A 57,671-nucleotide genomic window follows, 5' to 3' on the forward strand; every position below is an offset into this window, starting at 1 on the left:
TTCAATATCCTGCAGGCCACCGATGGTATTGACGGGCGCTTCGCTGGCGTCTTGCCCAACTATGCGTTTCTGGGGGGCGACCTGGCGTACAGCACCAGTGGCATTCAACTGGCGGTCGAGCGTAACGACGCGTCATTTGCCAGCCTCGGCCTGACACCTAACCAGCGCTCCGTCGCCTCGGCCGCCGAACGACTGGGCGCGGGCAACGGACTCTACGAGGCCTTGCTGCTTTCGCCCAGCACCGCCGTGGCGCAACAGGCATTCCAGCAACTGTCCGGTGAAATCCATCCGGCCATTGGCACACTGTTGATCAACGACAGTCGTCAGTTGCGCGACGCCGTCGGTGATCGCCTGCGCCAGGACGCCCTGTACGACGCCGGTACGCCGACCGATGCCAGCAGCAATGCCTGGTTCAAGGTGCTGGGCGCTTGGGGCAAAAACGATGGTGGAAATGATCACGCCAGTACGACCAGTTCCATCGGCGGGCTGCTGGCCGGTGTCGACGGGCTGATCAGCGACCAGACGCGACTGGGCTTCGTCACCGGCTACAGCGACAGTTCGTTGAGCATGGGTGAAGGCACCCATTCCTCGGCCAAGGCCGACAGCTATCACCTGGGGGCCTACCTGGGACATGAAATCGACGCGCTGCGCCTGACCGTTGGCGCTGCCCACAGTTGGCATCGCATCGACGTCAAGCGGGACCTGCAATGGGGCGATGTCAGTGGCCGGGAGAAAACCAAGCGCGATGCCCGGACCACCCAGCTCTTCACCGAAGCGGCGTATCGCCTCAACTTGCAACCGGTAGCCCTGGAGCCGTTCGCCAACCTGGCCTATGTGCACCTGGACAGCGACAGCTTCCATGAGAACGGCGACAACGCGGCCCTGCACGGTGGCGACGATCGCCGCGATGCCGTGCTCTCGACCCTGGGCGTGCGGGTCAGCCATACCCTGGCCCTGTCGGATCGACAGCAACTGCAACTGTCCGGCTCCCTCGGCTGGCAGCACAACCTGAGCAGCACCACGTCGGAACAGGACCTGGCCTTCGCCGGCAGCAGCAACACTTTCGCGGTGCAGAGTGTGTCCATGGACCGCAACGCCGCCGTGATCGGTGCCCGTGCCGGGCTTTCGGTCGCCAAGGATGTGCGGGTCAACCTCGACTACAACGGCCTGATCGGCTCCCGGGATAAAACCCACGGCGTGGGCCTGACCCTGGATTGGCAGTTCTGACCAAGAAGAAGGGCTGGATATCCCCCCGTGGCGAGGGAGCTTGCTCCCGCTCGGGTGCGTAGCAGCCGCCCCGGGGGAGCGCTTCGCACTCCAGCGGGAGCAAGCTCCCTCGCCACAAAAAGCTGTACCTCCCGGTTCCCGTATTCCAACAACAAAAGAGAGCAACAACCATGGGCATCTACGACTACAAGAACCTCGGCACTGCCGAATCCAAGGCACTGGTCAGCGACGCGATGGCGATCATGCTGTATTCCTACCATAACCTCGACAACGGCTTTGCCTCCGGTTATCAGCACAACGGCTTCGGTGCCGGCCTGCCGGCCACCCTGGTGACCGCGCTGCTGGGGGGCACCGATTCCCAAGGGGTGATTCCCGGCGTGCCGTGGAACCCCGATTCGGAAAAACTGGCCCTGGAGGCGGTACAGAAGGCCGGCTGGACGCCCATCAGCGCCGCGCAACTGGGTTACGCCGGCAAGGTGGATGGCCGCGGGACGTTTTTCGGTGAAAAGGCCGGCTACACCACTGCGCAGGTAGAGATCCTCGGCAAATACGACAGCGCGGGACACCTGCAGGAAATCGGCGTGTCGTTTCGCGGGACCAGCGGCCCTCGGGAAAATCTGATCGGCGATTCCATCGGTGACGCGGTCAACGACCTGATGGCCGCGCTGGGACCCAAGGACTATGCGAAAAACTACGTCGGCGAAGCCTTTGGCAACCTGCTGGGGGACGTCGCGAAGTTCGCCCAGGCCCATGGCCTGGCGGGCAACGACGTGCTGGTCAGCGGCCACAGCCTGGGCGGGCTGGCGGTCAACAGCCTGGCGGACTTGAGCGCCAGCCAATGGTCGGGGTTCTACTCCAGTGCCAACTACATCGCCTACGCCTCGCCAACCCAGAGCAGTACCGACAAGGTCTTGAACATCGGTTACGAGAACGACCCGGTGTTTCGCGCCCTGGACGGCTCGACGTTCAACCTCGCGTCGGTGGGTGTGCACGATGGGCAACAGGAATCGGCCACCAACAACATCGTCAGCTTCAACGACCACTACGCTTCGGCAGCATGGAACGTGTTGCCGTTTTCCATTCTCAACATCCCCACCTGGATTTCCCACCTGCCTACCGGCTACGGCGATGGCATGGGCCGGATCATGGGGTCGGCGTTCTACGACCTCACCGAAAAAGACTCCACCATCATCGTCGCCAACCTGTCGGACCCCGCGCGGGCCAATACCTGGGTGCAGGACCTCAACCGCAACGCTGAACCCCATACCGGCAGCACGTTCATCATCGGCAGCGACAGCGACGACCTGATCCAGGGCGGCCAGGGCAACGACTACCTGGAAGGCCGCGCCGGCAATGACACTTTTCGTGATGATGGTGGCTACAACGTGATCCTGGGCGGGCAGGGCAGCAACAGCCTGCAACTGCAGCAGTCAGTGAAGGATTTCAGTTTTGCCCATGACGGGGCCGGGACGCTGTATATGCGCGACGCCCATGGCGCGATCAGCATCACCCGCGACATCGGCACGCTGGTCAGCAAGGAGTCCGGATTGTTCTGGGGGCTGCTCAAGGATGAGGTGAGCCACAGCGTCACCGCCAATGGCCTGGTGGCCGGCGCCAACCTGACGGCATATGCCTCGTCGATCAAGGGCAGTGTGGCCAATGACACCCTGGTGGCGGGGACGAAGGGCGACTGGCTGTTCGGCCAGGACGGCAACGATGTGCTGGTGGGCGGCGCGGGTAACGACACCTTCGTCGGTGGTGCGGGCAATGACCAGATGCAAGCGGGGGGCGGCAGTGACACCTTTCTCTTCAACGGCGCCTTCGGCCAGGACCGGATCAGCGGCTACGACGCGGGGGACAAGTTGGTGTTCCTCGGCGTGCCGGGCGCCGGGGCAGGTCATGACTACAGCCAGTACCTGTCACAAGTGGGCAATGACACGCTGCTCAAGATCGGCGACAGTTCCGTGACCCTGGTGGGCGTTGGTCTGGGTCAGGTGGGGGGCGAAGGGATCGTGTTCGCCTGATAGCGCCATCGCGGGCAAGCTCGCTACCACAGTGGATCTCGGGTGTATGCAGTATTTGTATTCACCACCGAACCTTTGTGGAAGCGAGCTTGCTCGCGATGGCGGCATTCCAGGCTAGTCACTGGAAATCAGTCTTCCTTGCGAATGGTTGCCACGTCATCGGCGCGGACCCGGACTTTCCTGCCGGAAATATCCTCGAACTCGTAGAAGCCGTCGGCGGTGCGGGTGTTGGGGGTGTCCTTGGTCAAATACTGGGTACCGTTCTGCAAGGTCACCACGGTTGGCGACGCGCAGCCAGCCAGAGCCAGAAATGCCACGGCGACCATGGGCAGGCCCAGAAACCTGATGTTCATAACCATAACCTCTCAATTAAAAGGACACGGAGCAACTGATTCGACCGCGCCATCACGTTAGTCAACCGCCATTGGTCTCGCTTGCCGTAGGAAAGTTCATCGCTGACTGAAGGATTTCACCTTAAATATAGGAGACCGTTCATCTTTTGCTGTTGCCTGGCCGGTTTACAGCTGTTATCTGTATGCATAACCAGTGCTTAATATCCTTGGCGTTCTTTCCGTGGCAGTCCGTTCCCTCGACGATCCGTTTTACTACCTGAACAACTTCCAGCAGGTGCTCGCTTGGTTGACGCAGCGTTATGCCGATGTGCTCAGCACCGACGAGCAGCGCTTCATCGAGCACTTCGCAGCGCTGCCGCGTGGCGCCCAGGGCTTGCTGGTGCGGATGGTGATGCGCAAGGGGCTACGGTTTCGCCATAGCAAGCTGCATTACCCGGAAATTGGCGACATTGGTGCCGCCGTCGCGCCACTGTTGGCGCTGGGTTGGGTCGAGGAACAGGCCCCCATCGGCCTCGTCGAGCTGTTCGAGGTGCTGCTCAAGCCGGAAATCCTCCTGTGCCTGGGCCACCTGATCGAACACCCCAAGGCGAAAAAGACCGAATGGCTCCACGCCTTGGACGAACACCTCGACCAGCCCCAGCCGTTCGATGCCTGGTGCCCGCAGTTGGATGACCGGCTGTACAGCCTGACGATCATGAGTCTGTGTGACCGGCTGCGGTTGATGTTTTTCGGCAACCTTTACCAGGACTGGTCGGAATTCGTCCTGGCGGACCTGGGCATCTTCACCTACGAAACCGTCGAGTTCAGCGCCGAGTCACGGGGCTTGCGCAGCCGCGAGGACGTCGATGCCTGCCTGTTCTTGCACGACTGCCAGCAGCGCTTCGAAGCTGGCGAGCCCCTGGATGAGATCGTCGCCCAGGTCAACGAACTGTCCCTGGACAATCCGTGGCTGGAGCGGCGCCGGGGCAAGTTGTTGTTCCAGATTGGCCAGCACGGCGAGCGCATCGGCGACTTCGCCTTGGCCTTGGGCATCTATCGCGATTGCACCTACCCGGGCGCGCGGTTGCGGATGGTCCGGGTACTGGAGCGCATCGGCGAATACGGCCTGGCCCTTGAACTCGGCGAGGTGGCGATGCAGGCACCGCAAAGTGCCGCCGAAACCCAGGCCTTGCTGCGGATCGTGCCCCGTCTTCGGCGCAAGTTGGGCGGCCCGCCGGTGCCACGGGGCCTGGTCCGGGAAGTGGAGCGCCTGGAGCTGCAACTGCCTCGCGTCGATCCGACCTTGTCGGTGGAGTACCACGTCCAGGCCCACCTGCACGACGACACCGCGCCAGTGCATTACGTCGAGAACAGCCTGATCAATTCGCTGTTCGGCCTGCTGTGCTGGCCGGCGATCTTCGCGCCGTTGCCGGGCGCATTTTTCCACCCGTTCCAGCGGGGACCGGTGGACCTGCTCAACGAAGATTTTCATGCCCGTCGCGCCGAGCTGTTCGCAGCTTGCCTGGCAGAGTTGGACGATGGCCGTTATCGGCAGACCATCAGCCGTCGCTATGCCGAAAAGTGGGGCGTGCAGTCGCCTTTCGTATTCTGGGGCGCGCTGTCCGAGCCCTTGCTGGAGCAAGCCCTCGATTGCTTGCCAGCCGCGCATCTCAAGCGCTGGTTTGACCGTTTGCTGCTGGACATCAAGGCCAACCGCGCCGGCATGCCGGATCTGATCCAGTTCTGGCCGCAGCACAAGACCTACCGCATGATCGAAGTCAAAGGCCCTGGCGATCGGCTGCAAGACAACCAGCTGCGCTGGCTGGAGTTCTGTCATGAACACCAGATGCCCGTTGCCGTTTGTTATGTGCAATGGGCAGAGTCGGCTATCGTGAGCGAGCTTGCTCGCGATGGGGCCGCATGACCCCGGCATCCAGCTACAGCATCGCCGTGCGGGCGTTGTGTGAGTTCACCGCCAAGGTGGGTGATCTTGACCTGCGCTTCACGCCGTCGCCCACGGCCTTGGAAGGCATCGCTGGCCATCGCACCGTGGCCTCGCGGCGCAGCGAGGATTATCAGGCTGAAGTGGCCCTGGAAGGTCATTACCAGACACTGACCGTCAAAGGCCGGGCCGATGGCTACGACCCCGTTCGCCAATGCCTTGAAGAAGTGAAGACCTACCGAGGCGACCTGGCCAAGCAGCCGGCCAACCATCGCCAGTTGCATTGGGCCCAGGCGAAAATCTATGGCGGGTTGATGTGCCGAAAACTGCAGTTGCCGCACATCGACGTGGCCCTGGTGTACTTCGACATCGTCAGTGAAAAGGAAACCTGCCTCACTCAACGTTTCGAGGCGACACAGCTGCAGGCCTTCTTCGAAGCACAATGCGCGCTGTTCCTGGCCTGGGCCGAGCAGGAAATGGCCCATCGACAGGCGCGTAACCTCGGCGCACAGGCGCTGGTCTTCCCCCATGCGGGTTTCAGGCCTGGGCAACGGCACTTGGCCGAATCGGTGTTCAAGGCCGTCAGTACCGGCCGCTGCCTGATGGCCCAGGCGCCCACCGGCATCGGCAAGACCGTCGGCACGCTGTTCCCGATGCTCAAGGCCCTGGCGCCGCAGCGGTTGGATAAAGTGTTCTTTCTCACCGCCAAAACCCCGGGACGCAAGCTGGCGTTGGACGCCGCTCAAGTAATCACCCGCAGCGCGCCGTCGATGCCGTTGCGCGTGCTGGAAATGATCGCCCGGGACAAGGCTTGCGAGTACCCGGAGAACGCCTGCCATGGCGAATCCTGCCCGCTGGCCCGTGGTTTCTACGACCGCTTGCCGGGCGCCCGGGCAGCGGCGAGCCAGGTCACGTTGCTCGACCAGGCGGCGTTGCGCGAGATTGCGCTGGCCCATGAGGTCTGCCCGTATTACCTCAGCCAGGAAATGGCCCGCTGGGCCGACGTAGTGGTGGCCGACTACAACTATTACTTCGACTTCAGCGCGTTGCTCTTCGGCCTGGCCCAGGCCAACGGCTGGACTGTCGCGACCTTGGTGGATGAAGCCCATAACCTGGTGGAGCGCGGGCGGCAGATGTACAGCGCGACCCTCGACCAGGCCACGCTGACCAGCGTGCGCAAAACCGCCCCTGAACCACTGAAGAAATCCCTCGATAGAGTCAATCGCCAGTGGAACGCCTTGCATGCGTCCCAGGTGGCGGCCTATCGGGCCTATGAAAAGTTGCCGGACAAATTGCTCCAGGCCCTGGCCACCTGTACTACGGCTATCGGCGATTATCTAAACGATCATCCCCAAGGCCTGGACAGCGGATTGCAGGCGTTCTACTTCGACGCGTTGCAGTTTGGCCGGGTGGCGGAAACCTTCGACGAGCACTTTCTGTTTGACATCCACAAGCGCGAACTCGGCCGCCAGCGCAGCCTGTCTACGCTGTGCCTGCGCAACGTGGTGCCGGCCGCATTCCTGCGACCCAGGCTGACGGCGGCCCGCAGCACGGTGCTGTTTTCCGCGACCCTGAGCCCCCGGCATTACTACGCAGACTTGTTGGGGACGCCGGGCGACACGGTATGGATCGACGTGGAATCGCCGTTCAAGGCCGAACAACTGGACGTACAGGTCGTCAGCCGCATTTCCACCCGTTTTGCCCATCGCCAGGCGTCCCTGGAGCCCATTGCCGCGTTGATGGCCCGCCAGTTCAACGAGCGCCCAGGCAACTACCTGGCTTTTTTCAGCAGCTTCGATTACTTGCAGCAAGTGGCTGGGCTGTTTGCCGAGCGGTACCCGCAAATTGCGCTCTGGACGCAATCGCGCGGCATGGGCGAAGCCCCCCGGCAGGCGTTTCTCGAACGCTTCATGGAGCACAGCCAAGGCATTGGTTTTGCGGTGCTGGGCGGCGCGTTCGGCGAGGGCATCGATTTGCCGGGTTCACGCCTGATCGGCGCATTCATCGCCACCTTGGGGCTGGCGCAGTTCAACCCGGTCAATGAGCAGATGAAACAACGCATGGCCGCAATCTTCGGCGATGGCTACGACTACACGTACCTGTACCCTGGCCTGCAAAAAGTCGTGCAGGCGGCCGGTCGCGTTATCCGCACCCAGCAGGATCGCGGGGTGGTGATGCTGATCGATGACCGGTTTGGCGAGGCGAGGGTGCAGCACTTGTTGCCGCGCTGGTGGTCAATTACCCAAGAGGCCCACAACGTGGAAGGCTCGAGGATTTTTCCTGGCGCCTGACTTGCTCCATACTTCGCAAAAAAAGAATCCACACGGATGCCCCGGCCAGATGCTTGAGAACGACCCCAAGTCCCCACTCATGAACGAGGAACAGCGCTTTCGCCTGCTCATCGACGCGGTGGTCGACTACGCCATCTACATGACCGACCCATCGGGCATCATCACCAGTTGGAACTCCGGCGCCAGGCGCTTCAAGGGCTACGAGGAATCCGAGATCCTGGGCCAGCATTTCTCCCGCTTCTACACCGATCAGGACCGCGCCGCCGGCCTGCCGCAACGGGCGCTGGACACGGCCGTGCAGGAGGGGCGCTTTGAAGGCGAGGGTTGGCGGGTGCGCAAGGATGGCACGCTGTTCTGGTCCCATGTGGTGATCGATCCGATCATCGACAGCCAGAGCGGCACCTTGCTTGGTTTCGCCAAGATCACCCGCGACCTGACCGATCGCAAGATGGCCGAGGAAACCCTCAAGCAAAGCGAGCAGCAGTTCCGCCTGCTGGTGCAAAGCGTCACCGATTACGCCATCTACATGCTCGACCCGCAAGGCCAGGTCACCAACTGGAACCTGGGGGCGCAGCGGATCAAGGGTTATCTTCCGGCCGAGGCTATCGGCCAGCATTTCTCGATGTTCTACACCCCCGAGGATCGCGATACCGGCGAACCACAACGGGCGTTGAGCATTGCCGCCAGCGAAGGGCGCTTCGAGAAGAAAGGCTGGCGCATGCGCAAGGATGGCACGCGCTTCATGGCCCACGTGGTCATCGATGCGATCCGCAGCGACACCGGCACGCTGTTGGGATTTGCCAAGATCACCCGTGACATTACCGATGTCACCCAGGCCCAGCAGGCCCTTGAGCAAGCCCGCGAGGCGCTGTTCCAATCCCAGAAACTGCAAGCCATCGGTCAGCTCACCGGCGGTATTGCCCATGATTTCAATAACCTGTTGACGGTCATTCTTGGCAACCTGGAAATCGTGCGCAAGCGCATGCCCAGCGAGCCGAAACTCACTCAATTGCTCGACAACGCGACCCAGGGCGCGCTGCGCGGGGTTTCGCTGACCCAGCGCATGCTGGCGTTTGCCCGTCGGCAAAAACTGACCTACGAATCGGTCGAGCTGTCGGCCCTGGTGCAGGGTATCAGCGGCCTGCTGCAAAGCTCCCTGGGCCCATCGATACACATCCAGACCCGCTTCGCCGAGGCGCTGTCGCCGGTGCTGGCCGATGTCAACCAACTGGAACTGGCGATTCTCAATCTGGCAACCAACGCCCGGGACGCCATGCCCCATGGCGGCAAGCTCATGATTGCCGCCGATGAGCGGCAAGGGTGTGATGCGGCCCCGGACAAGCCGATGGCCCCCGGGCGCTACATTTGCCTGGCGATTACCGATGAAGGCGAGGGCATGGATGAAGCCACGCTGGCCTCGGCCGTGGACCCGTTTTTCACCACCAAGGGGGTTGGCAAAGGTACGGGCCTGGGGTTGTCCATGGTGCATGGCCTGGCGGAACAGCTCGGGGGGCGTCTGACGCTCAGGAGCCAGAAAGGTGTCGGTACCACCGCGCAGTTGTGGTTGCCGGTGGCAAACGACCCGGCACCGGGCAAAGCGTCGATCCAGGAAACAACGCAGCCAGTCGATGAGTTGAAAGTGCTGGTGGTCGATGATGACAGCCTGGTGCTGACCAGCACGCGCCTGTTGATCGAAGACCTCGGGCACCGGGTCCTTTGCGCGCCATCGGGCGCCCAGGCACTGGAGCTGTATGAGCGCAACCCGGACGTCGACCTGGTCATCACCGACATGGCCATGCCGCAGATGGACGGTGCGCAGTTGGCGAAACTGTTGCGTGACCGCCAACCGGACCTGCCCATCATCCTGGCCACCGGTTATGCCGAACGCCTGGAAGGTTTCGCCACCCAATTGCCTCGGTTGATCAAGCCGTTCAAGCAGATTGACCTGGTGCAGATCATTGGGCAGACGATGAAATAGTCAGCCTCCTGTGGCGAGGGAGCTTGCTCCCGCTGGGTCGCGAAGCGGCCCCCATGTGGCGAGCGCTTCGCACTCGAGCGGGAGCAAGCTCCCTCGCCACACAAGAGCAGGCGCTTATTCAGTGTTTTTCTTGAACCCCCGCAAATTCATCGCACACAGGCAAAACTGCAACACGATCAACGCATACGCGTGGGTATGAAGCCCCCAGATCACCCACAGAATATTGCTTGCAATAAAACAACTGAATCCCGCCATCCGGCGTCGCGGTTGGCGTGAGCCGATCAACCAGGCGGCCAGCACCGTGACGAGCATCGCTGGCCATTGCACCCATCCAAGATAATCCACACAAGCGTCCTCTTGCCCTGATGAACTAGAGACCCTGGCGGTTGGGGAGCGTTTCCCCGGATGTTGGATGCACCTGCGGTCCATTGGCTTGAACTTGCCGTGCGTCGGGTTCTTCTAATGAGTCCGAATCATCATCGAGGCACCGCCTGCGCAATGCCCAGAATACTCACCGGGCCAACCCCGGAAGAAGAACTGACGGAACACAACGCCAAACTGTTCGGTTCACCCAAGGAACGACTGGATTTCTATCGCCGGGAAATCCAGTACGAAACCAGCATCCTGGCCAACCGAACCGATGCTTACCTGGCCGCCCAATCTTTCCTGGTGATCGCCTTTGCTTCGTGCATGGCCAACCTGAACCCGGAGTGGGGCAAGTTGTTCACGCTGATCGTGCCGCCATTTCTGGCCTTGCTGGGATTCTTGAGCTCGCTCAATGCCTGGCCGGGCATCAAGGCGGCCTACGAAATCATCGATCATTGGCATTTCAAACAGAGCGAGTTATTGCGCGCCGAACCCTTGATGGGCCTGGCCTACGACGAGTCACCGCTGTTCAACGAGCGGGAGTCGACGCACAAAGGCTACCGCAAGTCGCTGCTGTTCTCGGTGCGTACGCCATGGATCTTCGCCACCTTCTGGGTATTGCTGGGGGTGTATTCGGTCTATATCCAGATGGGTGATCCTGGCGGTTGAGCCACACGATCTTGCGGACGAACATCATCGTGGCGAGGGAGCTTGCTCCCGCTCGGTTGCGCAGCAACCGCAAAGCTTGGGGCCGCTTCGCAGCCCAGCGGGAGCAAGCTCCCTCGCCACAACAGCGTTCATCTCCTGCCGCAGTTACTCACCTCGGCTGCTTGCGGCGCTCATACCATGCCAGGGTCGGTTGGGTCGTGACACCATGGACCAAAATACTCAAGGCCACCACCGACAGGGTGAGGTTGATGCACAACTGCTCCACCTCCGGCTGCAGGTCGTTGTTCAAGGCGAAAAACAAATAAAACAGACTGCCGATCCCGCGGATGCCGAACCAACCGATCAGCAGCCGTTGCGGTCCGTCGAGCAATCGCCCCCAAGGTAATGCCAGCACACTCAACGGGCGGATGACGGCAAACAGCAGGGCACCGATCGCCAAGGCCCGCCAGTCCCAATGGTTGGCCAGCACGACCCCAAGCAGGGTGACCAGAAACACTTCCATCGATCGCTCCACCAGGCTGCCGAATGCGAGCATGTCGCTCATCATGACCCCTGCGGCCAATTGACCATCGTCCAGCGACTCGGTATCGCCCAGGACAGCCTGTTGGGGATCGACGGTTTCGTGGCCCACCACCGGTTGCACCAGGTGTTCTGCCGGCGGCGCCGCTTCATCGGTGGATTTGACCTCAGCCTGGCGCAGCCCCAGGCCGGCGGCAAACACTGAGAGAAAACCATAGCCCTGGATCCACTCGGCCACGACGTAAGCCAGGGCAATCAGTGCCAGGGCCAGGTAGTCATTGGGCGACAGCGTGCTGTCGGCATTCCGGATGCGCATCGACAAGGTCAGCTTGCCAATGCCGCGGCCCATCCAGTAGCCGACCAGCAAACCGGCCGGCACCGCCCAGAGGACGTTACGCAGCAGCCATTCACCGAGAAAACCGCTGCCGTCTTCACGCAGCATCAACAGGCCGAGGATCACAAAAGGAAATGCCGTCCCGTCGTTCAGTCCCGCTTCGCCCGACAGGCCGAAACGTACCCGGTCGTCATCCCGCGCGTCATTGACCTGCACCAGCGCCGCCAGCACCGGGTCGGTAGGTGCCAACATCGCGCCGATCAGCATCGACACGCCCCAACCCAGGCCCAACAGATAATGCAATGCCAGGCACAGGCCGGCGATGCACAGGATCATCACCGGCCCGGCCAGCCCATAGGCGACACGCCAGGTACGGTTCTTGAGGGGCAAACGCAACTTGAGGCCGCTGACGAACAATGAAAACACCACCGCGACCTCCGTAAGGTGTTCCATCCAGACCGCCGAGTCGCTGATGTCCAGCTTCAGCACGTCCACTCCCATCGGCCCGATGGCAACGCCCAGTACCAGGCACATCGCTGAGGTGGTGACCGGCATCCAGCGCAGATAGGAGGAGGTCAAGGCCAGGGTCAGCAACACCGCACCGAGCACCGCTACCCATACCGTGAAAGTCATCGTTGCTCCTTGGATAGCGCTTGGTACAGCCGGCGAGTGAACCCCGTGGCGAGGGAGCTTGCTCCCGCTCGGCTGCGAAGCAGTCGTAAAAACCTTTTGACCGCGCCCCCTTGCATGGGCCGCCTCGCATCCAGCGGGAGCAAGCTCCCTCGCCACAACAGCGCCGTTGCCACATTCAACAGCTGGGGTGGTTCTCAGTATTCGAGGGCTGGAGCGAAACGAGGGTTCCCCTCGTGAATGGACAACCCGTTTATCCGCCTGCTCTTCAACCCAACGGAATTTTTCGTCGTTGCCGGTGCTCTGCAACAGAAGAGACGTGCTGATTCAGCGTCCGCCGAAACCCAAGAGGCCCTTATGACTGCGCTGACACCCCTCCAATCCCAGCCGGGAACCGTGCACCCTGTTACGCCTGACGGGCACGTGCGCCAATGCTATGAACGACTGTTCCAGGGCCCCGACGACGCTGACAAGCAAGCCGTCGCCCAGGCGTTCCTCCAGGAATGCATCGCAAAGGCCGCGGCGCTTCCCCAGGAGATGCCCGATGACCCCATGGCGCTGCTGGCCTGGGTCGAGCAGCACAGCGCCGGCGTGGCCCGGCAATACGCTGACTACCTGGAGCGGCGCAAAAATGGCGGCGCGCGGGAGTTCTTCAGCAGCAAGGCCCACGCCTTGTACTTCCTGCAGGCTGTGGCGCCGACCAAACGGGTGGACGGCGCCTGGCTGTATGGCGTGGTCAAGCACTGGCATGACCACCGTTTCGAAGGGTTGCTGTGCACCTACCTGGAAGAACTGGGGGACGGTCATCCCGCGCAAAACCATGTGGTGCTCTATCGAAAATTGCTCGCCGAACACGATCTGTCGGATGCCCCGGACATCGACGACGACCTTTATCTGCAAGGCGCCGTGCAACTGGCCTTGGGGTACGCCGGCGACGAATACCTGCCAGAAGTCATCGGCTACAACTTGGGCTATGAACAATTGCCCCTGCATCTGCTGATCAGCGCCTATGAGCTGAGCGAACTGGACATCGATCCGTACTATTTCACCCTTCATGTCACCATCGACAACGCCAGCACCGGCCACGCCCATAAGGCCGTACAAGGGCTGCTGCAGCTGATGCCGATGGAAGCCGACCGGGAAGCCTTCTGGCACCGGGTCACGTTGGGCTATCGCCTCAACGACCTGGGGCAGGGCAGCCGGGACATCATCGGCGCGTTCGACCTGACCCGCGAAGTGCTGGACATGCTTGAACGCAAACGCCCGTTCGGCCAGCACATGCATTCCGATTACTGCAAGTTCGAAGGCAAGACCGTCAACCAGTGGCTTTCGGCGCCAGGCCAGTTGGAAGGATTCTTGGCGGCAATGCAGAACAAAGGCTGGATCAAACGCCATGAAGACCCGCAGAACAGCCGCTTCTGGACGCTGATCAACGGGGCTGGAGCGGCCATGTTCGGGGTATTCAGCCCCTACGAAAAACAGCTGCTGCACGATTGGATAGCCGGTGACTGGCTGGACGAGGGCACAAGATCCGGCGTCCGGCGCGCTCCGGTTGCTGCTTGCGAGCCGACGACGCCGATGGACGATCCCGATGTACAAAGCTTGCTACAGGCACTGCAAGGGCGAACGCCCAACGAGCAGATGCAGGTTCTGATGCCCTGGCTCTGTGCTCGGCGTCATAGCCATCCGGCCGGCCTGTTGGCGACTCGTCGGTTCATCGAACTCAAGTCCGCACTTCGTTAGGGAGCCCTGCATGAATGAAGAACGCCTGTCCGAGCGGGACCTTGCGCTGTTGCAACTGGGCCGGCGCCTGCAAGCCGACGGCTACCGTTTCATTACCCCAACGCCGTTGACCCACGAGCGAGTCAACCAGCGACCCGGCAATGAACGCTCCAAGACCTTGCGGGACGTGTTCGGTTGGTCGCGGCCATTTGCGCCGGGACTGATCAGTGCCGATGAACAGCGGCAACTGCAAGAAGCCCACGTGCTGGAAGAGCGCGACGGCCTGCTGCGCAGCCGGGTGCGCTGGTCGAGCCTGGATGGCTTGCTGTTCGCTCATTCGCCGTTCCCCACCCAGGCTACCGATGCGGTGTTTTTCGGCCCTGACAGCTACCGTTTCGCCCAACTGATCCATACTCATCTGCAGCAGAACTTCACGGCGGTACATCGCGCCGTGGACATCGGTTGTGGCGCCGGCGTCGGTGCGATCGTGATTGCCCGCGCCCGGCGTGAAGCGCAAGTAATGGCGGTGGACATCAACCCGCAAGCCTTGCGCCTGAGCGCCGTGAACGCCGCGCTGGCCGAGGTGGGCAATGTCGAGGTCGCTCGCAGCGACGTGCTGCAGGACGTGCCAGGCAACTTCGACCTGATCGTCGCCAACCCGCCGTACATGGCTGATCCATCCGAGCGCGCCTATCGCCATGGCGGCGGCGCACTGGGCGCCGGGTTGTCGTTGCGTATCGTCGAACAGGCCTTGCCCCGGCTGACACCGGGCGGCTCGCTGGTGCTCTACACCGGCGTGGCGATGGTGGATGGGCGCGACCCGTTCCTGGACGCGCTGGGTCAATGGCGTGACTCGGCGGATTTCGGCTGGACCTACAAGGAATTGGACCCGGACGTGTTTGGTGAGGAATTGCTGACGCCGGGTTATCAGGACGTGGAAAGGATCGCCGTGGTGGCGTTGGTTGTAACCCGCATTGGCGCAGGTATCGGCGGGGTTATCGGAGGGATTATCGATGAACAGGCGCATGAAATTCGGCATTGAAGAGGAATATTTCATCACCGATCTGCAAACCCGTTGCATGCCAGGCGAGCCACCCGCACAAGCGATAGCAGCTTGCCAGGCCGAACTGGGCAAGCATTTCGCCCATGAAATGTTCCTGTGCCAGGTCGAGATGGCATCGCCCATCTTTCGCAGCCTGTCAGAGGCGGCCGATTACCTGAGCCAGGTGCGTACGGGCTTGAACCAGCGGTTGGCACCCTATGGCCTGGGTCTGCTGAGCGCCGGTTCACATCCGATGACGACCCAAGTACTGCAGCCGACCGACGAGCTGCATTTCCAGCAACTGTTCGATGATTACCAACGGGTGGCGAGGCGCAGCGTGCTGTCGGGCCTGCATATCCATGTGGAAGTTCCGGCCATTCAGGATCGAGTGCGGGTCATGAATGAGATCCTGCCCTGGTTGCCGATGTTCCTGGCCCTGAGCGCTTCATCACCGTTCTGGAACGGTGGCTACAGTGGCTTCAGCAGCTATCGACAAGTGGCCTGCGATGAATGGCCACGCATGGGCGTGCCGGAGTTTTTCGAAGATGAGTCGGCGTTCGCCAGCTACGTCGACATGCTCATGCGTACCGGGTCCATTCGCCAACCCAGCGATTGCTGGTGGGTGATACGGCCTTCCTCACGTTACCCCACGCTGGAACTGCGCATTTGTGATGCCTGTCCTCGGGTCGACGACGTCCTGTGCCTCGCCTCGCTGTTTCGCCTGATGGTGGCCCATGCCGTGGCGCAGCGCCGGCCTGGCGCCCACTACAGCCAGATGTCCCAGTGGGTCCTCAAGGAAAATCGCTGGCGGGCCAAACGTCATGGGATTCTCGCGGAGTTCATCGTCGAGGGGCAGGAGCAGCCGATGCTGATCGGTGAATGGTTGACCCTGGCCGAGCAAACCTTCGGTGAGACCGCAGCAGAGCTGGGTGTCCAGGACGTATTCGGGCAGGTGCGCCGCATGGTGCAGGAAGGCACCAGCGCCGACCGGCAAATCGTCCTTTTCGAACAGGGGCTGTTGCTGGGCGATTCCGTCGAACAGGCCCTGGGCCGCGTAGTCGATCAATTGCTCGCGGAAACCGTCGGGCTGCCGGTCGCCGATCCGGCGTTGCAACAGGTGGCTGGTGGTCCATGAGCAGCAAGACCCTGGATGACTACAACCGCATGCGGGATTTCGCCGCCACTCCGGAGCCGGCGGCGAAGCGCTCGCGCCAATCGGCGAAGACTGCCCACGCCTTGCAGTTTTGTATTCAAAAACACGACGCCTCGCGGCTGCATTACGACTTTCGGCTGGAACTGGACGGTGCACTCAAGAGCTGGGCGGTGCCCAAAGGCCCCTCCCTGGACCCGAAAGCCAAGCGCCTGGCGGTGCATGTCGAAGACCATCCGCTGGATTACGCCACGTTCGAAGGCAACATTCCCGAGGGCCATTATGGCGCCGGTGACGTGATCGTCTGGGACCGAGGCGTCTGGATTCCCCAGGGGGATCCCCACGAGGCCTATGAAAAAGGCCGGCTCAAGTTCGAGCTGCAAGGGGAAAAGCTCAGCGGCCTGTGGAACCTGGTGCGCACCCACATGCCCGGCAAGCAGGAGCAGTGGTTCCTGATCAAGCACCAGGACCAGGCCGCCCGCCCCGAAAGCGAATACGACGTGGTCCAGGCCGAGCCGGACAGCGTGCTCAGCGATCGCACCCTCGTGCCCAAGCGTCGAGGCAAGGCTGGCGCCAAAGCGGTGAAACAACCGGAAAAAGCCGCGCAGCCGAAATCGCCGAAGCGCACCTCGAAAACCTCCCTCAGCGGTGCGGTCGCCGGGCCGCTGCCGGACACCCTCAAGCCGGAACTGGCGACCCTGGTGGAAAGCGCGCCCGACGGCGAATGGCTCTATGAAATCAAGTTCGACGGTTACCGGGTCATGGCGCGGATCGAAAACGGCGACGTCAGGCTGCTCACCCGCAACGGCCATGACTGGACCCACAAATTGCCACGACAGGCCGAGGCGTTGGCCGCGCTGGGCTTGGAATCGGCCTGGCTCGACGGCGAGATGGTGGTTGCCAACGACCAGGGCGTGCCGGACTTCCAGGCCTTGCAGAATGCCTTCGAGGGCGGCAGCAGCGGCAAGATCGCCTATTACCTGTTCGACATGCCTTACCTCAACGGCATGGATTTGCGCAAAGTGCCGGTGCAAGAGCGCCGGGCCGCATTGGCGGCCGTGCTGGAGCCCAACGAAAGCCCTTTGCTGCGGTTTTCCGATGCCTTCGAAGAAACCCCAGAAGCGCTGCTCAATAGCGCCTGCCAAATGCAGATGGAGGGGCTAATCGGCAAGCGCGTCGGCAGCACCTATGTGTCCCGGCGCAGCAACGACTGGATCAAGCTCAAGTGCAAGAATCGCCAGGAGTTCGTGGTGGTGGGCTTCAGCGAGCCCAAGGGCGCTCGCAGCGCCTTTGGTGCCTTGCTGCTGGGGCTGCATGATGCCGACAGCGGCCAGTTGCGCTACGCCGGTAAGGTCGGCACCGGGTTCAACGAAACCACCCTCAAAAGCATCTACCAGCAATTGCTGCCCCTGGAGACGAAAAAGGCCGCCGTGGTGAACCCGCCCACCGGCTACGAAGCCAAGGGCGTGCATTGGCTGGAACCGAAGCTGCTAGCCGAAGTGGCCTTTGCCGAAATGACCAAGGACGGCTCGGTGCGCCATGCGGTTTTCCATGGCTTGCGCGACGACAAGCCGGCCAAGGACATTACCCAGGAGCTGGCCAAGCCCGTGAAAAAAAACGCTACGGCAAAAAAAACCAAAGCCAAGGATGAGCCTGGCGCGACACCGGCCAGGACCAAGAGCAAGGCCAAGGCAGCGGCCTTGGACGGCAAGGTCCGCATCACCCATCCGGAGAGGGTCATTGACGCCAGCAGCGGCACCACCAAGCTGCAACTGGCCGAGTACTACGCCAGCGTGGCCGAATTCATCCTGCCGGAACTGGAAGATCGCCCGGTCGCCTTGGTCCGGGCGCCGGACGGCATCGCCGGTGAGCTGTTTTTCCAGAAGAACCCCGAGCGCCTGGCGATTCCCGGTATCACCAGCCTGGACAAGGAACTGACCGGGCAGCCGGTGATGATCATCAACAACGCCGAGGCGCTGATCGGTGCGGTGCAGATGAGCACGGTGGAACTGCACACCTGGAATGCCACGTCCGTCGACTTGGACAAGCCCGACCGTTTCGTCCTCGACCTGGACCCGGACCCGGCGCTGCCCTGGAAAAGCATGGTCGAGGCGACGCAGCTCACGTTATCGGTGCTCGATGAGCTGGGGCTCAAGGCGTTTCTCAAGACCAGCGGTGGCAAGGGCATCCATGTGGTGGTGCCGCTGACGCGCAAACTGGGCTGGGACGAGGTCAAGGGGTTCAGTCATGCGATTGTCAGTCACATGGCCAAGCTGCTGCCAGACCGTTTTTCGGCGGTGTCCGGGCCGAAGAATCGGGTAGGGCGGATTTTCATCGATTACCTGCGCAATGGGTTGGGCGCTACCACCATTTGCGCTTATGCCGCCCGGACTCGGGAAGGGTTGCCGGTGTCGGTGCCGATCTTTCGCGAGGAGGTGGCCGAGCTCAAGGGGGCGAATGTGTGGAACGTGCACAATGTTCATGAGCGTCTGGCGGAGGTTGGGCATGAGCCTTGGGCTGGGCTCAAGCGAACTCGGCAGAGTATTACGGCTGAGATGCGCAGGCGTATTGGTATGAAGAAAGTTTAACCGGATCACCTCAAGCCGCTGTCATCGGCATTGTGCACCCCGAAAACGCATTCAGCCCACCGGGACACGCATATATTCCGGCTGCAGGTAGTTGAACCAGAGCAGGATCATTTCCACCAGGATCGTCACCAGGACCAGCAGGCCCACGCCCCAGACACTTGCCGAATACAGCAGGCCCTGTTCCTTCTTGAGGCCCATGAACTTGGGCAGCCCGACGAACAGCAGGAACGTCGAGTAGGCCGACGCCAGTAAAAGCACTGCCACGGCCAGCCAGCGGCTCGGGTAAAGCCCGAAGATTCCGGCCAGGAAGTACGGCGTTGCGGTATAGGCGGCGAAGCCGATGCATTGGTTGACCGTCGGGCGCGCTTCGAAAGTGCGGGACATCCAGCGGATGAACAGCCCCATCAACGTGACGCCGACGACGATGGTCACGTACAGCAGCACGCACAATTGAAGCGCGCTGGCACTGCTGAGTCGTACCGTTTCGTTTTCGGCCAGGCTCCATCCGGTCCAAGTGGTGCCGATGAACAGGCATACCGCGGGGATCAGCGCGAGCAGCAGCAAATGAGCCAGGTAATGGCGTGGATGCGCCTGTTCTTGCTCGCGTATGTCGGCCCAGGCGAATTCGGGCTGCGTGAACAGTTTGACGAAAGGTGCGGACATGACGACCTCCTGATCAGGACGGCCTCTGCATGAGGCCCTTATGGAGTTTGAGGTACAGAAAAAGGCTCGGGTTTCATTTATTTGCTGGTCCTGGCCGACGGGGCGATAAAGGGAATGAAACACAACGGTAGAGGTCAACCCATCAGCATCCCCGAAGGACCGTCTGCCATGACTGTTGCCCAAATCCTGGTTGATTATTTGCGCGATCATGACCTGCGCCTGACCACAGCCGAATCCTGCACCGCCGGACAGATCGTCACATTGCTGGCCGAGGTGCCCGGCAGTGGTTCACTGATCGAAAGCGGTTATGTGGTGTACTCCCCGGAGGCCAAGCAGCGCTTGCTCGGTGTCAGCCCACGCACCATCGAGACCTTCAATCTCACCAGCCGTGAAGTCGCCGAGGAAATGGCCCTCGGCGCCTTGCACGACGCCAATGCCAATGCGGCGGTGGCCACCACCGGTCTGCTCGGGCCAGACGACAAGGACGGAATACCCGCCGGCACCGTCTGCTTTGCCTGGGCGTTCGATGTGGACGGTCAGCGAGCACTGTTCAGCCGTTGCGTGCGCTTCTTCGGCAGTCGCGGTCAGGTGCAATTGTGGGCCGCCGAATACGTGCTGCAACAACTGGCCGGCTTTCACCAGCGCGCCATGGCCGGCGAGCGGCGATAGGAGGGCGGGCCATGAGCGATCCATACGAGCAGGACGACCACCGGAGCCGCCAGTTTCCGGTATGCGAAGACATGGCGTTCCAGCACAAGGTCTGGCGTTTCGAGCGAGTTGGCTGGTACGTGTTGGTGCTGTTGGTGATCCTGGCCTTGCTGGGGCTGTTCTCCCGTGGCCCGCTGAGCAACCGGGAGCTGCACAGCGACGACGGCAGCCTGGGCGTCGAGTATCAGGCCTTCCACCGCAACGGCTCCAGCAACGTCCTGGTCATCCGTCTCAAGGGCCAGCCCAACGCCGTGTTGGAAGTCGAGTTGGGTGGCGATTGGCTGGAAGGTTTCGAGGTGCAAGCGTTGCAACCTGCACCGCTGCGCTCGGCGGGCGCGGGGCAGGGCATGACCCTCTGGGTACAGGCCGATGAACGAGGGCAGGCCAGCCTGCACCTGTCATTGCTCGGCGACGGTTTCGGGACCTATCACAGCCGCATCGCACCCCCTGGCGGTGCCTCGGTGAGTTTCAATCAGTTCATTTTTCCTTAGGTGACCTATGGATTCGGTGCTGCGAGCGGCCGTGATGTACGCGGCGTTGATGGTGTTGTTCAAGATCGCCGGGCGACGTTCGCTGGCAGAAATCACCACCTTTGATTTCGTGTTGTTGATGATCATCGGCGAGGCCACTCAACAGGCGCTATTGGGGGATGATTTCTCGATGACCAACGCGCTGATGGTGATCGTGACGCTGATTGCCATCGATGTCGGCTTCTCATTGCTCAAACTGCGCTCTCAATGGGTTTCGCGCCTGATCGACGGTGGCCCGACCATCATCGTCGAGGACGGACGAATTCTGCACGGGCGGATGCGTCATGCGCGGTTGGTGGAGGCGGACATCATGGAGGCGGCACGCTCCAGCCAGGGCATCGAGACCCTGGAACAGATCAAGTTCGCGATCATCGAGCGCAATGGGAAGATTTCGGTGATTGCCAAGGAGTAACCCCGAGTGCTGGCGAACTTCATTGTGGCGAGGGGATTTATCCCCGTTGGGCTGCGAAGCAGCCCCAATAGGCCAACACTCGGGATCAGCCTGATATACCAGGTGAGCTTTTTAGGGCTGCTTCGCAGCCTAGCGGGGATAAATCCCCTCGCCACAAAAGCAGTCTCAACCTTGATCAGAGCATCGGCTTGCCCCCGGTAATCCCATAACGGGCTCCGGAAATGTAACTGCCTTCGTCCGAGGCCAGCAGCACATAGATCGGCGCCACTTCAACCGGCTGGCCGGGACGGCCAAGGGGCGTCTGGGAGCCGAAATTCTGTACTTCTTCCTCGGGCATGGTCGCCACGATCAGCGGCGTCCAGATCGGTCCGGGTGCCACGCTGTTCACACGGATGCCCTTGGGGCCGAGCATTTGCGCCAAGCCGCCGGTGAAGTTGGCAATGGCGCCCTTGGTGGTGGCATAGGCCAGCAGCGTCGGCTTGGGCATGTCGGAGTTGACCGAGCTGGTGTTGATGATCGAGCCACCCGGCTTCATGTGCGGCACGGCGGCCTGGCAGATCCTGAACATCGCGGTGATGTTGATATCGAAGGTACGCACCCATTCTTCGTCGGGAATATCCTCCAGGTTTTCGTGGGTCATCTGGAATGCGGCGTTGTTGACCAGGACGTCGATATGCCCGAAGCGGGCGACGGTTTCATCGACGATCTTGCGGCACAAGCCTTTGTCCGCCAGATCACCGGGCAGCAATAGGCATTGGCGCCCGGCCTGCTCGACCCAGCGCGCGGTTTCCCGGGCGTCTTCATGCTCGTCCAGGTAGGCAATCGCCACGTCCGCGCCTTCACGGGCGAAGGCAATGGCCACGGCACGACCGATGCCGCTGTCGGCGCCGGTGATCAGGGCGATCTTGTTCGCCAATCGTCCGGAGCCGGTGTAGCTCTGTTCGCCGCAGTCCGGGTAAGGGTCCATTTTGCGCTGGCTGCCGGGCACCGGCTGGCTTTGTTTAGGGAAAGGCGGGAAAGGGTAGTCGACCATCGTCGTTCTCCAGGTGGGTTGCGATGGAGGGTGGACTTTGGGTTTTCGGGCAGAGTTCGGTCGAATTGTCCGGCCAGTCGATGAGCGTAATAAGGCGTGTTTCGTCGGCGAATAGAGGGGCCTGGCGAACATTGGACGGGCCTGTATTCTCCAATGTGAGTACAGGTGTCGTTTAAGGAGCAGGGCAATGTTCAGCCACATACAGATCGGCGCGCGCGATCTGCCGACGATGGTCGCTTTTTATAACGCAGTCCTCGGCTGCCTGGGGCTGGAGCGCATCGAGGGCGAAAATGATTCGGGCCCGCCGGGAGAAGGCTGGCGTCAGCCCGGCAAGCATTGGCCCCAGGTTTTCGTCCAGTTGCCTTTCAATGGCCTGCCCGCTACGTGGGGCAATGGCATGCAAGTGAGCTTCGCCGCGGACTCCCCGCAAACCGTGCGTGCTGCCTGGGAGCAGGCGATTGCCATGGGCGGCTCTGACGAAGGCGCTCCCGGCCCGAGGCCGCAGTATTGCGAAGGCTATTTCGGGGCCTATTGCCGCGATCCAGAGGGCAACAAGCTGTGCTTTGTCCATGCGCCGGATATGCATGAATAAAGCACAGATCCCATTGCAGCTAGGAGCTTGTGTGGCGAGGGAGCTTGCTCCCGCTGGGGCGCGTAGCGGCCCCTATCTGAGGGCTGCTTCGCAGCCCAGCGGGAGCAAGCTCCCTCGCCACAGGATCAGCCCCTGGCCTTCAGGCTGCGCTCCATCCGCGTGATCCCTTCCTCCAGCAGCGCCCGCGGGCAGCCGAAGTTCAAGCGCACGAACTGACCGGCGTCGTCGCCAAAATCCAGGCCGGCACTCAGCCCCACCTTGGCTTCTTTCAGGAAGAAGCCCTGCGGGTCATCCAGTCCCAACCCGGAGCAATCCAGCCAAGCCAGGTAAGTGCCCTGGGGTACGGTCATGGTGATGCCCGGCAGGCGAGTGTTCACTGCATCGACCAGGTAATCGCGGTTGGCTTGCAGGTACGCCTTCAGGGCCTCTAGCCACGGGCCGGCTTCGCTATAGGCCGCACGGGTCGCTTCAAGGCCCAGGGCATTGACGCTGTCGACCATGCCGGCCCGGGCGCTGTTGACCCGTTCGCGCAGCTTGGCGTTCTGGATAATGGCGAACGAGGTCTTCAACCCGGCGATATTGAAGGCCTTGCTGGCGGACATCAGGGTGATGGTGCGCTCGGCAATCTCCGGGCTGAGGGAGGCGGTTGGAATGTGCACACGGCCGTCGAAGCACAGTTCGGCATGGATTTCGTCGGAGATGATCCAGGCGTCCTGCTCCAGGCAGATGTCTGCCACGGCCTTGAGTTCCTGGCGGTCAAACACCTTGCCCAACGGGTTGTGAGGATTGCTCAGCAACAGCGCGCCACCGCCCTGCAAGGCCTCGCGCAACGCAGCCAATGGCGTGTGGAATTCACCGTTGACCGGGTGGAATGGCAATTCCACTTTGTTCAACTGCCAGTGACCTGGGGCGTTGCGCAGCGGCGGGTAGTTGGGCACCTGCACCACGACATTCTGCTGGGGCGCTACCAAGGCATGCAGGGCCATGTTGAAGCCCGGCTCGACACCCGGCAGGAACACAATCTGCTGGGGCTCGACGCGCCAGGCGTACTTGCTCCACAGATCGGCCACGACGGCGGCGCGCAGATCGTCCTGGGCCACGCTGTAGCCCAGCATCGGATGTTCCAGGCGCTTGTGCAGCGCGTCGATGATCACCGGTGGGGCGGGGAAGTCCATATCGGCGACCCACATCGGCAACACATCGGCCGGGTAGCGGCTCCATTTGGTACTGCCGGTGCCGTGGCGTTCCAATACCGTGTCGAAATCGAAAGTCATGGGGGTTCCATCAGTCAGTCATGAGATGGCGAACATCATAAAGCAAAGGCCAATTGTCGGGGCCAGGCGAATCTGTAGCTCGACGCACGTAACTCGACAGGCTCGCGCCGCACTGGAGTTGCTTGCGCAAAGGCAAGGCAGCACAGCAGGTCTTTTTTCGAGCGCCTCGCGCTAGCGCAGTCCTCTGGCACGAATGTATCTCCATGTATCAAGCGCCACTGTCGATACGCACCGTTGCACTCCAGGCCGTCGCTGACACATGCGCGATACCTGACCGACGTCAAATGAGCCCACCGAGACAGCCCCAGCCGTCTCACTGGCTCACCCCACGTCGGAGATAACATCATGAACTGGAAAAACCTCGGCATCGCTTCCTTGTTTGCCGCACTGAGCCTTGGCGCTGTCGTGGCCAATGCCCAAGGCAGCATCAAGCCTCACACCTACCTGTATGGCGACCACCTGGATGTCGCCAAGGTGCTTTCGGTCAAGCAAGGCTCGGGCTGCGGCGTCGTGGAGACACGCATGACCTATTTGGACTCGGCCGGCCAGATCCAGGCACTGGACTACAACGCCGTCGCCCAGGACTGCGCTCAGGACAATTGATCCAGGTCCGTGGGCCGCTCACTCAAGGAGAGTCATCATGCTTGCAATTTCATCCGTTTGCGCCTGGCACCGTTGCCTGGTTCACACCGCCAGGGGCAGTGCGCTCAGTCTCGCACTGCTCGCTGCCAGCCCGGGTGCCTGGGCGGCCACCGCCGCGGTCGCGCCAGCCAGTACGGTTCAATCGTCTCAATCCGAGGCCATCCGCCCATACCGCATCCATGTCGATGACGCGAAGCTGGCCGAACTGCGCAAGCGCATTGCCGACGCCCGTTGGCCGGACAAGGAAACCGTCAATGACGTTTCCCAGGGCGTGCAACTGGCCCAGGTACAGGACTTGGTGAAGTATTGGGGCAACGGTTATGACTGGCGCAAGGCCGAGGCCAGGCTCAATGCATTGCCCGAGTTCATCACCACGATCGATGGTGTCGACATCCAGTTCATTCATGTGCGTTCGCGCAATCCCAACGCCATGCCGCTGATCCTTACCCATGGCTGGCCGGGTTCGCAATTCGAGTTCCTCAAGACCATCGGCCCGTTGACCGATCCGACCGCCTACGGGGGGCGTGCCGAGGACTCTTTCGACGTCGTGATTCCATCGATTCCAGGTCACGGCTTTTCCGGCAAGCCGACCGAGTTGGGCTGGGGCCCGGACCGCGTGGCCAAGGCCTGGGACGTGCTGATGAAGCGCTTGGGCTACACCCATTACGTGTCCCAGGGCGGTGATCATGGGTCGGTCATCTCCGACGCCTTGGGCCGCCTGGCGCCGCCCGGTTTGCTGGGTATCCATTTGAACATGCCGGCGACCGTGCCGCCGGAGCTGGTGAAGCCGATCAACAGCGGCGAACCGGCACCGGCCGGGCTGAGCGCTTCAGAACGCACTGCCTACAACTCGCTGAGCAGCTTCTTCGGCCGCAATGCAGCCTACGGCGCGATGATGGTGACCCGGCCGCAGACCATCGGTTACCTGCTGGCAGATTCGCCCTCGGGCACAGCGGCATGGATGTACGAGAAATTTGCCGCCTGGACTGACAGCGAAGGCAAGCCGGAGCGTGTGCTCAGTCGCGATGAAATGCTCGACGACATCAGCCTGTACTGGCTGACCGACAGCGGCGCATCGTCCTCCCGTTTCTATTGGGAGAACAACAACAATAACTTCAGCGCGGTGGCGCAAAAAACCGCTGACATCAAGGTCCCGGTAGCGATCACCGTGTTCCCCCACGAAATCTACCGTGCACCGAAAACCTGGGCCCAGCGCGCCTACCCATCGCTGTCCTACTTCAACGAAGTCAGCAAGGGCGGCCATTTCGCTCCCTGGGAGCAGCCGCAATTGTTCAGCGAAGAGTTGCGCGAGGCATTCCGGCCATTGCGTAGCGCCGTGAAAGACACCGTCGCCCAGACCGCTCATTAAACCTTTCCTGGCGGCTCAGAACCGGGAGCCGCTCACCCGCCATTCGTAAGAGAGATTCACATGGACACGACTCTGAACCACCCATCCGCAGCGCGCCATGGTCGCTTGTTCACCCCAGCCCTCCTGGTGTTCGCGATGATGCAATTGGGCGCCTTGGGCTTCGCTTCGTCGCAGGCTAACGCCGCCGATGTACCTGCCAGCACCATTGGCGCCATTACACCGGGCAGTCACACCTCGTTCGGCGCGCTGAAGCACGTCAAGGCTGGCCTGTTGGACGTTTCCTATGCCGAGGTCGGTCCCGCCGATGGGCCGGTGGTCATCCTACTGCATGGTTGGCCCTATGACATTCACAGCTACGCGGATGTGGCACCCGCGCTGGCAGAGAAGGGCTATCGCGTGCTGATCCCGTACGCCCGCGGTTATGGCGACACGCGCTTCCTGTCGGCCAAGACCCTGCGCAACGGCCAGCCTTCTGCACTGGCAAGCGATCTGATTGATTTCATGGACGCGCTGAAGATCAAGCAGGCCGTGCTCGGCGGTTATGACTGGGGCGCACGCACCGCCGACATTGTCGCGGCCCTTTGGCCGGAGCGGGTGAAGGCGCTGGTGGCGGTGAGTGGCTACCTGATCGGCAGCCAGGAGGCCGGCAAGACACCGCTACCACCGGCCGCCGAACTGCAGTGGTGGTATCAGTTCTACTTTGCGACCGAGCGCGGCCGCCTCGGTTACGAGAAAAACACCCACGACTTCGCCAAACTGATCTGGAAGCTGGCGTCGCCCAAGTGGAACTTCGATGACGCAACGTATGAGCGCAGTGCCGCCGCTTTGCAGAACCCCGATCATGTCGCCGTTTCAATCTTCAACTATCGCTGGCGCCTGGGCCTGGTCAAGGGCGAGGCCAAATACGATGCACTGGAAAAGAAACTGGCGACGTTCCCGTCGATCAGCGTGCCGACCATCACCTTGGAGGGTGATGCCAATGGCGCTCCTCATCCGCCCGCCGAAGCCTATGCCAAGCGTTTCACTGGCCAATACGAACATCGCCTGATCGATGGCGGTGTCGGCCACAACTTGCCGCAAGAAGCACCGCGAGCGTTCGCCCAGGCCGTGATCGACGCCGATCACCTCCAGTGAGGCCGCGTTCCCGGCATCTGAAGTGAAGGGGAACCCGAAACAACGGGTTCGCCTCCCAAAAGGCTGATACCTCAAATCACCTTGGATCAGGCAAACATGCCGGCGAATCCGGCAACCGGATAGGCGTTTCGCTCCACATACTCTCGCGGCCCTGCGGCCCTGCCACAGCGGTATCCGAGTGGCAGGGACTTCTGTAGGGCATCGAAAACACGTGTGCGAGTGCTTGATATGGAAAACAACACGATCCGCTTTGCCTGCAACGGCTGCGGCATCTGCTGCAAGGGGCGGCTGATTCCACTGACGTTGGATGAGGCAAGGCAGTGGCTACACCGCGGACATGAGGTAGCGGTCATACTGGAGGCGTTCGATGAGTCAACCTGGCCTTCCGAGCCGAGGCAATTCGCCCACAGCGCCCAACGGGCCGTGGCCGTCACCAGTGGCGATGCCCAGATTCGAGTCGTGGCGGTACTGGCGGGCAATGCGCTGACGCAGTGCCGCAATCTCGGCGACGATGGTCGTTGCGGCATCTATGAAGAGCGGCCGCTGGTCTGTCGAATCTATCCGATGGAAATCAATCCGCTCATTGCCTTGCGTCCTGCCGACAAGGTCTGCCCGCCTGAGGTCTGGGAGACGGGCGAGGTCTTGTTCAGCGACCGCGTTGTCGATCCGATCCTGGCCGATCAGATCGAACGCTCCCGCCAGGCGGACAGGGACGATGCCCAGGCCAAGATTGCGCTGTGTGAAGCGATGGGCATGAACGTCGCCGCTTGGAAGGGCAACGCGTTGGCGGTGTACTTGCCTGATAGGGCGCAGTTGACTGAAGCGATCATTCGCTACGATCGCGCCCCCGTGGCACCGACAGGCCTGGATTGGAAAGTGCGGGTCGAAACGCCGGCCCTGGCCCAACGCCTGCTGCAAGTGGGGGTCGCGCTGGATGATCAACGGTCAACCGGCTACATCTTCCAGAATCTTTAGGCACCCAGCCAAACCATCACTTTGTGCCCCCCAACTCCTGAAACATATTGTCATTTCTGGCCCGAGGTGACTGATGCGAGCTACGGATCGTTAAATCGAGTAAGAAATTGCGTCAATCAGGCAAGCGACTCGAACCGCCGACCCAGCATACTGCGTCCATATTGATCAACGACTTACGGTGATGGCGAACAGTGTTCGCATCACCGCAAGGCGTGGGTCCGATGTTTTCAAGGAGTGAAATGTGCACACCGACTTCAACTGCGACCAGGGCGTCAGCGACATCAGTCGCCTGGCCGGTTCGGTCAGCCAGCTTGTGCCCAGCGAGGGCGACCAGATCACCGCCATTGCCGGCTTGAGCCTACATCGGCGCAACGCGATCACCGCGCCGACGCACTGCATCTATGGCCTGGGTCTCGGCGTGACCTTGCAGGGCCGCAAGCAAGCCATGCTCGGGGACGAGATACTGACTTACGCGCCGGGCCAGTCGATGGTGACCTGCGTGGATCTGCCGGTCATTTCCCACATCTCCCAAGCCAGCGTCGCCAAGCCGTTCCTGGGCATGATGCTGAGATTCGACAGCACGATGGTGATGCAGGTGGCCGAGCGTATGCAGTTGTCACAACGCATGAGGGACGACGCGTTTCGACCGGTTACCGTACAAGCCCTGGATACCAGGGTGCTGGACGCCCTGCGACGCTTGATAGACCTGCTGGAGGAACCGTCGCTGCTTGAGACAGTCGCTCCGCTGATCAAGGAAGAGATCATCGCGCGCCTGTTGAGCGGTGCCCACGCGCCACAGTTGCTGCATGTGATCGCTGCCGGGTCACCCAGCCAGCACATCGCCAAGACGGTTGCCTGGCTGAAACTGAATTTTCGCCAGGCGTTGCGTATGGACGATCTGGCGGCACAAGCGCACATGAGTCCATCCACGTTTCGCCAGCATTTTCGCACCGTGACCGGAATGAGTCCGTTGCAATACCAGAAGCAGCTGCGGCTACAAGCCGCTCGGCAGTTGATGTTGAGCCAGAATGTCGATGCGAGCAGTGCAGGGGGCTTGGTTGGCTATGAAAGTGCCTCGCAGTTCAGCCGCGAATACAGCCGCCTGTTCGGCGCGCCACCGCAGCGGGATATCAAGCGCATTCGCTTGTGATCGTGAGGCTTGTCTGGCGTTGCGGCCAGACAGCCTCACAGCCTGTCACGCCAATTTGAAAGGTAACTCACGCAACGGTTTACCCGTGAGGCTCGCCACCGCGTTGGCAAAAGCGGGGGCCAGTGCCGGCAGGCCGGGTTCACCCATCCCCGTAGGAGGCTCGGCGCTGGGCACGATGTGGACGGCAAATGTCGGCATGTCAGTAATGCGCGGCACGCTGAAGTCAGCAAAATTGCTTTGTTGCACCACGCCATCTTTCAGCGTGATCGCGCCACCTGGCAGGCACATCGACAATCCCATCAGCGCCGCGCCTTGGACCTGGGCCTCGACACTGCGAGGGTTGACCGCCAGGTTGCAGTGCACACCGGCCGTCACGTTATGCAGCACCGGACGACCGTCCTGCACCGAGGCTTCGACGACGTAGGCCACCACCGAGCTGAACGACTCGTGGACCGCCACGCCCCAGGCATGGCCCGCCGGCAACGGGCGCTTGCCATACTCACTCTTGTCCACGGCCAATTGCAGCGCCTCGCGATGGCGTGGGCTCTGGTCGCCAAACAGCTTCATCCGGTAGGCCACTGGATCCTGCTTGGTCGTGCGGGCGATCTCGTCGATCAGCGTTTCCATCACAAACGCCGTATGGGTGGAGCCCACGCTGCGCCACCACAGCACGGGAACGTTGAGCTTGGGGTGATGAACCGTCAGCCGCATGGGCAGCGGATACGGATTACGCAGGCCTTCCGTGGCGGTCGGGTCGATGCCGTTTTTCACCCGCCCGCCAAACACGGTGCCGGTGATGATCGATTGGCCCACCAGGGCGTGGTCCCAGGCGAGCACCTTGCCGCTGTCGTCAAAACCGATGCGCGCACGGTGCAGGTGCATGGGCCGATAATAACCGCCCTTGATGTCGTCCTCCCGGCTCCAAAGGGTGCGGATAGGGGCGTTGACCCCGGCGGTGCGCGCGGCCTTGGCGACCTCGCAAGCCAGTACGACGAAATCGTTGGTGGGCACGCCGCGCCGGCCAAAACCACCGCCGGCGGTCTGCACGTTCACCTGGATCTGCTCTGGCTTGAGGCCCAGCACCTTGGCGGCCGCGGCACCGTCACCGCCGGGGAACTGCGTACCGACCCACAGTTGAGCGCCATCCGCGGCGAGCTGCACGGTGCAATTGAGGGGCTCCATCGGAGCATGGGCGAGGTAGGGAAACACGAACTCGGCGTCCAGTTGATGCGGCGCGCTGGCAAGTGGCGTCATGTCGGCATCAAAGTGCAGTGGGCCGGGCTGGTTGGCCAGTTCGCGGTATTGAGCCAATTGTTTCTCGCTGTCCACTTTTTCTACAGCGCTCGCATCCCACTCCACCTTCAGCGTGTCGCGTGCCAGCTTTGCCTGCCAGTAACCGTCGGCGACCACCGCAACACCTTCGGCACCGCCGTCCAGGGGTACGCGCAACACGGCTTTTACGCCTTTCGTGGCACGTGCCGCGCTGTCATCCAGGGAGGCGATTTTGGCGCCGAACACCGGAGGTCGGGCGACAACGGCGGTGAGCTGCCCCGGCAGATGCATGTCGATGCCAAAATCCTGCTGGCCGCTGCTCTTGGCCTTGGCGTCGATGCGTGTCGTGGCCTGGCCGATGATGCGGAAATCCTTGGGATCCTTGAGCGTGATCTGCTCGGGCACCGGCATCGCCATCGCGGCTTCGGCCAGTTCGCCGTAGCTGGCTTTACGGCCTGCCGGGCCGAGGACCGTGCCGGCCTGGGTGCTCAGGCTCGCCACGTCCACGTTCCAGCGCGCGGCGGCGGCACTCAGCAACATGGCGCGGGCACGGGCGCCGAGTTCGCGGTACTGGGTATAGCTGTTCTTGATCGAGTTGGAACCGCCGGTCAAGTGGATGCCGAAATTCGGGTCCATGTAGGCGGCGTCACTGTTGCCGTTGCGACTGCGTACCAGGCTCCAGTCGGCATCGAGTTCTTCGGCAAGAATCATCGGCAAGCCGGTCTGCACGCCTTGGCCGAACTCCAGGCGGTTGATGGTCGCCGTCACTTCGCCGCTGGGCGCGATTTGCACGAATGCCGAGGGTTGCTGGCTCGGTTTGAGCGGCACAGCGGCGCCACTGGTCTCTTGCGCCAGGGCCAGGTGTGGAAACGCCCCCAAGGCCAGCCCGCCGATGCCGACGATCTTGAGAAAACTGCGGCGCGGCAGGGTAGCGGGGCTGTCAGCCTCGTCGCGTTCAAGCAGGAGTTGCAAGGCGCGAGGGCGCTCGTTCGGAAAGATCTCGTTCAACATGGTCTGCTCCGATCAGGCAAGGGCTTTGGCGGCATCAGCCACCGCGGCGCGGATACGGGCGTAGGTGCCACAGCGGCAGATGTTGCCGGCCATGGCCGAGTCGATCTCGGCGGCCGTGGGCTGCTTGCCCTTGGGTTGGGCCTTGAGGAAAGCGGTCGCGCTCATGATCTGGCCGCTCTGGCAGTAGCCACATTGCGCCACATCATGCTTGACCCATGCATCGTGCACGGCGCTGCCCACCGGATCGCTGCCGTTGGTTGCCGCTTCGATGGTGGTGATTTTCTTGCCTTCGGCGGCGGCAATGGGCGTCACGCAGGAACGAATGGCCTGGCCATCCAGGTGCACGGTGCAAGCGCCACACAACGCCGCGCCGCAGCCGAACTTGGTGCCGGTCATGCCCAGCGTGTCGCGCAAGGTCCAAAGAATCGGGGTGCTTGGGTCTACGTCGACCGTGTATTCACGGCCATTGATGTTGAGGGCGCTCATAGGGGTACCAGCTCCGGATGGTTTGGCTCTGGTTAACTATAGAAAGCTATGTTTGGGAGCGATTGCACGATTCGGGCGGATGATTGCCTAATCTTGCAAATTGACTGGGGCGCCAGACGAGAGCTACCAATGGCATTTCTCATGCAACGGCCAGCAAGCCGCTCTTCATCGCGCAATTCTTGATGCTGTTGTACAGGAAGTCGACGATTTCTTGCGCTTCTTCGACGGTTTTGTCGAAGACTGCAATCAACATCTTCTCCACGTCCTCGGCTGCATAGCCCACAGCCTGGAGGAAGATGGCGGCCTGCTTCCACGCAAGTTTGAAGGTGTCTCTGAGGATCTTGCCGATTTGCTCGATCCCTTCAATGCCCTTCAGGATGCCCTGATAGACGTATTCCAACCATTTCTTCGCGTCTTGGAACAATCCGACAAAGAACTGTTTGATCTTCTCCAGCAGGATGCCTGGGAGATTTTCCAGAGGACCAATGTCGACATCCAGGTCGAAGCTGGCGATGTCATGCGTGCTGCTGGCCAAGGTGAAGCTGAACGAGGCGTTGGCAAATATTCCCTGGCCTGTGGTGCCGAAGGCCAGGTCGGCATTGATGGTGTCGTCGATGCCCAGCGTGCCGAGTGGTCCAAGATCGATGGACTCGTTAATACCGACGCTGGCCGAACCTTGTGCGTTGATTGAGTCGATACCGTCGATATCGGCCTGTAGGTTGAAGGTCGAACCACCGAGAGTGGTGTCCTTGAGTTCAAAGTGACAATGGTCAGCTCGAATATCGATATCGATTTGCGGGCCGATACCCAGTAGATAAGCTTCACCGGAGATCATGAATGCGGGCGTTCGATAGGACGGTTTCGGGTTAGTGGCGTCCGAGAAGGTGCACAGCAGCACACTAGGGCCGCCCGAGCCCTGGGCACCCGTGAGCTTGAACAGCTTGTCATTGCCGATGACGATTGGCGCCATTTCGACATTGAAGGCGATGCCTTTTTGCGGCATGACCTCGACCTTGATCTGTTCTCGGATCCACAGAAACTGGATATCGGCAAAAATGTGGAAGCCCTGTGGGAACGTCAATGTGGCGATACTGACTGGCTGAGGCACGACGTACAGTTGCGCTTCCAGGGACACCGAGATCTGCCCCCCGTTACGCTGCATTTCGTAGTGGTACATCGTGGAAAGATCGAGCAGGTACCAAATCTGGTCCGGCGTGTTCACAATCAACTGGATCTGGCCACTATCGGCGGGCAGGTCAACGCCACCGGCGGCGAACATTTCACGAATTTTAGCCAGGTCGTAATGGTTCAGGGCATCGTGGTAGGTCTGCCAGTCGCTGTCGAAGCTGTGCAATCGACCCACCGCTATCTGGGTGAGTACATCGCGCAGGAAACCGGGCAAGTCCGAGGCAGTAGCACCGGTCAACTCGTCAAAGACCTTGGCCAGGCTGAGGTCGCTGACAGCACCGGCAACCATTGACTGGCTAGGTTGCACGGTGTCGATGAACACCGCCAAGGCGCTATCGATGTCGGCTATATCCAGTTCGGCGGAAAATCCGATCGAAGGTTCGCCTTCGAAGGAAATGCCAAGCTCGAACGCCAAGCTCTTGAGCTTGAATACCGAGAAGTCGAGGGTGCCGTTATCGTTTTCAACCACCATGTCGCCCGATACGAATGCGCCGTTTTCCACGACTGCCAAGCTGACATCGAAGCGCACCGGTTGCGACTCGAGGGTGGCGCGAGCGGTGGCGGTCAGATAGAACTCAACCTGTTCGGCCTGTATCTGAACGCCCAAGGCCCCGCTGAGCGTTACCGAACGATTGATCACCGTGCTGATATTTGCGAAAAGCCGTGCCTGGGTGCCGGCATCGGTGCCAATGAATATCCCCGCATTCAGGTTCGTGTCTGGCGAAATGGACAGCATCCTGGCCAGGTTTTGCAGGATCCTGTTTTGCTTCAATTGGGTCTGCGCGTAAAAGTAGAAGCCTTCCTGCAGTCCACCTGACCAGGCCGGAATAGTGATCTGTTTTGACTTGATCTGCGGATTTTGAAATAGGTCCAAAGCCGGAAAGGTGAAATCCGACTTCTTCAGCGTGGAAACGATCACCACCTGCTCGCCGGCAATGGGAAAGATATCCAGGAACGCCTGGATGGAAGCAAGTCCTGGCAGCGCCGACAGCTTGCACAGGGACAAGTCCAGGCCCAGAGCAAAGCCCCAGGTGCCTTGTTGGTCCAGGAGTTCGAAGGCCAGCGAGCCGGCGTTGGCAACCTGGGTTCCGAACGAAAGCTTGAATTGATCCTGGTTCTTGGTGATCAACAACGTCGAGTCGGTAAACGTCAAGTCGCCAAGCCCACTGGGCAGTACATCCTTGGCGTTGCATAGCCAGCCGATCAGCCCGTTCAACGTGACTTGGGGCAGGGCACCCCGCAACGCTAGCCCCTGAGTGGGATCGTAAGACATGGCCAGCGTCAGGTTGTCGTCGAAGACCAGCCCGCCGGCAAACTGAGCCGAGGTCTTAGCGTTCGCCCCGAGCCCTTTTGACAAGCCGAATTGAATGTCCTCGATGGCCAGGTTGTGCGGACCCAGTGGAATGACCCACCCTGGGGAGTCGGCCATTTCGGTGTAAAAGTTGTAGCCGGCCTGGGTATCGATGTTGACCGACAGCATGTCGATCGTCAGATCGGCCGGCGGCTGGATCGACGGCAGGTACCGCGTGACCAGCGCCTGCAGCGGCAGCGTAACCGCGTCCTCCAGTTCGCCGGCAATGAAGAAATCAGGATAGCCGGCGCTAACGTTTACTTGGGCGGCATTACCGATCAGGAACAACGCATTTATCGAAGCACCCGGTGCAGGCTTGATAAAAGGCAGGGTGACATGGAACTCAACGGATATGGATTCGAGCAGAAACTCATCGCCGAGCAGTTTCCATTGAGCGTCCGGGATACCAACGGTCAGGTAGACATAGTCGACGCTAAGGCCGGTGCCCGACCCCGTCAGTGCGATCGCCGCGTCCAGCAACTGCAGCTTGCCGGCATCATGCAGGGCGTCTTGCAGTGGCCCCGGCAGGTAGTCGATTAGCGTCGAGGTGCCTGCCAGGTCCAGCAGGTCCGCCAGATTGCTCAGGGTGAAACCGCTGAATTCTCCGGTGATCACCAGCTTGCGAGTGCCCTTGGGAATCTTCGATGACAGCTCAACGGTCAGGCCGGCACTGGGTATCGTCAGCGCACCACTGATCGCCATGAATGGCTCATAGCTGGGGTTGGCCATCCACCATTTCGCGCTCAAAGGACTGTAAACCGAGAAGATCGTCTGGGTAAGCGCAAGCTTTTCGGAAATGGAAACGTCCAGTCCCAGGTCCACGAACAGACTGATGCCCGGCGGCGAGTTTTGTTCTTTCCATGGGAAATTGTTAACGATCTCGCGCAGCGGCGACACCTGCACGGAGGGTTCGACGATGTTTCCGCCGATCGCGAAACGGTCGTTGACGTCCAGCAGATGTTCCAGCGCCAGCAGTACGCCGTTAAGCTCAACAATGCCGGCGAAACCGAGCCCTGCGTCCAGCGACACTGGCGCCTTGGTGGAGCCCAAGTCGATATCAACGACGGTGGCATCGGTCAGTGCATAGAACCATGCCGAGGTCAGCGTGAGATCGTCCAGCGCCGACGTCTGGGGAGCGGTGACACTGGAACTGAAGTCGAAGCTGACGGGCAGATCCGGGAAACTGTCGGAAAATTTCCAGTTTCGTCCTGTGCCAATCAAAGTGAACATCAACTGGACAGTGACGTCGCCGCTTTGCGGGTCGAGCACAAACGTGGCTGTTACGGGAGCGTTAGCCACTTGGCGAAAAAGCGAGGCGGTGCCGACGCGCTGCACTGTATTGCCGGCGTCGTCGGGACCGATGCTCGCATTGGAAATGGTCAGCGGTTGATGGTCGAAAATGCGCCCGTAAAAGTCGGCGAATTTTGCCGTGGTCACCGTACTGGCAACGATGGTTGTCGTCCCGTCCAGCCCTATCTTGAGGTTCTCGCGAAGCGTTTGGATATCCATGGCCATTTCTTCATCAGAGAGCGAAGTTCGCTGGGGTTATTCTTCGAGAGTCATGACGATAGGCATGTGGTCGCTGATGATCTTGGCATTCTTCATTGCCAGTTGCAGCTGCATGCGGGTGACGATCATGAAGGTGAAGCTGTCCATGATTTCCTGGAGGACGACGTTGGGAACGCAGACCTTGAGTTCCCAATTGGAGGTGATGCCACGGATGAATATGTTGTCGTAGGCGCTTGCCAAAAAGGCGTCGTCAACATCGCCTTGCTGGATCATTTTCTGGCGATTGGCGATGTCATTGACGAACGATTTCAACGAGGTAAGGGTAGTTTTTTCGCCGTCGAATATACCGGAGAACTTCAGGCTGGTCAGAGGCGCATAGGTAGCGGCATTGGCCGTGTTGTAGTTGAAGTCGCCAGAGATCAAAAAGGCCGTGTTGCCCGTGTTGATCTCGATCTCTTCGCTTAGATCTGCCAGCAACTGGATGGTCGCATCTTTCTTGTGATACTTGGGTTGAGGGGCATGCCAGAGCAGGCAGTTGAGTTCCTTGGGTTTGCCCGCGGTTCTGGCCTGCATGTTCCAGAACAATGGATTGCGGTCAGCGAAAATCACCTTGGTGCTGGTGGCGACCGCCATGTTGCTGACGCTGACGTTTGCATCGTCCCAAAGCAATGCGTACTTGTCGGCGCGCCGGGCGAACGTATGGGCGACTTCAATATTTCGCTGCGACACCTCGTATTTCCACTTGCTGCCTGAGCCGACAAGCTTCTTGCGATCATTGATGGCCTGGACCAGCACTTGCACCGCTTGCTCACCCGTGCCGAGCGTCACTTCCATGACGCCGATGACGTTAGCCTGCATCTCGTCGATCAGCACGGCGATCCAGGCCGCGACGTTGACGTTGCGAAAGACGTCCTTGGCGCATTTCTTCGAGGACAGGCTTTCAATATTCCATGACATGTAATCGGCGATTTCCGGCATGGGCGGTCACTCCATGTGAAGGCGATTTCGGTATCCCGGCGGTGTCAACGCTGGTTCCGCCGGGATATCGTTCAACTGGCGGTGACGCTGGCGGTACCTGTCAGCAGGATCTGATTGCCCACGCCTGTGATGTTCAGGTTCTCAGGCGTCACCTGCAGAGTGAAACCTTCGAAATTGCCGCTCAGATCCGGAATTTGCAGCAGGGTCTGGGCCAACTGACCTTGGATCGTTTCCTGGATCTGACCGCCTACCACATCGTTGAGGATCGCCAGGGTAATGGAGGAGATCACACCACCGCCCAACGTTGCCATCCACGCCCAGAAATTGGAGGGCGTGATGTTGACCGATGGGCGAGAAACACTGCCGCCGCTTATACGGATGTTACGTTGCGCATCCACCACCACCTGCAGCGTCGCGGTGACTGGGCTGATGGAAATATCCCAGTCTGCCGGGCCCAAGCTGTAGCTACCGCTCAAGTTGAGCGTCAGCGTCAGGTTACCGTTGTTGACCGAAGCGCTGTAACTGTTGAGATGCACGACGGCACCGCTGGCCGAATAGGTCTTCTGTACTGTGCTCCACCACAGATTGGCGACGACCTGTTGGATCAGCGGCTCGGTGAGTACCAGGTTGAAGCCGCCATTGGATGGCGGTTGCTTTTGGCTGATCGCCACCGGCGAGAACAATCCGCCCGCCGCATAGGCGTTGCCGCCATCGATCAACAGGGCGTATCCGGCAAAGGTGATACCGTTGACGGGCCCCAGCGGTATGGCGATGGCGGATATCAGGCTGTTCACCCGGCTGGCGATATCACTCTTCAAGGCGTCCAGGATTTCGTTCACAAACGGATCATCGGTGACAAAGTTGATATCGGTCACTGACAGACGCACCACACCGTTGCCATCTACTGTGGCCCGTGCACTGGCATTGGCACCGACTGTGCTGCTGGTGGGGTCCCCGCCGGCCACGGTCACGGACAGCTCCACCGGCATGCTGACCATGAAAGTTTGACCGCTACCGCTGGCGGCCAAACTGAATGTCGGTGGTGCAGATACGCTCCAGGTCAAACTCGCGTTCGCATCGGGGATGTTTGCGGTGTCGCTCAGCTTGGGCGCGATGGTGGGAAAAATGGATTCACTGGCGTTGTTCAATAACGATTGCGAAAGGCCCGCGATGAAATCGGTGGACATGGTCGAAACTCCTTTTTCAATCAGATAGTGGCCAAGGCCTTGCGGGCTTCCGTGGTGGCGACCTGCGACAGGCTGGCGAGCAGATTGGGGTTGGAGAGCTGGCCGTTGAGCGCGGCGATGAGCTTCGTCTGGTTGGCGTCCTCATTGAGCAGTTGGTTGATGGTGGCTTTAAAGACGGTCGCCAGATCGATATCGATCGTTATGTTGCCATTGCCGACGACCGGATTGACCGACAACGCGCTGAAGTTGACGACTGCGGTATCGAGCTGTCCATCCACCGCCTCGGTAGCACTGAAGACCCCGGTCAGGTCATCGACGTGGTTGATGGTCAAGCTGAAAGTACCCGGTGGCATGTCGATGTGGTTCAGGTTGACGTGCAATTCGCCACTGGCCTGGATCTGGTTGGGTACGGCGGGGGGGCGTTGGTACCCATCCTGTGTATTGGGCTGTTTGCCGTGGAAGGTCACGGTGCTGCCGTCGACGACGATCTCGGGGTCGGTTCCATTATCGAGCTTCACCTGGCTGTTGCTCAGTCCGAGGATATTCAGTTTCTTGATAACGATGTCGATCGGAATCTTTTCGATCGTGAATGAGCCCAGGTCCACTTCGGCGATGGTCAGTGGGTCCAGCGCGCTACCGTCCGGATTGTAGAGAATCGAGGACAAGTAGAAGTCGGAGGCGGGCGTCAGTAGCATGTTTTCCAGCAATTGGACGAGTTGACTGTCGGACATGATGTTCTCCTAACTGTTAAGTTGGTTGAGGATGGCTTTACGCGCGATCTGGCTGAACTCTTCCGATAGCTGCGGCGCCTGGGCGCTGAGCGCATCGTTCAGCGCTTTGGCGATCTGTGACTGGACTTCGGGTTTCTGGAACAAGCGGCCGATGATCTGCTCCAACGCGGTGTCGCGTGGCGTCAGCGTCACCGACACATCTATCTGGGCACTGTCCAGGTTTGCGCTGATATCGCTGATCGTGAGCGTCAAGGCATTCACATCGGCGCCTGACGGGGTGATCGTCAGCGAGCTTTGCAGGTTGACCACGGTCGCGGTCAGGGTGCCCTGCAGTAGGACTGGCTTGAGGCCCTGCTGGGTCAGCGAGAACCCGGCGTTCACGGTGAGCGGCGGTGCTGGTGGAACGGGCTGGCTGACCGTCGGGCCCGGGCGGTCGAGCTGTCGTACCGGCCCCTCTGCCAGAGCGCCGAAACTGAGCGTGGCGGCAATCCGCGGAGTGCTGAGCGTGACCGCCGAGAGCGGTGCTTGGGCGTTGGAACCGCCCGAAAGCGTCAGTTTGGTCAACTGGATGTTGGTGTACTTCAGCCCCCCATACGTCTGATCGGGTATGTCGATCTGAGGATTGGAATAAGGCTCCAGCACCGGATCCGACGAGCACGCGAGTTGCCACGGGAGATACCAGTTACTGTTCGCTTCGTTCAGCGCCACCCGCGTGCGATCGAACAGGAACAGGTCCACGGGCGAAGCCGCGTCCTGGCCACTGTCGTCATTGGGCAAGCCTTGGGCAGGGAGGGGGCCGAACACACTGGACATGAGGTTCTCGGCCTGTGTGCCGAGCATGTCGTTGACGCTTTGCAGGTTGGAGGGCAAATTCAACATGCTGCTTAATGCGCCGACCATGGCTGCCTGGCCTTCGGAGCTGTTTAGTGCCTCCCTGATCGATTCAATCAGCTGATCTTTGCCCACAAAGTCGCCATCCAGAGTGAGCTGCTTGAAGTTCAGACTCACCGGATTGTTCTGCACGCCGGTCACTAGTAGTTCGCTCACTACGAAGGCCAGCGAGCGCGTTGCGCCAGCGCCTTCGATGGTCACGCTGACCTTCGCCGTCAACATGCATTCGCTGAACACCACTGTGAATGCACCGCTGCCGACGATGTCAGTGGTCGAAGTGTTGGGTGCGTCCCCGATCTGGAGGGACTGGTCGATGTGATAGTTGCCGGACATCGTCAGCGGCGGCAAGTCCGTCTGTCTTGAGGCTCCGTTATAGTAATTGAACAGCAATGGCAGGGTGATGGAGTAGCCTTGACCCGTGATTGTGGAGGACGCTGGATTGACGAAGAGGTTTTGCAGACCGTCCACCAGGACTGCGGACAGCTTCAGGTGCGGATCGGGTTTTTTAGGATCGGGTACGGCGTCCTCTTGGTTGACGATGGACCAGTTTTCGGCAAATTGCTCGGCGAGATAGTCGCCGTTGGAGCCGGTCAGGTAGCCCAGGTCCTGCTGGTCGGCGTGTATCGGCAGGACCAGATTGCCATCGCCTCCCTTCATCTGCACCAGTTGTCCGGGCAGCCACAGCTTGGCGTTGTTCGGGTCGTTGAGGCACGGTTGCAGCGTGTCGAGAAAAAAACTCATCAAGGTGCTCATGGGGGCTCCGTCAGGTGCGAGGTCAGCCGTTCAGGGGGCGGTCAATGACGTGCAGGGTCAGCTCCTCCAGGGCATCGCGATAGCGGCCTGGAGGAAATGGCTCAAGATAGAACAGCGCCTGCAAGGCTTCGCGCCGGGCAGCCGCGTAGGCCTTGTCGATACAGCCACAATCACGCAAGTCGTCCAATGCATCGCCCAAACGATGCCCCGTCAATGGCGTGCCTTCGCGCAGCGATTGGCTGATTGCATGTGTCGGGCCGAGCGTCTCCATCGCATAGATCAGTGGCAGCGACAGTCGACCCAGTAACAGGTCGATACCTGACTGCTTGCCCGCCGAACTTTCGTACTCCACCACATCGAGCACGTCGTCCATGATCTGAAACGCACGCCCCAAGGCGCGCCCGAAGAAGCCACCGCGGCGGGCATCACGGCTACGCCCACCGGCCAGATCGATGCCCCCCTGGCAAGCCAGGCGAAACAAGACCGCGGTCTTGCGGTCGATGGTCTGGTAGTAGCGTGCCAGGCGTGCATCGTGATCCTCGGGCAAGGTCCGGTCCAATTCGTCCAACTCCCCTCGGCAGATATCGAACGCGGTATCCAGCACCAATCGCACCAAGGTCATGTCGCGCTCGGTATCCACGGCGGTGGCGAACCCGCGAAGCGCCTGTACGAATTGCAGATCACCGATCAGCAGCGCGGTCTTGCTGCCGCGAGCGGCCGACACCGATGGCAGTCCGCGTCGCAACTGAGCCTCATCGACGATGTCGTCATGAATCAAGGTGGCCACATGCAGCATCTCCAGCGATGCCGCGCCTTTGTAGACCTTGTCGGGCAGAGGCCCATCCTGCGCGATGAGCCGCGCCGACAGGAGCATGACCAAGGGCCGTATCTTTTTACCGCCGGCAAACATCTGCCGTTCCACGTCGGTGAGGTAGGGCGCCTGCGGTTCCAACGCCAGCTCCACTTCCTGCCGGAAACGCACGAGGTCTTCGGCGAGCAGTTCTTCGCTGATGCGCGCGTACACGGATGACGACGATGCGATCGGCTGCTGCGCGATGACAGCGGCAATGGAATTGCTTGCCGACATCATGCCTCCTGGCTGGCCAGTGTTCGCAGTACGCGAGTCAGTTGGCTGGCAATGCGGTCTTCGAGGATGCCTCGGATGAAGTTGGCGCTACCCAGGCGCGAGCGTCCAATTTCACCGGCCTGGCCCTGCCATTGCGCGCTGTCAAGGTCCAGTGCCGGCACGCTCAAACTGCTGCGTTGCAACTTGAGGGTCAGTGCGCCATCGGGCTGCTCGCTGAGGGCGAAGACGAAGTGGCTTTCGGCGAGAGAACTGGAGAATGGTCCACTATGCAGAGGCAAGCGGCGCTTGGGATCGTGCAAACGCAATGACTCGGCATAGATGGCTTGCACACGCACTATGGTGTCGGGGTCCATGACGAAGCCGTGCTGGACGCATAGATCCAGATCCGTGTCGTCATGGGTATTGTCGGCGATTCGCGCGAACGTCTCCTGCAGGCTTTGGATCTGCAGCTGGAGCGCCGCCTGATTCGCGGGGGGGGCTGTGTTGACGGTGTTGTAGACAGAATCGGCAGTCATTGGCACCACCGTCTGCTGCGTGTTTTGGGTGTTGGTCGCAACTTGTGCCTGAAAGCTCAACGCGGCCACCGCGGCATCGGGGTAGGGTTTTAGACAGGCGTAATAAAGATGAATCTTCTGCGAGAACGCGTGCATATTGTAGGACAACTGCTGGGTACCAAATAGCTTGTCCTGCGGATTGACCGGCATACCCGATGTAGCCAGCGCTTGCGACGTGTAATCGCACATCTCTGCAATGGCACCACCCTTTGCCCAGGACGTACGCAACTGCGAATTGTTATTGAAAACATCGGTATAGGCATCATTATGCTGGTTGAACGTATCCAGCAGGGAGCGGCCGTTTGCAGTCTGATTCAACTGGGTACGCTGATCGTTGGCTTGCTGCAGCTGGTCATACTGTTTCTCGGTGATAGTCGGTGGATCGGCATCATCAACAGTACTCGCACCCACGGCAAAACTTGCCAGCGGCGCCATCAATCCACCGGTATCCAATTGCACCTTCGCACTTTCCAGGCCAAACAGTTCGTAGGTTCCGTTCAGTTGCATCGGCGCCAGGGTCACCACGATACGGCGGGGATCATGGTCGGGAACGATGGATAACAACGTCACTGGCGACACCGAGATATCGTTCAATGCCAGCAGTAATTCGCCACCGTTGGAATTGCTGGGAATGTCCACGTGGCTGGCCAACGGATAGGGGCCACAAGCCGATACCGAAAATTGTTGGGGCAGGGTAGCGGCCAAGGAGGCTGTGCCGGAGGCAGCCGTCAATTTCGGCAGGAAGTCGTCGATAGTAGGCATGCGATGCGCTCTCGTAGGCAGATCAGACGCTGGTAGAGGGGAGATTGGTGATCGCCAGCGTCGCGACGATTTTCAGCATCGGGCTATCGCCGATGTTGACGCTACCCAAGGTCAGAGCGCTGGGGGCGATGCGGATACCATTGGTATCGTAGTTGGGCACTGAGCCGATGGACTCGACTTTGCCTTGCAACGCGTCCTTGGGTTTGTCCTTGACCTCTGCGGCGATGAGGGTCGCAATGGGATAGGCAACCGCGGACAGAATCTTCTGGGCCAGGTTTCCAGTCGGCGTCAATTTAAACGTCAGCGAAGGCACCGACGTTATCGTCGCGCTGATAGCGACGCCATCGACTGCCACGGTCAGATCGATTTCGGCGGGCGAAGGACTGATGGAAACATCGTAATCAAACATGCTCGACATGGGCGTTGCTCCGGCAAGGAATTTGAGGGTTACAGCAGGGCCGCACCGAGGGCACAACCTGCCGCCGCCAGGGCCATGCCTGCCGCAGTGAGGGTGGCCTGCGCATTGAGCGAAGCGCTCAACTGGGCATTGATGGTCAAGGGGGCCACCTGCTTGACTGTGGCCGAGAGCGAGGAGATCGAGCCGTTGTAGCTCCAATCGGCCAGTTTCTTGAAGTCGCCGCTGTCGGAGAACGGATACCCCTGGTAAGGCTTCAAGAAAACAGCCATTGCCGTGTTGATCAGCGTATTGCTGGCGATTACGAATACCGGATCGGTGGGCCAGGTTACTCCGTCGATATCCAGCGCATTGGTGTTGGTGGTCAGCGTCGTCGCACCGAGCAAATAGCTTGCAGTGAGTTGCAGCTGTACAGGGTTGAGTGTCACCCCGTTCCAATCGAGGTTGGGCAGGTGCACGAGGGCCAGCATCTGATTAGCAGAGGCGAATATCTGCGGCAACAGCATCAGATTGAATATGGCTATGTCCCACGCGGAGAATTTGCTCTCGTCCAATGACACTGCCACCAAGTCGAGTGCCAGTGTTCCCGGCGTAAAGGTGAGCGTGGCGTAGACCACTACGCTCGGGGCGGTACCGCCTACCGCGGGCGCACTACCCAGCGTGTAGCTGGCCGTCAGCATCGGCAAGGTGAGTTGGACCATTGGCAAACTGGGCAAAGGGATGCTCTGGGAACCATTGGTTTCGCCGTTCGGCGCAAGCGCGGCATTCCAGATAGCCGGGGAGGGAGGACCGAAAGCAAGGCTAGGCGCAGCACCGACATCCCAAGTCAGCGTCACTGCTCCGAGGTCTGGCAGGGTTTTGGGCAGGCTGCCCTTGAATGGGTCATTAGTGCTGGGGGCGTTCTGGTAATACTCGCCCAACAAGGTGTTGAGCTCCGTCACGCTGATGCCTGCGGCAGCGTCGAAATTGGTCATCCCTGTACCTTCCTGATGTCTGTGAGAATCCATCTCACACTCGAATGTAGCAGGTTTTTAAAAGTCCACCTTTTTTCTTAAAAATTTGTTTAAGAGGCGTCGGTTCGGCGAGATATAAGAAATGCCAGCGCTTATCGATACCTCTGGCACCCGCCCATTTCGCAAGAAACCGTAGCGGGACACTCCGGCTTCTTGCGCGACGATTCACCTCCCGGTCTACATAGGCATATTGCGCGAATGCCGTGCGCTCGCCGGCCTGGATGAACGTCTGGATGGTGCGGTCGGTGTGCAGGCGGGCACCGATGGGGTGGTTGCTACTTGCGAATCAGGGCTATGACGTATTCGCACACTTGCGCTGTGGCGTTTTCGAACGTGCAGGCTTCTTCAGGCAACCCCAATTGCAAGCAGTCGCCTTGCTCCAGGATGTAGGTGGTGGTGCCCTTGGTAAACGTCAGCGTGCCTTGCGTGGCCCACACCTGCTGATGAAGGAACGCATAGGCCGTGGCCGGGTAGCTGATACGCACGCCCGCAGGCAGTTGCACACTGATGAGCTCCAGTGGCCAGCCCTCCCGTGGGGAGACTTGCTGGCGCGCGTAGCCAGTTTCCGGGTCTACCCAACGCGGTTGCTCCGCCGCCCTTGACAGAAGTCCCGAGCGTCCCTCGGCTCGATGCAACAGGGTGGAGAGGGGCAAGCCGAAAGCTCCCGACAACCGGCCCAGGATCGTCGACGTCGGGCTGACCTGTGCGTTTTCAATTTTGCTGATCATTGCCTTCGATACGCCGGATAGCTGGGCGAGCTCGCCGATGGACCATTCCCGCGCGGCTCGCTCGGCTTTGATGGTGAGTGCGATGTCAATGGGTTGATTGTTCACTATAGAAGACTTCCAAATCGGGGTGATTTAATTTGAGCTTAGCGCCCGACATGCATCTTGCTGGTGCAAAAAAAAGATAATGCTCTATTTTTGTGCGATAAAATATTACCAACTCATAATCAATTGATTCTAAATGGAATTAATATCACGATTTTCATGTTTAAAAATAAATCTATTGTTCGGAACGCCTTCGATTAAAAGTATCAATTTGTTTGCGTGAATTGCTTGTTTACTATCTGAAACGCGCAGCGACATTCCGTCGCGGCCATCCAAGCTACCTTATCGTATTTGGGGGGATCTATGCCGGCTCAGCAAATGGAACAAGGCTGTCTCACGGGTGAGCAAATCATTCATTCGATTAAAGGAATGATCACGGCTTCGGGGATCAACACCAATGCGTTCTATAAAACCTTTCGACAGGCCCCGCTGCCCAAGGCAACGCTGAAGAAAGTGTTCCAGCAGTACTTTTATTACATTCGTACGTTCCCCCAGATCCTGGCGGGTACCTCGCACCGCACCGACAGCGAAGTGATTCGGATGAAGCTGGCGCGCACGGTCGTGTCCGAGCTGGGCGATGGGGTAGGCGAGGCACACTTCATCATGTTCGAGCGTGTACTTGCCGGCGTTGGCATCACGTTGGATGACTGGAAGAAGGTTGAATATATTCCCGAAGCCAGTGAGCTGGTCGATGGCCTGCGTCGAATTTTCCTCGAGGGTTCGACAGAGCATGCCATTGGTGCTCATTACGTTATCGAAGAGTTCGGCTTTCCGATGATCGCCAACCTGTACGAAGGCTTCCGCCTCTACAGCGGGTGGAAACACGAAGACTTCACCTATTTCTATCTGCACATGCTGGTAGAAACCGATCATGTGCAATGGATCAGTGACGCGGTCATGGAGGCGGCCCGGGACACTGACAACGGCAACAATATTCTGGAGGGCGCTGCCGATGTACTGAACTTGTTGACCCGTTTCTGGCAAGGACTCAACCGAATAGCCACTCACGCCTGACCAATCAATACAAAGGGGGCGGGAAGTCATGGATGATTTGACATTGATTGGTCGAGTGGCGCCCTTCAGGGATGCCAGTGCATATGCAGCATCCTCAGGAGCGTTGAACCTTTCGCAAGGGCTTCCTGAACCCCTGTTTGACAATGCCATGAATGCGGCGTTGGCCCGCCAGGTCAGGGCGGGCTGGCAGTACGCCGACCCACGCGGCGAAATGATTTTGCGCGAAAGCATTGCGGCCCACAGTACCGGCTATGCGCCCGACAGCGAAGTGCTGGTGACCAGTGGCTGTACCGAGGCCTTGTACTTGGCCCTGTACGCAGCGTCCACGCAGTACGGCAGCCGGGTTGCGTTCTTTGAGCCTTTTTATCCCTATTACCCAGGAATGGCCACGTTGCTGGGATTGGAGTTTGTTGCAGTGCCGTTGTCGGTAGGGGAGTCGATCGGCCCCGATTGGGCACTGCTCGAACAGCAATTGCGCGCGGGTGTTCGCATACTGCTGATCAATACGCCCCATAACCCGACAGGGTGGTGCATGTCCGCTGATGATTGGCAGCACCTGGTGGCGCTGGCAAAGAACCATGACTTCATGGTGATTGTCGACGAAGCCTATCGTCACTATCAGTACGACGCTGACACACCGGCGCGCTACCCCAGCCAGCAGATTCCCATGATGGTGGCAGGCAGCGCTTCAAAGTTGTTGTCCATGACGGGCGTGCGAATCGGCTGGTTATGCGCGCAGGCAACCTTCATGGAGCGAGCCTATGCCCACCACCTCTACCTGAGCTATTGCCAACCCACCCCCATACAGGCGGCCGTTGCTGTTTTGCTCGATGAGTTGACCGTCGGGCGACTGGATAGCTTGCGTGAGCACTACAAGCACAAACGTGATCGCCTGGCAGGTGCGCTGATGGCTGCCGGGCTGGATGTCCGGTTACCGGCGGGCGGCCATTACATCATGGCTGACTATTCACGGCGGGCGCCTTTATTGTCCCCCGTTGAATTCAGTCAACACCTGGCCGCTCGTTGCGGTGTCATGCCATTGCCCGCGACGCCCTTCTACCAGGGGCCATGCCCCACCTATGTCCGGTTTTCTTTCTCGGTAGCCAAACCCATTGTTGATCAAGCCTGTGTCCGCCTGGAGGGTTTTTGAAATGGAGCAGCATGTGTTCGACGTCATTGTCGTAGGCGGTGGTCCCGCAGGGCTTGGCGAGTGTATCCGGCTGATTGATCTGGGCCTGAAAGTCGCTGTCATCAGCGATGTATTCGGGGGGTGCATGGGCATGATGGGCGATCATCCATTGCAGTCCTACTGCAATGAACTGGAGATCGAAGGCGCGCCCTATCCCTTGCAAAGGTTCATGCGCAAGTTGTGCGTCAGCCCCACCGGTGAGGAATACGCAGCCTACATCCGTAGTAACTTCGAAGCCTTGCAATTGACCAAGATCCAGCAACGGGTGGTCACCGTCAGCAAGGTCCAGGGGCTGTTCGAGGTGAGCCTGGCCCCGGGTTCCCAGCATCGTTCCTTGCGTGCACAGCAGATTATCCTGGCAACCGGGATTCGCCCGAAGGCGCCGCCCTTCGAAATGCCCAGTGCCCATTGGTTCAATTGCTTTGACGTCTATCAAATGGTTGCGCGGGGCCAGGCCCATCGTTTCCTGCAGCAAGATGTGGTCATCTTCGGCAGTGGTAACAGTGCGTTCCAGATCGCACTGCTCCTGGCGCCGTTCGCCCGCAATGTGTCGATCCTGATCAAATCCTATCTGGGGCTATATCCCCAAGAGACCGATGATCGCTTTGCCCTCAGGTCCCTGAGCCAGCGCACGCTGGAAATGATTGCCAAGACTTCGTCCAGTTCCTTTCAAGGGCCGCTCAACAGCGCCAGCAGCACGGGCCGGGCCAATATCTGGCTACATGCCTACAACAGCATTCGCCAGGATGGCGACAAGGTCGTCATGGACCTTCCGGCGTCACTCAACGGCCATCCGCTGCTCCAGGCTTCCTGTCGCAAGGCTCAAGAGGCGGGCCGATTGGTCGTCGCCCAGGCATTCGACGGGCATGAGTTGCATTTGGATGTGTCGGCGAAGGAGCAATGCCTTGTTTCGGCCATCGGCGTCACCGCACAACTGCCCGCCACCGACTGGCCGCAACTGCTCAACCAGCAAACCGGCTTTACCTGTCACCAGGATGGGAAAAGCCCTGTCGCAGGCCTGTATTTCGCGGGTGCTGCCTCAGGTTATGCGTCGATCAACACGATGGTGCCGGCAGCTGCAGAAATGAGTGCCGCCATATCGCTGCGAGAAGGACTGCGGTCATGGGCGTGAGGATGTTCCAGCCGCTACGCCTGGACATTGGCGACGTGCTCGGGCAGTCGGCAGCGGCGCTCAAGCAGGCCATCGCCCAGGCCAAGGTACTGGTCATCGCCAACCAGGACGTCAGCGTCGCCCCTTATGTGCAGTTGATGCGCAGGCTGGGCTCGCCTGTCCATCATGTGTTGGCCAAGTACTGCCTCGAGGATTATCGGGAAGTGCTGACTGTGACCAATCTGCATCGGGACGGCCAGGCCTTGGGCGTGCATGAAGGAGGAGGGTATTGGCACACCGACATGTCGTACAAATCGGCGAACACGGTGTTCACGTCACTGCTGTCGGTACGTGTACCCGACCAACACGGCGAGACCCAATTCATCGATTGTGTCGCAGGCCTGCAGCAGGTTCGCCAGTGGCTGGAAAGCCCAGGTTGCCCGCCGTACCTGAAAGGTCTCGACCTGGAAAACCTGCGGGTTCACCACCGTTTCGGCAATCGCGACGCGCTGCGCAATGCCGATGCAGCGGTGCAACAGCTCAATTCCCAGGAGGCTGGCGCACTGGAAAACACCGTGGTCCACCCCCTGGTGTACAAACACCCGCTCGCTTGCACGGCGTCACTGTATGCACCGGCTGCAACGGCCATGCAAATAGAAGGGGTAACGCCTGCACTGTCCCATCGCATTCTCGACAGTCTGGTCGACTTCCTTGTCCAGCACGCACCGCGCTATCGGCATGCCTACCGCCCAGGCGACATCGTCATCTGGGACAACCTCTCAACGCTGCATAAAGGTCCGCCAATACCCAAAAGTGAAGGGGGCGCCGATGCGCGCCTGCTCTATCGCATGAACGTCGACTTCCAGTGAGGCACTACTATGATCCAGACCATCGTTTTCCTGACGCCCCATTACCTTAACTTTGCCTCCGAGAAGGCGTTGCAGACGCTGGGTCGAGATTGCCGGACAGTGCTGATCGCCTATCATGCCGACGTCCTGCCGCCCGCGCTCGAGCGTAATGTCTCACAGGTTGTGCGCGTCGATGCCGACCTGCAGCGCAACATCCGGCCGCTGCTGGACCATGACCAATGTCGCAGCATCATCAGCGATGAGCTGCGAGCCGTGCAGGGCAATACTTCGTCATTGCGTATTTTCTGCCAGGAAGAGTGCCACGTTGAGCTGGCGGCTCAGTTGCGCGAGGAGTTCGGATTAGAGGGTGATACACAGGCGATCGTGGCGAACTTTCGCGACAAAGTGCTGATGAAACATGCCGTCAGCCAGAAGGGGATACGCATTCCCGAGTTTGTGCCACTGGATCACGTACGGCTATCGGCTGAGCCGCAGGCTTACTACGCCGAGCTGACGGCGCGATTGGGTTTGCCCCTGGTGCTGAAGCCGGTGAATGCGGCGGGCAGTTTCGAGGTGTCGATCATTCGCAACGAGGCCGAATTCATCAAGGCCCGCGAACAAGTGCTGGCCTCGCCGTATCATTTTGATTACGAGGTGGACGAGTTCATTGACGGCGACATGTTCCAATGCGACTCGTTTGTGGTCGACGGTCAAATCCGCTACTGCGGTGTGCTGGAACTGGGTTGCACCAACTTTGACTTTGTCCAGGGCAAGCCCTTGAGCGTGATTCCCGTGGCCGACCCCACGCTCAAGGCGACCCTGGAGGCATTCAATCGGGACGTGATTGCGGCCCTGAACTTTCGCAACGGTTCGACGCACCACGAGGTCTTCGTGGACCGCAAGCGCGGTTATCCGGTGTTCCTGGAAATTGCCGCACGCGTACCTGGCGGCATCGGGGTGCCGTACCACGAGAAAAACAGCGACATCAACCTGATCGACGCCAATCTCTACCTCACAGCCGGCGTCGCAGCTCTCGATGCCATCAAGCCCAACGAGAAGAACAACGTGGTGTCCGCCTTGTTGCCCTTGCGCAAAGGCCGGATCAGCCAGCTCAACGAGCCGCCCATTTCCAGTATCTACGACATCGACTGGCGGGTCGCCCCCGGAATGGTGGTGGACTCCCGGTCCCTGGCCGATACCGCGGGCATCCTGACTTTGTATAACGCAGACCCAAAGGTACTTCGCGCCGACTTTGAAGCCTTGCAGCACTACGTACCGACCCAGGTGGAAGTGCTGGAGCCGGGAACCGCTTGATCGATCAGGTAGGGCGCCAAGCACAGGTTTTTCTCAAGGAGCAGGCATGAAGACAGGAATACTCGGTGCCGTCAGCATGGCGGTCTACTGCATCTCGACGGCGCTCTCGGCCGTCTGGGTCATGGTGGCGTTCACCCGTATCAGTGGGGCGGCGTTGACATTCATTACCTTCCTGATGGCCTGGGCGGTATTTTTCCTGGTGCATACCTTGCGGGGTCATGACCCGTTTCGCCTGCTGCGCGAGGAGTGGCGAGGCGTGCTGCTGCTCAATGTGCTGACGTTGTTCAGTTGGTGGTTGATGTTCATGGCATTGCAGCGCATCGAGGCGTCGGTGGAATCGGCCATCTATCAGGGCTGGATGCCGCTGGTGGTGGTGGTCTGTGAAATGCTGGTGGCGCGCTCCTCGGTCAGTCGTTCCCGCTGGCTGGGCGCGCTGCTGATCCTGCTGTCGCTGATGGCGTTGGTCCTTATGCGTCTCGCGCTTGGGGTCACGGCCCAGGTAAGCCTGGTCAACTTGCATGAGGGCATCGCCCTGGCGAGTGTTGCCGGGATCACTGGCGGGATCTATGTGTTCTGCTCGGCTCGACTGAACCGCGACAGCAAGTACAGCGCCATGGATATCCTGTGCGTCAGGTTCTTCCTGCTATTGATCGTCACAGGGTGGGTCGGCCGGGAAAACTTGCACCAACTGCTCACGCTGGATACCGCCATGCTCGGCCAGTTGATCAAGCTGGCGTTTGTCAGCGTGCTGATTCCGGTGTTTACCCTGCAATTTGCCATTCAGCACCTGGGAGGTGGGCGGGTGTCCATTCTCACACCTTGCGTGCCGGTCATTGCCTTGGCCGCCGAGTTCGTGCTCTCCACCTGGCATAGCCCTTGGGTTCCCGTCCTGGTTACGGTGGTGTGCGTGGCGGTGTTGTTGTCCAACGTCTGGTTTTCGCGAGACAGGCGCGTTGTTCATTCAGGGCCTATGCCTGTTGCCCTTCAAAAATAGACTTCTGTTTGCTGGAGCATCCCATGACTCTTTCCTTGGCCTTTGCGCAGGGGGCGGCAGACGCTTGCTCGAATGACGACCGCAGCGTACTGGCACGCACATTGGAAATCGCACGAACCTTGATCGGTTTCCCTTCTGTCAGCGACCGCTCCAATCTGGACCTTATCGAATGGGTGAGCGGGTACCTGCACGGTTTCGGGGTACAGGCCCAGATTCTACCGGACGCCTCCGGGCGCAAGGCGAACCTGTTTGCCAGCCTTGGACCGCCACGCCCCGGGGGCATCATCCTGTCCGGACATACTGACGTGGTGCCGGTAGCGGGCCAGGCTTGGGCGCAGGACCCGTTCAGCGCTTATCTGGATCAGGACCGGCTCTACGGTCGTGGCAGTTCGGACATGAAGGGGTTCATCGCCGTGGTGCTGGCGATGGTTCCCGAGCTGATGGCCTCTGCACGACAAAGCTTTCACCTGGCCTTGTCCTATGACGAAGAAGTGGGTGCGATGGGGGCGAAACATCTGGCCCCGTTCATCACCCAGGCGCAGTTGGAGCCCGCCGGTTGCATTGTCGGCGAGCCGACTTCAATGGCGTTGGTGATCGGCCACAAGGGGCGTCACGAAATCAATTGCTGTGTCCATGGCAAGGTGGCGCACTCCTCGTTGCCGAACGAGGGGGTCAACGCTATCGACTATGCCGCACGGGTACAAATGCAGCTTCAGCACGTGGCCAGGCGACTTTCACAGGGGCCGTTGGACAGCGGGTTCGATGTCCCGTACACCACTGTCCAGGTCTGCCGGGTCAATGGCGGTGTCGCAGGCAATGTCATTCCCGGTCAATGCAGCTTTGACTTCGAGATTCGCTACCTGCCCGGATGTGATGCCGAGCAACTGCTGGTACAGATCAAGGACGACGCCAAGCAGGCCATGCACAGCGAGACGGATGATCGCGCTTGGGCGGCGTCCATCGAGTTTTCCCACACGTTGCATACCCCGGGGTTGGATGAGAAGGGCAACCAGGCATTCGCGCAGTGGGTCCGCGAGGCTAGCTCAATGGCCCATGGCCGACAGCGAGTGGCGTACAGCACCGAGGCCGGACTGTTTCAGGCCGCAGGGATCCCCACGATCGTCTGCGGCCCAGGGAGCATCAAGCAAGCGCACAAAGTGAACGAGTATGTGGACTTGGCCCAGCTCAAGGCCTGTGAGCAGTTCCTGCGCCGCCTGGCACGTTGTGAGCCATTGCCGCCATTTCCCGCAGGGGGTGCGCAATGAGCGCCACAGCCTTGGATAGCCAGGGGCGCGAACGCAGGAAACTGGTGCTGGCGGTGAGCGTGGGCGCCGCACTGGAATGGTTCGACTTCACCCTGTTTGCGATCTTCTCCTTGCAGATTGCCGCAGCGTTCTTTCCGGCTTCCGACCCATTGATGTCGTTGCTCGCGTCCTACCTGGCGCTCGCCGTCGGCTTCGTGGCCCGACCGTTGGGCGCGCTGCTGATGGGGCGCTATGCCGATCGCCAGGGGCGCAAGGCCGCGCTGACGCTGTCCATCATGTTGATGGGCGCCGGGACCCTGATCATTGCCGTATGCCCGACCTACGAGACCATCGGTTGGTGGGCACCGCTGAGCGTTGTCGTCGCGCGCATATTGCAGGGGGTTGCAGCAGGAGGAGAGATCGGTGGCGCGCTGGCCTATCTTGTCGAGACAGCGCCGGCGGACCGTCGCGCGCTATTTGCGTCGAGCCAACAAGTGGCGCAAGCCGGATCATTCCTGCTATGCGGTTTAAGTGCGAGTCTGTTGTCGAGCGCGCTGACGCCCGCCCAGTTGGATGAATGGGGTTGGCGCGTGCCCTATGTCTTCGGACTGCTGGTCGTGGTCGCAGGCTTGAAAATTCGCCGCAGTCTCGAGGAAAGCGAGCCGCTGCGCCGCTTTCTCGATAATCAAGATAAGCACGCGATGGCCGGGAAGGGGCCTAGCCTTCGCCCCTATCTGCCCAACCTCGTGATGGGGGTGTTGATCGTCGTGCTCTGGACGGTCGCGACACAATTGATCAACTTCATCCCCACCTATGCATCGATGGTGCTTGAGCTTCCGCGCAACAAGGCCTACCTGGGGTTGGTGCTGGTCGGCCTCATCACGCTGCTGTGTCCGTTAACGGCACTGCTGTCGGACCGTATCGGGCGCTACACCGTGATGCTCATCGGTGCCGTGGGGGTCGCGCTCTGTGCCTACCCAGGGTTCGTATGGCTGAACAACAGTCCCAGTCTCCAGACGCTGATCATCTTCCAATGCGCGCTGGCCGTGTTGATGGTGCTTTACACCGGGCCGGCTGCGGCGGCCTTGGCAGAGCTGTTTCCGGTGCAGGTCAGGGCCTTGGGTGTCTCGCTGGCCTACGCCTTATCGGTGACCCTCTTCGGCAGTGCCACGCCTGCGCTGATTACCCTGATCTACCGCCAGAGCGGAGATGCCCTGGCGGCGGCCCACTGGTTGTTTGCGGCGGCCTGCCTGAGTGCGATACCGCTGGCCTGGGTAAGCCTGTCGAAATACCGGGCAAGCGCCACCCCGACGCTGACGGCAGAGCATGAGACTTGAGTGACGTTGATTCACCCTGTTCATTGAACGCGCTTCGCAAACCCGTACTGCCTGGCAGCCCCCACCACCGCCAACGTCAGCAGCAGGAGAACGACCAGGACCGGCGCAAACGCCACCACCCCCAGATGATCGAGCAGAATGCCTCCGACGATCCCGCCGCCGGCAATGGCGAGGTTCCAGGCCGTGACCAGCATTGACTGGGCGAGATCCGCCGCGTCTCCGGCAGTCTTGGCGATGGCCGTCTGGAACAGCGTCCCAGCCCCTCCGAAAGCGATTCCCCAGGCGGCCACGGCGATATACACCGCCGCAGGCCTGTCGTTCATTGCCCCGAGCATCATGGCCGAAAGGGCGAACAACACCGTACCTGCGAGCGTCAACGCCCGCAGATGGCGATCGATCAGCACGCCGACGACCCAGATCCCCAGCAACGATGCGACGCCAAAGACCAACAGGACCAGATCCGTTCGCTCGCCCAGGCCCGCCGCCGTCAAAAACGGAGCGATATAGGTAAAGAGAATGTTGTGCGCCAGGACAAAAGCCAGTACCACGAACAACACCGAACGAACGCCCGGCAGGGTGAAGACCTGGCCCAGGGCAAGACGTTTGCTGGAGGCCTGGCCGGGAAAGTCAGGCACCTTGAGTCGTACCCAGACCATCAAGGCCACGGCGAACAGGCTCATGAGGGCGAAGCTCATTCGCCAGCCGACCAGATTGCCGAGCAGCGTGCCAGCCGGGACGCCCAGGGATAACGCCAAGGGCGCGCCCACCATGGCGATTGCAATCGCTCGACCTTTCTGGCTTTCGGGCACCATGCGGGCGGCATAACCGGCCAACAAGGCCCACAGCAGCCCGGCCGATACGCCCCCCAGCAAGCGCGCGACAATGGTCAAACCATAATGGGTAGAAAACGTCGTGACGGTATTGGCAACGGCGAAACCGGCGATGGCCATCAGCAACAGCGATCTGCGTCGCATGCCTTGGGTCGCGGCGGTCAATGGAATGGCCGCCAGCAAGGAACCGATCGCGTAGACCGTGACCAACTGGCCGGCGAGGGCTTCGGAGATCGCCAGCCCTTCGCTGATCTGTGAAAGAAGACCGGCGGGCAAGGCTTCGGTGAGGATGGTCACGAATGCCGCCAGCGCGAGGGCAAACAGTGATCCGATGGGGAGCGGCGCGGTGTCCGGGACAACCTCGGCATCGGCGTCGATATGGGTATTGGCAATCGTCATGTGTCACCTGCCTGGAACGCTTCTGACCCGCCGGATAGCGGCGTCAATCGCAGATTGATAAGTGCCGACTACGGTAAGTGCCCCTCCTTGGCGAGACAAGAATGCTAGAGTGCGCAACACATCGGAAAAAATGTCCGCAATTGGAGCCTGGCGTGGAATCACTGAGCGGGATTGATTTTTTTGTTCGCGCGGCCGAAACCCGCAGCTTTTCAGAGGCGGGCAGGGCGCTGGGCATTTCGTCTTCGGCAGTGGGCAAAAGCGTCGCCCGGCTCGAGGAACGCCTGGGTGTGCGGCTGTTTCATCGCAGCACGCGCAGTATCACGCTAACGGCGGAAGGGACGCTTTTCCTTGAGCGTTGCCGGCGTATTCTCTGCGAAGTCGAAGCGGCCGAACTGGAACTGTCGCAAACCCGCCAAGCGCCACGGGGCAAACTGCGGGTGAGTTTGCCGCTGGTTGCAGATTTGGTCATGCCGACGCTGATGGCCTTCATGCGCCGCTACCCCAGTATCGAACTGGACCTGGATTTCTCCGACAGGCTGGTGGACATCATCGAGGAAGGTTTCGATGTCGTCGTTCGGACTGGAGAACCGAACGATTCCCGGCTGATGTCCCGTCCGTTGGGCCCGTTCAAGCTCGTTGTGGTCGGTTCGCCCCGATACCTCGCCGAACACGGCACGCCGCAGGTGCCGGCGGATCTGCTGCGCCATGCCTGCCTGCTCTACAAGTTTCCCAGTACTGGCAGGATGCAGGTCTGGCCGATAAACGGGGAGGGGCAGCCGGATCTCAACCTGCCGGCCACCCTGGTCTGCAACACCACCGAGGCGTTGCTGTACGTCGTGCGCGATGCATTGGGGATTGCCTGCGTGCCGGACTTCACCGTGCGCGACTCCATCGCCAGCGGTGAACTGGTCACCGTCCTCGACGACTTCAATCGGCATCAAAGCACCTTCCGTATGCTCTGGCCCTCAAGCAAACACCTGGCCCCGAAACTGCGGGTGTTCATTGATTTCATGAGCAGTGAGTTGTTTAAGTGACCAGACCACCGCAATCGCGAGTAAGCTCGCTTCCACAGGGGAAAGGTGCTGGTCATGGATTCAGATCAAGGGGCCTTGTTCTCCACCAGGCAGTTTCCGCCATCCACCACGATAACTTCCCCCGTGAGGTAGCTCGCCTCTGAAGACGCCAGGAAAGCCACCAGTGCAGCGACCTCTTCGGGACGTCCGGCGCGGCCCATCGGCGTGTATTCGGCCGCTTTGGCTTCCTCTGGAGTGGTCGATCCTGTGGTGATCCAGCCGGGAGCGACGCTGTTTACAGTGATCCCTTGCTGGGCGACTTCCAGCGCCAGGCTCATGCTCATTCCAACCATCGCGGCCTTCGCGGCGCTGTAGGCCGCTTCACCGGGGTTACTGCACCGAGTGCCGGTCGTGGAACTGATGTTGACGATGCGCCCGTAACGACGCGCCCGCATGCCGGGCAGAACTGCCCGTGTAAGAAGAAAGGCCGTGGTCAGGTTTCGCGCCAGCGTCAGGTTCCAGGTGTGCAGATCCATGCTTGCCACGTCGGAAAAAAACTCCGGGCTGCCTTGCATGACCATGCCCGCGTTGTTGACCAGGATATCGATCTGCCCCCAGACGGACTCCGCCCATGCCATAAACTCACGTACCTGGCTTTCATCGGTAAGATCGAGGGCCCGTCCTTCGACTTCGAACCCTTCGGCGCGCAGTTCTGCGACTCGATCGTTGATGCGTGCACTGCTGGCGGTGACGATCAGTCTGGCGCCTGCAGTACCCAGTCTGCGCGCGATCGCCATGCCGATTCCGATCTCACTTCCAACCCCACTGATGAGTGCCACAGGGTTCTGTCCAGTTGCGTTTGGCATGGCGTCTCCAGAGGTTTAGCGATTGCTTGGTGGTCCGAGTCCTATATATAACCTGATCAATCCTTGAATGCCGCCGTCACTCCAACAAACTTTGCCACCTACCTCCGCCCCTTATAGCGCCTTACCCGAATCACGCAAATTGCGGAAGCCAAAGCGCGATCTGCGGAAACAGGATCAACAGCGCGATCAACACAAGTA

49 protein-coding genes (2 of these 49 cut by a window edge) are annotated in these 57,671 nt (G+C 60.4%); 28 read left to right on the plus strand and 21 right to left on the minus strand.

What is annotated here, in order from left to right; translation table 11 throughout:
* Positions 1-1,227, plus strand: the 3' end of a protein-coding gene (locus V7773_RS00260) for an autotransporter domain-containing protein (RefSeq protein ID WP_336071558.1). The gene continues 1,866 nt to the left of window position 1, outside the view; the window shows 1,227 of its 3,093 coding nt (coding positions 1,867-3,093); its start codon lies beyond the left edge, outside the window; it ends in the stop codon at positions 1,225-1,227.
* Between the two features lie 170 nt (positions 1,228-1,397).
* Positions 1,398-3,251 (plus strand): polyurethane esterase, encoded by a 1,854-nt coding sequence (locus tag V7773_RS00265; protein ID WP_336071559.1) that lies wholly within the window; start codon positions 1,398-1,400, stop codon positions 3,249-3,251.
* Between the two features lie 128 nt (positions 3,252-3,379).
* On the opposite strand, the gene V7773_RS00270 is transcribed toward V7773_RS00265, so the two are convergent.
* Positions 3,380-3,604: a YgdI/YgdR family lipoprotein gene (locus V7773_RS00270; protein WP_003201785.1), complete on the minus strand. Its 225-nt coding sequence runs from the start codon at positions 3,602-3,604 to the stop codon at positions 3,380-3,382.
* Between the two features lie 220 nt (positions 3,605-3,824).
* Here V7773_RS00270 and V7773_RS00275 point away from each other — a divergent pair, with 220 nt between their 5' ends.
* The 3 genes from V7773_RS00275 to V7773_RS00285 are packed head-to-tail and all read left to right on the plus strand — an operon-like array spanning position 3,825 to position 9,794.
* Complete coding sequence (locus V7773_RS00275; RefSeq protein ID WP_336071560.1) at positions 3,825-5,507, plus strand: VRR-NUC domain-containing protein; 1,683 nt, start codon at positions 3,825-3,827, stop codon at positions 5,505-5,507.
* Positions 5,504-7,816 carry an ATP-dependent DNA helicase gene (locus tag V7773_RS00280; protein ID WP_336071561.1) on the plus strand — a complete coding sequence of 771 codons (2,313 nt, stop codon included), beginning with the start codon at positions 5,504-5,506 and terminating at the stop codon, positions 7,814-7,816. The genes V7773_RS00275 and V7773_RS00280 overlap by 4 nt, the downstream gene beginning before the upstream one ends.
* A gap of 49 nt (positions 7,817-7,865) precedes the next feature.
* Positions 7,866-9,794 (plus strand): hybrid sensor histidine kinase/response regulator, encoded by a 1,929-nt coding sequence (locus V7773_RS00285; RefSeq protein ID WP_336071562.1) that lies wholly within the window; start codon positions 7,866-7,868, stop codon positions 9,792-9,794.
* A gap of 114 nt (positions 9,795-9,908) precedes the next feature.
* Here V7773_RS00285 and V7773_RS00290 read toward each other — a convergent pair whose 3' ends face one another.
* Positions 9,909-10,139, minus strand: coding sequence for a hypothetical protein (locus tag V7773_RS00290; RefSeq protein WP_063321299.1), 231 nt, complete (start codon positions 10,137-10,139; stop codon positions 9,909-9,911).
* Between the two features lie 153 nt (positions 10,140-10,292).
* Here V7773_RS00290 and V7773_RS00295 point away from each other — a divergent pair, with 153 nt between their 5' ends.
* Entirely contained in the window at positions 10,293-10,829 is a 537-nt protein-coding gene (locus V7773_RS00295) for a hypothetical protein (protein WP_063321298.1), read from the plus strand.
* A gap of 148 nt (positions 10,830-10,977) precedes the next feature.
* Here the strand turns inward: V7773_RS00295 and V7773_RS00300 are convergent, their stop codons facing one another.
* A complete protein-coding gene (locus V7773_RS00300) occupies positions 10,978-12,315 on the minus strand; it encodes a cation:proton antiporter (RefSeq protein WP_336071563.1) in 1,338 nt (445 codons plus the stop codon).
* Positions 12,316-12,669: 354 nt separating this feature from the next.
* On the opposite strand from V7773_RS00300, the gene V7773_RS00305 reads away from it, so the two are divergent.
* Genes V7773_RS00305 through ligD form a run of 4 tightly spaced genes read left to right on the plus strand, consistent with a single transcriptional unit; the run spans position 12,670 to position 18,814 of the window.
* Positions 12,670-14,055, plus strand: coding sequence for an iron-containing redox enzyme family protein (locus V7773_RS00305; protein WP_336071564.1), 1,386 nt, complete (start codon positions 12,670-12,672; stop codon positions 14,053-14,055).
* Between the two features lie 10 nt (positions 14,056-14,065).
* Positions 14,066-15,076, plus strand: coding sequence for a class I SAM-dependent methyltransferase (locus tag V7773_RS00310; protein WP_336071565.1), 1,011 nt, complete (start codon positions 14,066-14,068; stop codon positions 15,074-15,076).
* Positions 15,048-16,211: a carboxylate-amine ligase gene (locus tag V7773_RS00315; RefSeq protein ID WP_336071566.1), complete on the plus strand. Its 1,164-nt coding sequence runs from the start codon at positions 15,048-15,050 to the stop codon at positions 16,209-16,211. Before V7773_RS00310 ends, V7773_RS00315 begins: the two co-directional genes overlap by 29 nt.
* Complete coding sequence (gene ligD / locus V7773_RS00320) at positions 16,208-18,814, plus strand: DNA ligase D (RefSeq protein WP_336071568.1); 2,607 nt, start codon at positions 16,208-16,210, stop codon at positions 18,812-18,814. Before V7773_RS00315 ends, ligD begins: the two co-directional genes overlap by 4 nt.
* Positions 18,815-18,865: 51 nt before the next feature.
* Here ligD and V7773_RS00325 read toward each other — a convergent pair whose 3' ends face one another.
* Positions 18,866-19,477 (minus strand): Yip1 family protein, encoded by a 612-nt coding sequence (locus V7773_RS00325; protein ID WP_336071570.1) that lies wholly within the window; start codon positions 19,475-19,477, stop codon positions 18,866-18,868.
* Positions 19,478-19,645: 168 nt separating this feature from the next.
* Between V7773_RS00325 and V7773_RS00330 the strand changes: the two genes are divergently transcribed.
* The 3 genes from V7773_RS00330 to V7773_RS00340 are packed head-to-tail and all read left to right on the plus strand — an operon-like array spanning position 19,646 to position 21,127.
* Positions 19,646-20,146 carry a CinA family protein gene (locus V7773_RS00330; RefSeq protein WP_336071571.1) on the plus strand — a complete coding sequence of 167 codons (501 nt, stop codon included), beginning with the start codon at positions 19,646-19,648 and terminating at the stop codon, positions 20,144-20,146.
* Positions 20,147-20,157: 11 nt separating this feature from the next.
* Positions 20,158-20,676, plus strand: coding sequence for a hypothetical protein (locus tag V7773_RS00335; RefSeq protein WP_336071573.1), 519 nt, complete (start codon positions 20,158-20,160; stop codon positions 20,674-20,676).
* 7 nt (positions 20,677-20,683) lie between these two features.
* Positions 20,684-21,127, plus strand: coding sequence for a DUF421 domain-containing protein (locus V7773_RS00340; protein ID WP_336071575.1), 444 nt, complete (start codon positions 20,684-20,686; stop codon positions 21,125-21,127).
* Between the two features lie 175 nt (positions 21,128-21,302).
* Here the strand turns inward: V7773_RS00340 and V7773_RS00345 are convergent, their stop codons facing one another.
* Positions 21,303-22,160 carry an SDR family oxidoreductase gene (locus V7773_RS00345; protein WP_092143564.1) on the minus strand — a complete coding sequence of 286 codons (858 nt, stop codon included), beginning with the start codon at positions 22,158-22,160 and terminating at the stop codon, positions 21,303-21,305.
* A 187-nt stretch (positions 22,161-22,347) separates the two neighbouring features.
* Here V7773_RS00345 and V7773_RS00350 point away from each other — a divergent pair, with 187 nt between their 5' ends.
* Positions 22,348-22,752, plus strand: coding sequence for a VOC family protein (locus V7773_RS00350; protein WP_336071577.1), 405 nt, complete (start codon positions 22,348-22,350; stop codon positions 22,750-22,752).
* A gap of 125 nt (positions 22,753-22,877) precedes the next feature.
* On the opposite strand, the gene V7773_RS00355 is transcribed toward V7773_RS00350, so the two are convergent.
* Positions 22,878-24,026, minus strand: a complete 1,149-nt coding sequence (locus tag V7773_RS00355) for a MalY/PatB family protein (RefSeq protein ID WP_336071578.1) — start codon at positions 24,024-24,026, stop codon at positions 22,878-22,880.
* A gap of 345 nt (positions 24,027-24,371) precedes the next feature.
* On the opposite strand from V7773_RS00355, the gene V7773_RS00360 reads away from it, so the two are divergent.
* The 5 genes from V7773_RS00360 to V7773_RS00380 all read left to right on the plus strand — a co-directional run bounded on the left by V7773_RS00360 (position 24,372) and on the right by V7773_RS00380 (position 29,296).
* Complete coding sequence (locus V7773_RS00360; protein ID WP_336071580.1) at positions 24,372-24,629, plus strand: DUF2790 domain-containing protein; 258 nt, start codon at positions 24,372-24,374, stop codon at positions 24,627-24,629.
* 37 nt (positions 24,630-24,666) lie between these two features.
* On the plus strand, positions 24,667-26,037 hold the full coding sequence (locus V7773_RS00365; protein WP_336071582.1) for an epoxide hydrolase family protein: 1,371 nt from the start codon (positions 24,667-24,669) through the stop codon (positions 26,035-26,037).
* A gap of 60 nt (positions 26,038-26,097) precedes the next feature.
* Positions 26,098-27,171 (plus strand): alpha/beta fold hydrolase, encoded by a 1,074-nt coding sequence (locus V7773_RS00370; RefSeq protein WP_336071583.1) that lies wholly within the window; start codon positions 26,098-26,100, stop codon positions 27,169-27,171.
* Between the two features lie 228 nt (positions 27,172-27,399).
* Positions 27,400-28,146 (plus strand): YkgJ family cysteine cluster protein, encoded by a 747-nt coding sequence (locus V7773_RS00375; RefSeq protein ID WP_072345182.1) that lies wholly within the window; start codon positions 27,400-27,402, stop codon positions 28,144-28,146.
* A gap of 241 nt (positions 28,147-28,387) precedes the next feature.
* Positions 28,388-29,296 carry an AraC family transcriptional regulator gene (locus V7773_RS00380; protein ID WP_072345184.1) on the plus strand — a complete coding sequence of 303 codons (909 nt, stop codon included), beginning with the start codon at positions 28,388-28,390 and terminating at the stop codon, positions 29,294-29,296.
* A gap of 45 nt (positions 29,297-29,341) precedes the next feature.
* Here the strand turns inward: V7773_RS00380 and V7773_RS00385 are convergent, their stop codons facing one another.
* The 12 genes from V7773_RS00385 to V7773_RS00440 all read right to left on the minus strand — a co-directional run bounded on the left by V7773_RS00385 (position 29,342) and on the right by V7773_RS00440 (position 45,317).
* The gene (locus V7773_RS00385) at positions 29,342-31,579 is read right to left on the minus strand and encodes a xanthine dehydrogenase family protein molybdopterin-binding subunit (RefSeq protein WP_336071588.1); all 2,238 of its coding nucleotides are present in this window, start codon (positions 31,577-31,579) and stop codon (positions 29,342-29,344) included.
* Positions 31,580-31,591: 12 nt separating this feature from the next.
* Positions 31,592-32,065: a (2Fe-2S)-binding protein gene (locus V7773_RS00390; protein ID WP_072345188.1), complete on the minus strand. Its 474-nt coding sequence runs from the start codon at positions 32,063-32,065 to the stop codon at positions 31,592-31,594.
* 139 nt (positions 32,066-32,204) lie between these two features.
* Positions 32,205-36,119 carry a hypothetical protein gene (locus tag V7773_RS00395; RefSeq protein WP_336071591.1) on the minus strand — a complete coding sequence of 1,305 codons (3,915 nt, stop codon included), beginning with the start codon at positions 36,117-36,119 and terminating at the stop codon, positions 32,205-32,207.
* A gap of 30 nt (positions 36,120-36,149) precedes the next feature.
* Entirely contained in the window at positions 36,150-37,091 is a 942-nt protein-coding gene (locus V7773_RS00400; protein ID WP_063321281.1) for a hypothetical protein, read from the minus strand.
* A gap of 71 nt (positions 37,092-37,162) precedes the next feature.
* Positions 37,163-38,278, minus strand: a complete 1,116-nt coding sequence (locus tag V7773_RS00405) for a hypothetical protein (RefSeq protein WP_063321280.1) — start codon at positions 38,276-38,278, stop codon at positions 37,163-37,165.
* Between the two features lie 20 nt (positions 38,279-38,298).
* Positions 38,299-39,009, minus strand: a complete 711-nt coding sequence (locus V7773_RS00410) for a hypothetical protein (RefSeq protein ID WP_063321279.1) — start codon at positions 39,007-39,009, stop codon at positions 38,299-38,301.
* 9 nt (positions 39,010-39,018) lie between these two features.
* Complete coding sequence (locus V7773_RS00415) at positions 39,019-40,653, minus strand: hypothetical protein (protein ID WP_336071596.1); 1,635 nt, start codon at positions 40,651-40,653, stop codon at positions 39,019-39,021.
* Positions 40,654-40,675: 22 nt separating this feature from the next.
* Positions 40,676-41,740, minus strand: a complete 1,065-nt coding sequence (locus V7773_RS00420; RefSeq protein WP_336071598.1) for a polyprenyl synthetase family protein — start codon at positions 41,738-41,740, stop codon at positions 40,676-40,678.
* Positions 41,740-43,056, minus strand: coding sequence for a hypothetical protein (locus V7773_RS00425; RefSeq protein WP_336071600.1), 1,317 nt, complete (start codon positions 43,054-43,056; stop codon positions 41,740-41,742). The genes V7773_RS00420 and V7773_RS00425 overlap by 1 nt, the downstream gene beginning before the upstream one ends.
* 22 nt (positions 43,057-43,078) lie before the next feature.
* Positions 43,079-43,474: a hypothetical protein gene (locus V7773_RS00430; RefSeq protein WP_336071603.1), complete on the minus strand. Its 396-nt coding sequence runs from the start codon at positions 43,472-43,474 to the stop codon at positions 43,079-43,081.
* Between the two features lie 29 nt (positions 43,475-43,503).
* Positions 43,504-44,445 carry a hypothetical protein gene (locus tag V7773_RS00435; RefSeq protein ID WP_336071604.1) on the minus strand — a complete coding sequence of 314 codons (942 nt, stop codon included), beginning with the start codon at positions 44,443-44,445 and terminating at the stop codon, positions 43,504-43,506.
* 314 nt (positions 44,446-44,759) lie between these two features.
* On the minus strand, positions 44,760-45,317 hold the full coding sequence (locus V7773_RS00440; protein WP_336071606.1) for a helix-turn-helix domain-containing protein: 558 nt from the start codon (positions 45,315-45,317) through the stop codon (positions 44,760-44,762).
* Between the two features lie 366 nt (positions 45,318-45,683).
* Between V7773_RS00440 and V7773_RS00445 the strand changes: the two genes are divergently transcribed.
* Genes V7773_RS00445 through V7773_RS00480 form a run of 8 tightly spaced genes read left to right on the plus strand, consistent with a single transcriptional unit; the run spans position 45,684 to position 54,365 of the window.
* On the plus strand, positions 45,684-46,328 hold the full coding sequence (locus V7773_RS00445; protein WP_238992595.1) for an iron-containing redox enzyme family protein: 645 nt from the start codon (positions 45,684-45,686) through the stop codon (positions 46,326-46,328).
* Positions 46,329-46,356: 28 nt separating this feature from the next.
* Positions 46,357-47,478, plus strand: a complete 1,122-nt coding sequence (locus tag V7773_RS00450; protein WP_336071609.1) for a pyridoxal phosphate-dependent aminotransferase — start codon at positions 46,357-46,359, stop codon at positions 47,476-47,478.
* Between the two features lie 13 nt (positions 47,479-47,491).
* The gene (locus V7773_RS00455) at positions 47,492-48,649 is read left to right on the plus strand and encodes an NAD(P)/FAD-dependent oxidoreductase (RefSeq protein ID WP_175456211.1); all 1,158 of its coding nucleotides are present in this window, start codon (positions 47,492-47,494) and stop codon (positions 48,647-48,649) included.
* Positions 48,640-49,497 carry a TauD/TfdA dioxygenase family protein gene (locus tag V7773_RS00460; RefSeq protein WP_092462764.1) on the plus strand — a complete coding sequence of 286 codons (858 nt, stop codon included), beginning with the start codon at positions 48,640-48,642 and terminating at the stop codon, positions 49,495-49,497. The genes V7773_RS00455 and V7773_RS00460 overlap by 10 nt, the downstream gene beginning before the upstream one ends.
* Before the next feature lie 9 nt (positions 49,498-49,506).
* Entirely contained in the window at positions 49,507-50,790 is a 1,284-nt protein-coding gene (locus V7773_RS00465; protein WP_336071613.1) for an ATP-grasp domain-containing protein, read from the plus strand.
* A 46-nt stretch (positions 50,791-50,836) separates the two neighbouring features.
* Positions 50,837-51,784, plus strand: coding sequence for an EamA family transporter (locus V7773_RS00470; protein ID WP_092143497.1), 948 nt, complete (start codon positions 50,837-50,839; stop codon positions 51,782-51,784).
* 23 nt (positions 51,785-51,807) lie between these two features.
* Entirely contained in the window at positions 51,808-53,049 is a 1,242-nt protein-coding gene (gene argE / locus V7773_RS00475) for an acetylornithine deacetylase (protein WP_063321266.1), read from the plus strand.
* On the plus strand, positions 53,046-54,365 hold the full coding sequence (locus V7773_RS00480; protein ID WP_336071617.1) for an MFS transporter: 1,320 nt from the start codon (positions 53,046-53,048) through the stop codon (positions 54,363-54,365). Before argE ends, V7773_RS00480 begins: the two co-directional genes overlap by 4 nt.
* Positions 54,366-54,385: 20 nt before the next feature.
* Here the strand turns inward: V7773_RS00480 and V7773_RS00485 are convergent, their stop codons facing one another.
* On the minus strand, positions 54,386-55,594 hold the full coding sequence (locus V7773_RS00485; RefSeq protein ID WP_336071619.1) for an MFS transporter: 1,209 nt from the start codon (positions 55,592-55,594) through the stop codon (positions 54,386-54,388).
* Positions 55,595-55,746: 152 nt separating this feature from the next.
* On the opposite strand from V7773_RS00485, the gene V7773_RS00490 reads away from it, so the two are divergent.
* Positions 55,747-56,628, plus strand: a complete 882-nt coding sequence (locus V7773_RS00490; RefSeq protein ID WP_336071621.1) for a LysR family transcriptional regulator — start codon at positions 55,747-55,749, stop codon at positions 56,626-56,628.
* 65 nt (positions 56,629-56,693) lie between these two features.
* On the opposite strand, the gene V7773_RS00495 is transcribed toward V7773_RS00490, so the two are convergent.
* Together V7773_RS00495 and V7773_RS00500 are read right to left on the minus strand one after the other, a co-directional pair.
* Entirely contained in the window at positions 56,694-57,473 is a 780-nt protein-coding gene (locus tag V7773_RS00495) for an SDR family NAD(P)-dependent oxidoreductase (protein WP_336071623.1), read from the minus strand.
* A gap of 130 nt (positions 57,474-57,603) precedes the next feature.
* Positions 57,604-57,671 carry the 3' end of a TRAP transporter large permease gene (locus tag V7773_RS00500; RefSeq protein ID WP_092143479.1) on the minus strand. Its footprint extends 1,213 nt past the window's final position, so the window shows 68 of its 1,281 coding nt (coding positions 1,214-1,281); its start codon lies off the right edge, out of view; it ends in the stop codon at positions 57,604-57,606.

The sequence above is a fragment of the Pseudomonas sp. 3JA genome (genome assembly GCF_036961705.1).
In the GTDB taxonomy this organism is placed as follows: Bacteria; Pseudomonadota; Gammaproteobacteria; order Pseudomonadales; family Pseudomonadaceae; genus Aquipseudomonas; species Aquipseudomonas fluorescens_Q.

Coding starts and splice junctions, on each gene's coding strand:
- V7773_RS00265 (WP_336071559.1), top strand. CDS start 1,398: ATGGGCATCTACGACTACAAGAACCTCGGCACTGCCGAATCCAAGGCA.
- V7773_RS00270 (WP_003201785.1), bottom strand. CDS start 3,604: ATGAACATCAGGTTTCTGGGCCTGCCCATGGTCGCCGTGGCATTTCTG.
- V7773_RS00280 (WP_336071561.1), top strand. CDS start 5,504: ATGACCCCGGCATCCAGCTACAGCATCGCCGTGCGGGCGTTGTGTGAG.
- V7773_RS00285 (WP_336071562.1), top strand. CDS start 7,866: ATGCTTGAGAACGACCCCAAGTCCCCACTCATGAACGAGGAACAGCGC.
- V7773_RS00295 (WP_063321298.1), top strand. CDS start 10,293: ATGCCCAGAATACTCACCGGGCCAACCCCGGAAGAAGAACTGACGGAA.
- V7773_RS00300 (WP_336071563.1), bottom strand. CDS start 12,315: ATGACTTTCACGGTATGGGTAGCGGTGCTCGGTGCGGTGTTGCTGACC.
- V7773_RS00305 (WP_336071564.1), top strand. CDS start 12,670: ATGACTGCGCTGACACCCCTCCAATCCCAGCCGGGAACCGTGCACCCT.
- V7773_RS00310 (WP_336071565.1), top strand. CDS start 14,066: ATGAATGAAGAACGCCTGTCCGAGCGGGACCTTGCGCTGTTGCAACTG.
- V7773_RS00315 (WP_336071566.1), top strand. CDS start 15,048: ATGAACAGGCGCATGAAATTCGGCATTGAAGAGGAATATTTCATCACC.
- ligD (WP_336071568.1), top strand. CDS start 16,208: ATGAGCAGCAAGACCCTGGATGACTACAACCGCATGCGGGATTTCGCC.
- V7773_RS00325 (WP_336071570.1), bottom strand. CDS start 19,477: ATGTCCGCACCTTTCGTCAAACTGTTCACGCAGCCCGAATTCGCCTGG.
- V7773_RS00330 (WP_336071571.1), top strand. CDS start 19,646: ATGACTGTTGCCCAAATCCTGGTTGATTATTTGCGCGATCATGACCTG.
- V7773_RS00335 (WP_336071573.1), top strand. CDS start 20,158: ATGAGCGATCCATACGAGCAGGACGACCACCGGAGCCGCCAGTTTCCG.
- V7773_RS00340 (WP_336071575.1), top strand. CDS start 20,684: ATGGATTCGGTGCTGCGAGCGGCCGTGATGTACGCGGCGTTGATGGTG.
- V7773_RS00345 (WP_092143564.1), bottom strand. CDS start 22,160: ATGGTCGACTACCCTTTCCCGCCTTTCCCTAAACAAAGCCAGCCGGTG.
- V7773_RS00350 (WP_336071577.1), top strand. CDS start 22,348: ATGTTCAGCCACATACAGATCGGCGCGCGCGATCTGCCGACGATGGTC.
- V7773_RS00355 (WP_336071578.1), bottom strand. CDS start 24,026: ATGACTTTCGATTTCGACACGGTATTGGAACGCCACGGCACCGGCAGT.
- V7773_RS00360 (WP_336071580.1), top strand. CDS start 24,372: ATGAACTGGAAAAACCTCGGCATCGCTTCCTTGTTTGCCGCACTGAGC.
- V7773_RS00365 (WP_336071582.1), top strand. CDS start 24,667: ATGCTTGCAATTTCATCCGTTTGCGCCTGGCACCGTTGCCTGGTTCAC.
- V7773_RS00370 (WP_336071583.1), top strand. CDS start 26,098: ATGGACACGACTCTGAACCACCCATCCGCAGCGCGCCATGGTCGCTTG.
- V7773_RS00375 (WP_072345182.1), top strand. CDS start 27,400: ATGGAAAACAACACGATCCGCTTTGCCTGCAACGGCTGCGGCATCTGC.
- V7773_RS00385 (WP_336071588.1), bottom strand. CDS start 31,579: ATGTTGAACGAGATCTTTCCGAACGAGCGCCCTCGCGCCTTGCAACTC.
- V7773_RS00390 (WP_072345188.1), bottom strand. CDS start 32,065: ATGAGCGCCCTCAACATCAATGGCCGTGAATACACGGTCGACGTAGAC.
- V7773_RS00395 (WP_336071591.1), bottom strand. CDS start 36,119: ATGGCCATGGATATCCAAACGCTTCGCGAGAACCTCAAGATAGGGCTG.
- V7773_RS00400 (WP_063321281.1), bottom strand. CDS start 37,091: ATGCCGGAAATCGCCGATTACATGTCATGGAATATTGAAAGCCTGTCC.
- V7773_RS00405 (WP_063321280.1), bottom strand. CDS start 38,278: ATGTCCACCGATTTCATCGCGGGCCTTTCGCAATCGTTATTGAACAAC.
- V7773_RS00410 (WP_063321279.1), bottom strand. CDS start 39,009: ATGTCCGACAGTCAACTCGTCCAATTGCTGGAAAACATGCTACTGACG.
- V7773_RS00415 (WP_336071596.1), bottom strand. CDS start 40,653: ATGAGCACCTTGATGAGTTTTTTTCTCGACACGCTGCAACCGTGCCTC.
- V7773_RS00420 (WP_336071598.1), bottom strand. CDS start 41,740: ATGTCGGCAAGCAATTCCATTGCCGCTGTCATCGCGCAGCAGCCGATC.
- V7773_RS00425 (WP_336071600.1), bottom strand. CDS start 43,056: ATGCCTACTATCGACGACTTCCTGCCGAAATTGACGGCTGCCTCCGGC.
- V7773_RS00430 (WP_336071603.1), bottom strand. CDS start 43,474: ATGTCGAGCATGTTTGATTACGATGTTTCCATCAGTCCTTCGCCCGCC.
- V7773_RS00435 (WP_336071604.1), bottom strand. CDS start 44,445: ATGACCAATTTCGACGCTGCCGCAGGCATCAGCGTGACGGAGCTCAAC.
- V7773_RS00445 (WP_238992595.1), top strand. CDS start 45,684: ATGATCACGGCTTCGGGGATCAACACCAATGCGTTCTATAAAACCTTT.
- V7773_RS00450 (WP_336071609.1), top strand. CDS start 46,357: ATGGATGATTTGACATTGATTGGTCGAGTGGCGCCCTTCAGGGATGCC.
- V7773_RS00460 (WP_092462764.1), top strand. CDS start 48,640: ATGGGCGTGAGGATGTTCCAGCCGCTACGCCTGGACATTGGCGACGTG.
- V7773_RS00465 (WP_336071613.1), top strand. CDS start 49,507: ATGATCCAGACCATCGTTTTCCTGACGCCCCATTACCTTAACTTTGCC.
- V7773_RS00470 (WP_092143497.1), top strand. CDS start 50,837: ATGAAGACAGGAATACTCGGTGCCGTCAGCATGGCGGTCTACTGCATC.
- argE (WP_063321266.1), top strand. CDS start 51,808: ATGACTCTTTCCTTGGCCTTTGCGCAGGGGGCGGCAGACGCTTGCTCG.
- V7773_RS00480 (WP_336071617.1), top strand. CDS start 53,046: ATGAGCGCCACAGCCTTGGATAGCCAGGGGCGCGAACGCAGGAAACTG.
- V7773_RS00485 (WP_336071619.1), bottom strand. CDS start 55,594: ATGACGATTGCCAATACCCATATCGACGCCGATGCCGAGGTTGTCCCG.
- V7773_RS00495 (WP_336071623.1), bottom strand. CDS start 57,473: ATGCCAAACGCAACTGGACAGAACCCTGTGGCACTCATCAGTGGGGTT.